The organism is Amycolatopsis sp. MJM2582, from assembly GCF_000754115.1.
In the GTDB taxonomy this organism is placed as follows: Bacteria; Actinomycetota; Actinomycetes; order Mycobacteriales; family Pseudonocardiaceae; genus Amycolatopsis; species Amycolatopsis japonica.
The window spans coordinates 419,564-475,033 of the sequence record NZ_JPLW01000002.1 but is presented as its reverse complement, the minus strand read 5'-3'; the positions used below and the strand labels follow the sequence as shown (position 1 = coordinate 475,033).

The window sequence follows — 55,470 nt, the reverse complement described above, 5'->3', positions numbered from 1 at the left end:
GAAACCGGGGGCTCAAACTCGATGACGACCACTCGTTGCCAAACATCAGACCGCCCCTGTCGAAGACACCCTGCTTCGGCGTGGCGCAGGAAGTAGCGAACCTTGGCCACCGTGCTCCATCTGGGGCATGGCTGCATCGGACGGTCGGTTCCTGTCGGTGCCTCCATGCACACTGACTGTGGTTTCAGGGCAAACACGTGATGCCGGGGAGGGCTTCGTGACGCAGGATCGGATTTGGCTGGATGTGCCGTTCCGGGAGAAGGGCGCGGCAAAGGCGGCGGGTGCGAGGTGGGATCCGGCGGCGAAGCGCTGGTACGCGCCGCGTCCCGGCATGGACGGGCTCGGGGCCTGGGCCGCACAGGCAGACGTGCCGGTATTGCTGCCGGGTGAGGACCGTGGCGTCGGTTCGGGCCTGTTCGTCGACCTGGTACCGCGTTCGTGCTGGTTCACCAACGTGAGGTATTGCGTGTCGGAACGGGACTGGGAGCGACTACGGCGGATGCTGCTGGGACGCGCAGGTCAGCAGTGCGAAGCGTGCCGTCGCGGCGAGGACCGGGAGGTCCGCCGGTGGCTGGAGGCGCATGAGCGCTGGTCGTTCGACTGGTCGACCCGGACACAGAAGCTGGTTCGGCTGATTTGTCTATGCTCGGACTGCCACCGCACAACGCATTACGGACTGGCCCAGGTCAAGGGACAAGAAACAGCGGCTTTCGAGCATCTGCGCGCGGTGACAGGGTGGAGCGAACAGGACGCCCGCTTCCACATCGAGCAGGCGTTCGAGGTATGGGCTCAGCGGTCACGCGTCGACTGGCATCTCGACTTGTCCATGCTGACCAGCGCGGGTATCACTCTGGCGAAGCCGCCGGCGGCCAGCAGCCGGGCGGGAATCGCCGAGGACGAGCTGCGGATGCAGAACCGGTAGCGACTCTCGTGGCGCTGATGGCTCCTTGAGGGACGCGTGAAAGAGAACATCCGACTTCAATGCATAGGAGGCAGAGGCATTGGCGATGGTGCACTGCGGACACTGCTGTTTTCGGGTCAAACTGACCCAGCGTGGCATCGTGCCGGTCCACTACTCGGAGGCAACCAAAGGGGCCTTTTCCTACGGTGAACAGAAGCCTTGTAGTGGTTCAGGAGGTACTCGTTTCTGGGCGACGGTCCACCGTTGCTCCCGGCCGGAGCGGCCACACGTGCCCATGCTGCGGCAAGAAGCGGCTCACGTTGAACAAGAACGGTCGTTTTCCTGCGCACAGGGCACCGGATGGTTCTGGGTGCTCGATGTCGGAAGCGAACAACCAACGACGATAAAGCGCTGCGCCCTACCGCGAAGGGCTCCCAACCTCTGGTGTCGGGAGCCCTTCGAGCGACGGTGTTCAGAATCTGCACTCTTCGGCGCTTCGGTGGTTAGGCGATTGCTCCAAATACGCCCCTGGCGCCGCACGCGCGGTGCGACTCGGGTTCTCACCGGAAACGGTCACGCTCGTCGTCGCGAACGATCCCGCCGGGGAGCGGACGAAAACGGACAGTGGCGGCGGGATGGGGCTGGTCGGGATGCGGGAGCGGGCCACCGCGCTGGGTGAGTCGGCGCAGGCGGGCCCCGCCGCGGAGGGCGGCTGGACGGTCGAGGTCCGGCTGCCCCGCGCGGAGTGAGACCACGGCCGCGGTGAACTCTCACCACCAAGGTTCGGTGCACTTGGTGGTCCGCGGTTGGTCACGCAACATGCCACAGGCCCGGAACTGCCAGGTCGGCGAAGGGTTCGTCCGCTGCGCCGCGCTGGTCTTGGTGGCCTGCGAATGCGGGATCACGAACGGCCCGCACTGGATCCAGCTATGGCCGCCGTCCCGTGTCCAGTCCATCCAGACCAGGTCGCCCGCCTGTGTGGCGCCACGCGCGTGCGCCCACCCGCGCAGCCCTTGGACATAGCCCTTGTACAGGGTCACGGTCATGAAGCCGCCCACCACCATGACGCGGACCGGTTCACCGGTGAGACCGTCGGGTATGTCCACGAAACCGTTCGCCCCGCGCTCGCAATCCGCCGCGGATTCCGCGGTGATCGGATCCGCCGAAGCCGGTGCCGCGGCGGCGAACGAGGCCGTGAGGACCATGACGAAAATGATCAGCGACGTCTTCCATCGCATGATTTCCCTCCCCAGATTTGTTTCGCCAGAACGCCATTCACCCACTCCGAGGGCGGACTTCGTCAGCGGCAAGGGGAAACGATCACCCGAAGAGCGGAAGATCGTTCTCACGGCGTGCCAGCCGCGTGGCGGACTCTGCCTGACAACAAGCCAAGCGGCAGTCGTCGAACATGTCCGGATTCGCACCTCACGAAGCAGCCGGCCACGCGACGTCGTCGATCGCGAGCCACGGTGCGGCGGCCACGGCGGCGGGCGGGCCTCCGGTGATCGCCTTGACCTCGCGGTGGAGGTGGGACTGGTCGACGTAGCCGCTGTCGGCGGCAACGTCGGCCGGCGCGTGACCGGCCGCGAGCAGATGGGCGGCGTGGTCGAAGCGCACCAGTCGGGCGGCGCGTTTCGGTGTGGTGCCGAGCTGGGCCCCAAAGCGCGACCACAGGCGCTTGCGGCTCCAGCCGACCTCGTCGGCCAAGCCGTCGACCCGTATCCGCCCTCGGCTGGTGTGCATCCGCCGCCAGGTGTAGGCGACCTCCGGATCGACCGTCCGGTGGGAGTCCAGCCGCCGGCCGAGGATTCCCGACGCGATCGTGAACCGCTCGTCCCACGTCGCGGCGGCGCGCAACCTGTCCTCGACGCGCTCGGCGTCGCGGCCCCAGACATCCTCCAGCGACACCACCGTTCCGCTGAACTCGGCCGACGCGCCGAGCACCTTGGCCGCCACCGGCGGCGACAGGCGGATCTGGAGACACTCGATCGCCGGACCCGAGCCACCGACCCGAAGCTCGCCGGGGAGGAGCCCGATCACGACAGTGCCGCGCTCGCGCCGGCCATCGGTGTCGTAGACGAGACCCGCTCCGTCGGTCAGGTCGACGAGCAGGCTGACGGAGGGGTGCGCGACCATGGCGATGTCGGTCGCGCCGGGGACGCGTTGCCGGAATCCGGCCATGCTGATCCCCGGCAACCGACCCGACCGGCGTGGAACGGCGACGTCCACCTCCGACCAGTCGAGTGGTGGCCCGGTTGACGGCATGCGACCAGATTAGGCTTCGGAGATCACGAGTGACGGCGGACCTCGGCCGTGAAGTCCAGCAGCAGCCTGCTGGTCTCCTCCGGTGCTTCGAGCACAGGCAGGTGCCCGACGCCGGGCAGCAGCTCGACCCGCGCGGCCGGCACCGCGTCGTACTGGTGCGCCGACGACGGATCCCAGCGGGGGTCGGCGGTGCCGAAGATCGCCAGCACCGGGGTGTCGAGGGCGGTAAGGCGCTCGGGCATGCTTCGTTCGGCGAGGTACGCGCTGTTCCGGCTGAGCACAGCCCTCATCGTGCGGTACTTGATGCCCTGGAGGTCGGCGATCAGATCGTCCGGGACGTCCACCGGGCGAGCGGCCGTCGCCCTGATCCCGCTGCGGATCATCGTGGTCGAACGCCTCGCCCAGAGCAGCCCGCCGAGCGGTGGGGCCAGCAGGGCCCTGAGGATGACCGGCTGCGGAAGCAGCGCGCCGGAACTCGGTCCGGTGCTGATCAGCGCGAGCGAACCCACCAGGTCGGGGCGCTGTTCGGCGAGCGCCGTGACGACGTAGCCGCCGCTGGAATGCCCGACCGCGGCGACCTGACCGAGGCCGAGGTCGTCGAGTACCGCCGCCACCCGGCCAGCCTGCGCCGGCACGTCGTACGACGGCGCGGGCGGAGACTGGCCGCAGCCAGGAAGGTCGACTCGAATGACGTGATGGTGCCTGGCGAGCATCGGGATCATCGGGCCCCAGCAGGCGCCCGAAGCTCCCGAGCCGTGGACGAGCAACAGGGGTGGCGCCTGCCGCGGACCCTCATGGACCACGTGCATCCCGTGCGACCGCTTGACGTCGTACTCACTCATGCTCGGGACGATGCCCGGGCCGCCGGCCTTCGGTCTTGGACAAATGTTCCCCTCGCCCGAAAACGCGGGCGGGCGCTACTTGTACAAGGTCTGGACGTTCGTGAAGGTGATGTCGTTCGTGGTGGTGTTGTCAGGGTTGAACCGGAAGACGATGTTGTCCGCTCCCCCGGAGCGCATCGTGAAGGTCGACGTCACCGTCGCCGATCCGCCCGCGACGAGCTGCTCCGGCAGGTCGGTGGGGCTGCCCTTTCGAGTGGCCGAGTTCGTCGCCTTGGCGTGGTTGCTGCCGTAGAGCAACTCCGCACGGACAGTGCCCTTCGTTGTCGGGAAGACGAACGTCGCGTTGCCGGTATTCGTGATCTCGGTGGCTATCGTCACCAGGACCTGTTCGGTTGGGCCGGAGTTGTACGCGTCCGAATCCGTGGTCTCGGACTTCGCGGAGATGATCCTGACCTTCAAGCCGTTGGGCAAAGTGGCGGCTTCGGCTGCCGGAGTCTCCGACTCGGAGGCGTTGTCGAGGCCGACAGCGTCCTGTCGAGTATCCGGCGCGGCAGAGCCGTCGCACGCGGCCAGTACGAGGGCACCGGCCACTATGAAGAGGCCGGCCAAGCGTCTTTTGCTGGGCACAGCGCCCCAGTTTACGTCACCTGGGACGCCTCGAGATCGTGCCCGATCCGGGAGGAATGCAAGGAATGCGCCAAGGTGGGCGCCGTCGCCTCCGCTGTCGACGACGGCCGGCTCCTCCTCCACCGCAGCGGCCCGCCCAAGACGGCGTCGCAGTGCCGTCAGCCGTCCTCCGCCCGGACCTCGGCACCGAACGAGAACTCGAGCGTCAGCACCCCGTGCCGCGCCTCAACCGCCCGCCCGGACAGCCCGGCCAGCTCCCCCGTGCCGGATTTCGGGACCACCGCGCCGAAAGTGCTCTGTTCGTCCCCGTCCGCCAGTCCGCCGTGCTGGATCACGAACGACCCCGGCCTGCCGTCGAGAGTTCCCTCGATGCGTTCGGACGCGACGTATCCGGCGCCGCCCTCTCCCTGTGCGGTGAGCACCTCGGCGACCCCCGTTCCGGCCAGTGCTCCGCGGTAGGTCTTGCGGATCACGATCCGGGTCAGCTTCGGGCCCTCCGGCGGCTCGGCGTAGGGCTTCTCGTCCCAGCCGTCGATCTCGAACTCCGCGTCGATCGTGGTGCTCATCGAACCTCTCCTTCGTTGTCGATTCGAGCAAGTGCCCCCAGTTCCAGCGCCGTCCACAGTGCCCGGTCCGGGCCGAACGCGAGGCCGTGTGGTTCGGAACCCGGCGTGGGCAGGTCGTGTGTCTCGATGACACCGTCCGGGGTGATCGAGCCGACCCGGTTGCCGCCCCATTCGGTGAACCACGACGCGTCGTCGCCGCGGGTGATGGCGTGCGGCCGCGCGGAACGGTCGGGCAGCGGGAATTCGGTCACCTCCCCGTGGACGGTGATCCGGCCGATCTGCCCGGCGGTGATCTCGGTGAACCACAGGGCCCCGTCGGGACCGGCGGCGATTCCGACGGGTCCGGCGGCCTGGGTCGGCAGCCGGTGCACGGTGATCTCTCCGCCGGTGGTGATCCGGCCGATGGCGTCGGCCTGGTTCATCGTGAACCACAGCGCGCCGTCCGGTCCCGCGACGATCGCCGACGGGAACGTCCCGGTGCCCGGCAGCGCGAACTCCGTCACCTCGCCGGACACCGTGATCCGGCCGATCCGGTCGGCGGCGATCTCGGTGAACCACAGCGCCCCGTCGGGGCCGGCAGCGAGGCCGTAGGGCCCGCATTCCGGCGTGGGCAAGGAAAACTCGCTGATCACACCGGCAGTGGTGATACGCCCGATTCGGTGCGCCTGGTACTCGGTGAACCACAACGCGCCGTCCGGGCCCACCGCGATCACGGTCGGACCGCTGTCCGGCGCGAGCGGCCAGTTCTCCGGCGATCCTCCCGGAACAAGCCGCCCGATGTGTCCACTTCGGACCAAGGTGTACCAAAGGGCGTCGTCCGGTCCGTGGGCGATCGCGTACGGACCTTCGCCGGGGACGGGGAATTCTTCGATGCCGATGCGGCTCATTCGGCACCCGCCAACCCGTGCTCGGCGGCGATACGGAGAACCTCGGACGGCTCGCCGGCCATGATCGTCCGGACGTGCTCGGTGACCAGGTCCACCGGCCAGTCCCACCACGCCGCGCGGCGCAGCGCGGAAATCCCGTCGTCGCCGAACCGCTGCCGGATCGGCCGGGCCGGATTGCCGCCGACGATCGTGTACGGCGGCACGTCCGCGGTCACCACCGCGCCCGCCGCCACGATCGCCCCGTCGCCGATGGTCACCCCCGGCATGACGGTGGCCTGGTGGCCGATCCAGACATCGTTGCCGACCACCGTGTCGCCCCGGCTCGGCATACCGGTGACGAGGTCGAGCGTCTTCTCCGTCCAGTCGCCGCCGAACATGGTGAACGGGAAGGTGGACGGCCCCAGCGTCGGGTGGTCGGCACCGGCCATCAGGAACCGGGTGCCGCTGGCGAGCGCGCAGTACTTGCCGATGACCAGCCGTTCCGGCCCGTAGCCGTAGAGGACGTTGCGCCGCTCGAACTCCGTCGCGCCGTCCGGATCGTCGAAATAGGTGTAGTCGCCGACCACGATCTTCGGCGAGCGGATCAGCGGTTTCAGGAAGATCACCCGCTCGTGCGCGGGCAGCGGGTGAAGCGTCGTCGGATCAGGGTTCACTTGTCGGCTCCAGGTGTGGGGACAGGGTCGAGGAAGCCGTAGCCGCGGCTCAGCCGGGACCGCCCGGCGACCAGCACGGTGCTGCCGACGATCACGGCCGGACCACCGGGCGGGCCGAGCTCCCAGGTCAGCCGCGCCACGTCGTGGTGGGCGTCGACGGGGCCCGCGGCCCGGTAACGCAGACCGGGGAACCGTCGTTGCGCGGTCGCCATCGCCTCGTCGACGCCCGCGTGGCCTTCCGCGACCACGATCGGGTCGACGTAGCGGGCGTCGAGCGTCCACAGTTCGGCGACGAGCGCGCGCCGCCGGACCGGGTCGGTTTCGTTCCAGCTCGCCAGATATCGCCGGGCCAGCTCATCCATGCCGGACATGGCCACCTCCTTCACCGAGGACGCTATGGCTTCGCCGGGCCTGCGGAATCTGTCACAACCCGGCAGTCTCGCGGCGGTTTCCCTCGCGCATTAAGTACTGTCGCGACGTGTTGCGCGGACGGGAGGACGAGACATCGGTCGTCGACCGGCTGGTGGCGGACTGCCGGGCCGGGCGCAGCGGCAGCCTGCTCCTCACCGGCGAACCCGGGATCGGCAAGACCGCGCTGCTGGAGTACGCCGCCGCGCAAGCCGGGGACCTGCGGATTCTCCGTGGAACCGGGATCGAGTCCGAAGCCCATCTCCCGTTCGCCGGCCTGCATCTCGTACTGCGCGCCGCGCTCGACCGGGCCGACGTGCTCCCGGCGCCGCAGGCACGGGCCCTGCGCGGGGCGTTCGGTCTCGCGGCGGCCGAACCGGGCGACCGGATGCTCGTCGGCCTCGCCGTGCTCTCGCTCCTCGCCGAGTTCGCCGAGGGCGGATCGGTGCTGTGCCTGGTCGACGACGCGCAGTGGCTGGACCGCGCCTCGGCCGAAGCGCTGTTGTTCGCCGCCCGGCGGCTGGACGCCGAAGGCATCGCGCTGATCATCGCCGCCCGTGACGGCTTTCTCGCGCCCGGTGTGGCCACGTTGCCGCTGGCCGGGCTCACCGCGCCCGCCGCCGCCGAGCTGCTGGCCGATCACGCCACGCCGCTGTCCCCCGCCGACCGGTATCGGGTCCTGGCCGAAGCACAAGGCAATCCGCTCGCCCTCCTCGAACTCCCCGCCGCCTTCGCCGCCGGCCGTCCCGCCGCCGGGGAAGCCCTGCCGCTCCCGGACACCGTCCAAGCGGCGTTCCTCGACCAGGTCCGGCTGCTGCCGGAACCGACCCGGCGGCTGCTGCTCGTCGCCGCCGCCGAGGACACCGGCGGTCGCGGCGTCGTACTGCGCGCCGCGACCGCTCTCGGCTGCGGGCCCGCGGACCTCGTGCCCGCCGAAACCGCGGGACTGCTCCAGGTCGACAACCGTGGTGTCCGCTTCCGTCATCCGCTCGTCCGGTCCGCGGTCTACCAAGCCGCACCGGTGAGCCTGCGTTTCGTCGTGCACACGGCGCTGGCGGAAGTGCTCGACCAGCCCGCCGACGCCGACCGTCGCGCCTGGCACCACGCGGTCGTCTCCGACGGCCCCGACGAGCAGGTGGCCGGGGAACTGGAGAGCACCGCCCTGCGTGCCGCCGCCCGCAGCGGTTACGCGGCCGCTTCCGCGGCGTACCAACGCGCCGCGGAACTGACGGGGCCCGGTCCGGACTCCGCGCGACGGCTGGTCCTCGCCGCCGAAGCCGCGGCCGAAGAAGGCGATCTCGAACGCATGGAGACCCTCGCCGGTGCGCTGGTCTCCGCCGATCCCGCCTTGACCGTCCGCGCCGACCGGGTCCGCGCGACCGCGGCGTTCCATCGTGGCGCCCTCACCACCGCGCGGCGCCTGCTCACCGAAGCCGCCCCGTCCGCCGAACCGGAAACCGCCGTCCACCTGCTGCTCGACGCGGTACACGCGGCCTGGTACCTCGGCGAACGCGAGATCGCGGACACCGTCGAACTGCTGGACGCGGCGGCGCCCGCCGCCCCCGAACCGATCGCCCACGTCGCCGGACTGCTGTCCGAAGTCGCCCGCGCCGCGATCGGCCTCCCGGTACGGCGTCCGCTCGCCGAGCGGATCGCCGACGCGCGCCGAACCGGCTTCGGCGGCCCGCACGACACGATCCTGGTCGGTGCCACCAGCCTGCAATCGGCGGGCCACGACGCCGAAGCGCATCAGGTCGCCGACGAACTGCTCGCCCAGTGCCGGAAGAACGGACAGCTCGGACGCACCCCGCCGGTGCTGCTGTGCACGGCGCGCGCGTCGGTCTTCTTCGGCCGTCATGCCGAGGCAGGCGACCAAGCGGCCGAAGCGCTGCAGCTGGCGCGGGAACTCGGCCATCGGCAATGGATCGCCGAGGCCAACGGTGTGCTGGCCTACCTCGCCGCGGCGGCCGGCGACGAGGACCGCTGCCACGCCTACGCCGACGAAGCCCTCGCCGTGCCGGAGCCCGGGACGCCGGCACCGGGCCTGTCGTGGGCGCACTGGGCGTTGGCGCTGCTCGATCTCGGGCTCGCCCGCTGGGAATCCGCGCTCACCCGGCTCACCGCCCTGCGCACCGGTCCGATGCGCCATCAGCTGCCCGGTCTGCGCGGTGTCCCGGACCTGGTCGAGGCCGCGGCCCGCCTCGGCAAACCGGATCTGGCCGCCGAACCGGTCGAGCGGCTCGTGGACTGGGCGGCGCGCGCCGACCAGCCGTGGATCTCCGCCCACGTGCTCCGGTGCCGCGCCCTGCTCGCCCCCGATTCCGCCGCGGCGGAGCTGTACGAGGAGGCCTTGCGCGGCCATCCCGGCGACCGGCCGTTCGAACGCGCGCGAACCGCGCTGCTGTACGGGGAATGGCTTCGCCGCATGCGTCGCAAGTCCGCGGCGCGGACTCACCTGCGTGAGGCGTTCGAAACCTTCCGGCGGCTCGACGCCGTCCCCTGGGCCGAACGCGCCCGCGCCGAACTCGACGCCACCGGTGAAGTCGTGGCGGAACCCGCGGCGGGCGTGCTCGCGGCACTCACTCCGCAGGAACGGAAGATCGTCCGGCTCGCGGCGCGCGGACTGTCCAATCGCGACATCGCGGCGCACCTGTTCCTCAGCGCCAGGACGGTGGGATACCACTTGTACAAGGCGTTTCCCAAGCTCGGCATCACCGCGCGCACCGAGCTACCGGCGCTGGAACTCGACTGAGTCAGTCAGGGCTCGCGCTTCCGTCGTTCGCTGGGCAAGGCGGCGGATCCGCCAGGAAATCGAGGGTGGGGACGAAAAAGAGTCCACCGGTCTTCGCGGTCGACACCTCGAGGATGCGATCCGGACGCCCCGGCGGGTCGCCGAGGATCATGCGGCTCAGCATCTCTTCGATCACGCCGGGATCGGCGGTGTAGCCGGCGAAGTACGTGCCGTACTCGCCGTGGGCGATCGATCCGAACGGCATGTTGTCACGGAGGATCTTCCGTTCCGTGCCGTCGCCGTCTTCGATCGTGGTCAGTACGACGTGCGAGTCGGCCGGTTTCACCGCGTCGGGCAGCTCGATGTCGTCGAGCATCCGGCGGCCGACGGCCAGTTCCCGTTCCTCGACCGGCATCGCGCTCCACCGGTCCAGGTCGTGCACGTACTTCTGCGCCACCAGGTACGAGCCGCCCTCGAACCCGGGATCGTCGCGGACGAGGACGGCGGCGTCCGCGATGTCACCGGTGGGGTTCTCCGTACCGTCGACGAACCCGAGCAGGTCCCGCCGGTCGAAGTAGCGGAATCCCGCCACCTCGTCGGCGACCGAGACGGCGTCGCCGAGACCGCCGACCACGCGGCGCGCGAGTTCGAAACAGGGGTACAGGCGTTTCGCGCGCAGGTGCAGGAACAAATCGCCCGGGGTGGCCGGTGCGCGGTGCCGCGGGCCTGTCACTTCTCGGAACGGGTGCAGCCGCTCCGGCCGCGGACCGGTGAACAGCCGGTCCCACGCTTCCGAACCGATTCCCACGACGCACGTCAGCGCCTCGCCAGGCAGCGGAAAACCGACCGACCGGATCATCCCGGCGAGCTCGGGCAACAGCTCACGAGTGGCCGCCTCCCCTCCCGGACGGATGGTGAGGGTGAGGAACAAGGCGCTTTCGGTCAACGGGGCGAGCACGTTCTGCGGCTCCGGCACCGATTCCTCCGATCTTCGTCCCCTGATTTCGGCCGCGCTCGACCGCGGTTCGTTCGTCGTCGTTCCGATGTTCGAAGTGTCTTATTCGCTACCGGACCGCTCGGGCGCCGGCGACGCCCCACGAGTCCGTCGCGCGGGATTGAGGCTCAAGGCCTGTGCCGCGGTCACCAATTCGGCGATCGCGCGCGGATCGGTCATCGACCGGCCGGTGAGTTCGCGGATCCGGCGCAGCCGGTACCGGACGGTGTTGGCGTGGCAATGCAGGCTCTGCGCGGCACGTTCGGTGGACCCGCCGTGGGACAGATAAGCCTGCAACGTTTCCAGGAGAAGATCACGTTCCTCGGCAGGCTGATCGAGGATCGCGCCGAGGACCTCCTCCGCCAGCCGCCCGCCCTCGTCCGGGTCGTAGGCGAGGAACGCGGCCAGCGGGCTGGGATTGAACGCGCGGACGTCCGGTTTGCCTGGCGGGATCCCGGCGAGCGCCGTCCGCGCCAGGTGGAGGGCACGCGGGGTGTCGACGAGCGACCGGTAGAGCGGGCTCACCCCCGCCCTGGTCACCGTGACCTCGCGCAGGGCGGCCAGCATGGGTTCGCGCTGTTCGTCGCGCAGGGACACCACCCCGGCCTGCAAGGTGGGGGTGAGCTGCCAGGCCGAGACGATCCCGAGGCGGCTGAGGCGCTTTTCGATCCCGACCAGGCTTTCCTCGGCCAGACCGCGGGTCTCCGCCGCCACCACCGCCAGCTTCCCGTCGAGGGACAGGCCGAGCAGTTTCCCCGCTTCCCACGGCCCGGCGTCGAAAACGCGCTGACCGGTGAACAAGGCCTCGGCCAGTGCGGAGCGGCGCCGCTGCTGGGCGACCAGCAGTTCCGCGCTCGCCGCCCGGTACGCCTCGGTGAGGAGCATCGCGTGTTCGTCGGTGACCTGCCAGAGCAGGCTCGCGACGTCGACGAGCGCGTCCATCGCACCCGGCTTGGCGTGGAGCCGGGCGTGGTTCACCAGGAGGTCCCAGAGCATCGAGCAGCCGATCCGGTAGACCTGCAGCACCTCCGGCAGCGGAGCGCCCTGGTGTGCGCGCCGGCTGCCCGTCTCGTGGGGGGCGGCCAGATCGTCGTGGGTCTCGGTTCCGGCGAGCGCGTTCACCATGAAGCGCATGTTGACCGCGATGGAGCGATGCAGGTCTTCGCGCGGCACCATCTTCTCGTCCCGGTACAGCGCGATGCGATCGCAGGTGGCGGCGTACACGTCGTCGATCAGGCGGGGCAGCCTGGGCTCGACCCAGGCCACGAGCTCGGCGAGGGCGGCGTCCTGCATTTCAAGGATGCTACGTGGCGCCCCGTCCACGGCGCACCCTCCCGGGCCGCGATCACGAATTGGTCGTACCGGGATCACGGCCTACCGCTTTCGCCATAACGCACTCCCCTGAATCGACGATTCGCCGATCGGTCTACGGAAGGGGCGTGCCCCGCGTCAAGGCGAACGGCTCGTGTCCCGATTCTTTCCTGGGCGTATGTGGCGTCCCACAAAGAACTTTGTCGCGGGCCACACCGAACGGTCCCGAAACCTGTCACTTCCGCCGCCGATGAGGAAAACCCACACGATTGTGTGTTTTCATCGACACCGGAGACCCCGCCCTTCCGCCGGGGCGCGGTCCATGGTCGGATGATCCGGAAAACGGTGCGGAACAGGAGTGTGGACGATGAGCGATCAGGAACAGCCGCCGGAGTTCAAGCCCTACCACCATCCGGCCGCCGGGTGGGGAGCGGCGAAGAGTGTCACCGGGTTCCTGATCCGCGAAGGCGAGCTCATGGCGGGCCCGCGCGCGATTCTGAAGATGAATCACGAGAACGGCGGTTTCGACTGCCCCGGCTGTGCGTGGCCCGACGACACCAAGGGCCTGCATCTGGACATCTGCGAAAACGGAATCAAACACGTCACCTGGGAAATGACCAGGAAAAGGGTCGGCCGGGAATTCTTCGCCGCCCATACGGTGAGCGAATTGTCGGAATGGAGCGATACCGAACTGGAGAGCCAGGGTCGGCTGACCGAGCCGATGCGGTACGACGCGGCCACCGACCGATACGTCCCGATTTCCTGGCCCGAGGCCTTCGCTCTCGTGGGCGATACGCTGCGCGGCCTCGACAGTCCCGATCAGGCGGCGTATTACACCTCGGGAAGGCTCGGGAACGAAGCGACCTTCTTGTACCAGCTCATGGCCCGCGAACTGGGGACGAACAACCTTCCGGACTGCTCCAACATGTGCCACGAGGCGAGCGGCCGCGCCCTCCAGGCCGCGTTGGGCACCGGGAAGGGCACCGTCGACCTCAAGGACTGGGAACACGCCGACGCCCTATTTATCCTCGGCGTCAACGCCGCCTCCAACGCGCCCAGGATGCTCACCGCACTCGCGGAGGCCTACCGCCGGGGCGCGCAGATCGTGCACGTCAACCCGCTGATCGAGGCCGCCGCGACGCGGACCATCATCCCCCACGATTTCGCCAGGATGGCGACGTTCCGCGCCACGCGCACGGGAACGCTGAACCTGCAACCGCGTATCGGCGGCGACATGGCGCTAATCCGCGGGATGGCGAAGGCCACGATGGAGCAGGCCACCACGGATCCGGGCGCCCTCGACCTGACCTTCATCGAACGCCACACCACCGGTTTCGAGGAGTACCGCGCCCTCTGCGAGGCGACCTCGTGGGAGGAGATCGAGCACCAGTCGGGCGTCTCCGTCGCCGACATCCGCGCCGCGGCCCGGATCTACCGCGCCGCCGACCGCAGCATCGCCAGCTGGTGCCTGGGCGTCACCCAGCACGAGCACGGCGTCGACACCGTCCGCGAGATCGTCAACCTGTTGCTGCTGCGGGGAAACCTGGGCCGCGAGGGTGCGGGGCCGTCACCGGTCCGAGGGCACAGCAACGTCCAGGGGAACCGCACCTGCGGTATCGATCACCGCCCGGACGCCGCCTTCCTCGACCGGCTCGGCGAGGTCTGCGGTATCACCCCGCCCCGGCACCACGGTCTCGACACGGTCGGCACCATCGAAGCGATGCACCGCGGCGACGTGACCGTTTTCGTCGGTATGGGCGGCAATTTCGTCCTGGCCGCGCCGGACACTCCCTACACGTCGGCCGCGCTGCGCAAATGCGCGCTGACGGTGCAGGTCAGCACGAAACTCAACCGGAGCCATCTGGTCCACGGCGAGCAGGCGCTGATCCTGCCGTGTCTGGGCCGCACCGAGAAGGACGAACAGCGCGCCGGCGTGCAGGCCACCTCGGTCGAGGACGCGATGAGCATGGTCCACCTGTCCACCGGTATGAAGCGGCCCGCTTCCGCACACCTGCTCTCGGAACCGGCGATCATCGCCGGGATGGCCCGCGCGGCACTGCCGGACAGCGCGACGCCGTGGGAAGCCTACGTCGAGGACTACGACCGGATCCGCGACACGATGTCGCAGGTCCTCGACGGCTTCGAGGACTTCAACCGGCGGGTCCGGCAGCCACTGGGCTTCCGCATCCGCCAGCCCGCCAGGGAACTGGTGTTCCACACCGCTTCCGGACGCGCGGAGTTCTCCACCGCCGCGCTGCCGGACGTCATCCCGGCAACCGGCACGCTCGCGCTGGGCACCATGCGCTCCCACGACCAGTGGAACACCACGATCTACTCGGACAACGACCGCTATCGCGGGGTCAAGAACCTGCGCACGCTCATCTTCATGAACGCCGAGGACATGCGCGAGCGCGGCCTCGCGGAGTTCGACGAGGCCGACATCACCAGCATCGCCAAGGACGGCACCACGCGGATTCTCCAGCGCTACAAGGTGATCCCGTACGACATCCCCCGCGGCTGCGCGGCGGGCTACATGCCGGAAATGAACGTCCTGTGCGCCATCGGCGACTACAGCACCCAGAGCGATCAGCCGATCATGAAGCATCTCAAGGTCACGGTCGAACGGTCGGCCTAGCGCACGGGCCGCGGACGAAGACCGCCGCCGCGATTCCGGCGACGACCCCGATCAGGGTGTCGAGCACCCGGTCGGTGAGGAGCGTCAGCGGTTCGGCCGGAGCGGCCAGCTCCGTCATCACCATGATCAGCGGCGTGAAGAACCCCAGTGCCAGTCCGTAGTGGCGGGACATGAACAGTTCGGTCGGGAACAGGAGCACGATCACCGACAAGGCCAGCAGCGTTCCGCCGAGATCGGGAAGAAGCAGCAGCGCGGTGACGCCGAGTCCGGCGAACGTGCCCAGGACCCGATGGACGCTGCGGTGGACGACACTGCGGACCCCGGGATGGAGCCGGTTGCGCACATCGACGGCGGCCAGCGGCACCGCCGCGGAGGCCATCGCCCAGTTCGCGTGCTCGACGCCCAGCAGCAGGCCGCAGAAGCCCGCCGCCGAGATCGCCAGCACGTAGCGGGCGGCGTGGACCAGAGCACACGACCTTCGGCGCCCTCGTGCGCAGTCCTCCGGACCACACGTCACTCCCGGCGGCGGAACCGCCTGCCTGCCACCAGGTCCCTTCGGGCCGGTCAGTCCGATGAGGACACAGAACACGGCCGTCCCGGCACAGATCGCCAACCCCGCCGGATCGGCGGGAACGAGGGCGATGGCACCCAGGGCGAAGATCCCGAAGAACGGTCCCCGAGGAACGAGGTCGAGCCGGTTCGCCACCAGCGCGCCCGCGAACGCGAAAGCCGACTCGGTGACCACCAGGACCCACGGCCGGGCGTGGCAGGCGGAGAGGAGTGTCCCGAACGCGACGCCGGTCAGCAGGATCGCTCCCCCTTGCGCCTGATGACGAAGGCGCGGTCCCCGGCATTCGGCCCGCCCGTACATCCCGGTGAACGAACCGAAGGCGGCGAAGATGATCAGCTCCGGCCGCCCGGCGAAGAGCAGTGCCAATCCCGGGACGAGCAGGCCCGCCGCCACCCGGCAGGCGTGGAGCCAGTCGCCCTCCGCGAAACCGAGCCCGGACGGCAGACGTGCCGATGGCCGGGCAGTGCGCAAGGACGAGCTCCTTTCGGATCCGGAATCCAGTCTGCCGGAAGACCTATCCGGAAGTCTCGCCGGAATGCTGTGGAGTGCCACGACATTCTTTGTCTCTGTCCACTGTGGTGCGCCGCGCTCGTTCGTCGTCCACCCGGGCCGCGGCGATCGGGCGACGGACGCCCGGGCCGGAGCACCTTCCGATCACCTCGCGCACCATCGGCACCTTGGGCGTCTGCGCCTGGAGATATGCCTCTCGCAGACCTACGCGGGCGCGGTGGGCCAGCGCGGCGACGCCGTTCGGCGACACGCCCAGGACCGGCGCCAACTCGGCCGGAGTGCGTCCTTCGGCGACGGTGCTCCACAGCACGGCGCGCCACCGCACGGGCAACGTGCGAAAAGCCGACCGGAGCAGCTGATCGGTCGACGCTCGCAGGGCCGGCCCGTCGGCTCCTTCGGCCGCCTCCGTCGCCGGGACCACCGCGTGGGGCTGGACCCGCAGGCGGTGACGGTTCCACCGGGCGGCGAGGTTGCGCATCGTGACGACCAGATACGGCCGCAACTCGTCGCGCGGTCCGCCGCCGTCGCGAACCGCGGCCAGCACACGCGCGAACGCTTCGGCCACGAGATCGTCCTGCTCGGCGGGCTGGCGGACCCAGCACGCGGCGATCCGCCGCAGCGGGCCGGAATGCCGCCGGAACAGCAGGTCGCCCGCACCGAGATCGCCGTCCCGGAGCCTGCCGAGCAGCAGCGCGTCCGGCGGAGAGTCGTCCACGGCATCCCACCTCGCATTCTCCAGATTCCGGTTGGCCGGCAAGGGATTTGCCGCACACGTTGCCCACGGCGCGAGTTCGCGTGCACCCTTCGCCACGGATTGGCACACAAAGTAACAGATACAACGACGTAACCCTTACCCGTGACGGTATGCTTCCCGGGATGTCCTCCTCCTCAGCGACCACACGCCCCGGCGATGGCCGCGCGACCCGCTGGGCAGGACAACGTGAGCGACGCCGTCGCGAGTTCGTCGAGGCGGCCCTTCGCGCGATCGCCGAGCACGGACCTCAAGCCTCGACCGCGCACATCGCCGTCGAAGCCGGTATCGCCCGGCCACTGTTGTACAAGCATTTCGACGGCGCGACGGACCTGCAGCGGGCCATCGCGGACGAAGCCGCGCGACGGCTCACCACCGCGCTGCGACCGCTGTGGGAACAACGGGGAAGCGCGATGCGGATGATCACGCTGGCGGTCGACGCGCATACCGGCTGGCTCGCCGAGAACGGCAATCTCTACCGCTACCTGAACTCGCGGTCCCACGGCGGACGGGACGCGGTCGCCGACGTCAGGACCGTCCTCGCGCGACAGCTGACCCACTTGTTCGAGCACTACCTGAAGACGTTCGAAATGGACCCGCGGATCGCCGAAACCGTCGCGTTCGGCGTGGTGGGCCTCGTCGACTCCTGCGCCGCGCAATGGCTCGAAAACCCCCACGGCGTAACGAGAGCCGAGCTGGCCGCGCAGCTCACCCGCTGGATATGGCGCCTGCTCGACGACACGCTCCGAACGGGCGGTGTCGAACTCGATCCCCACGTGACGCTACCGCCGCCTCCCGCACTCTGATCGCCGCCTTCACCGCCGGCCCGGCGTGGTCGGCCCTTGACCTCTTCTATTCCACAAGTTATATATGACTCATGTCATATTTTCGGCGGGACCGTGCGCTCGTGCTCGGGGCGGGGGTCGCCGGTCTCGTGGCCGCACGGGTCCTGTCCGAGCACTACGCCGAGGTGGTCGTGGTCGAGCGGGACGAACTCCCGGACCGGCCGGAGCATCGGCGCTTCGTCCCGCAGTCGCATCACGCGCACGGCCTGCTGGGCTCCGGCCGCCGGGTACTGGTGGGGCTGTTCCCCGGTCTGTCCGCGGAGCTGGCCGCCCGTGGCGCGCTCACTCCGGGGTCCGGCGACCCCGCGATGGGCGACCGTTCGCTCTTCCTCGTCCGCGGCGGGACGACCATCCGGATACCGGCGTGGTGGAGCGGAGGCTTCGGCGCGAGCCGGATCCTGATCGAGCACGCGATCCGCGACCACGTCCGGGCGTTGGCGAACGTGACGATCCTGGACCGGACACCCGCAACCGGGCTGACGACCGACCGGGCCCGCCGACGGGTCACCGGCATCCGGACGCCCGACGAGGAACTCGGCGCCGACCTGGTCGTCGACGCCTCGGGCCGCGGCTCACCGCTGCCGGAGTGGCTCGAACGGATCGGGTACCGGCCAGCACCGGAATCGATCGTCCACTCCGACGTCCGCTACGTCAGCGTCGTCACCGAACCCGATCCGTCCTTCGATCCCGAATGGCTGGCCATCCTGGGCGGCCAGGCCGAATCCGGCTCCTCAGTCGGCGGTGTGGTCCTGCGTATCGAGCACGGCCTGCTGCACATCTCGTTCGGCTCGGTCGCCCGCGACGAACCCGTACCGTCGGATCTCGCCGGGTTGCGGGACTTCGCCGATCGCTTCACCGCGCCCGTGGTGGCCGAGGCACTTCGCCGGTCGGCACCGGCAGGCCCGATCCGGGCCTTCCGCGTGCGCAGCAACACCCGGCGCCACTACGACCAGGCTCGCGAACTGCCCGGTGGCGTCATCGCGCTCGGCGACGCCGCCAGCGCGGCGAATCCCATCTACGGCCAGGGAATGAGCGTGGCGGCGCTGTCCGCGGCCGCGCTCGGCCGGGCGCTCGCCGCCGGGGACGACGCGGGGCTGGAAAGGCGGGCGGCACGGGCCATCGCCGCCACCTCCGCCGAAGCCTGGCGCCTCGCGCTCGGAGAGGACATCCGCTACGGATGCCGCACCGAAGGAGTCCGGTCACCCTGGACGGCCAGGTTCGGCGAGGGTTATCGCAACCGCCTGGAACGAGCGGCGGCGCTGGATCCCGAAGTGGCGGCGGCCTTCAACGACGTGCTCAATCTCCACCGGCCGTTGTCGTCGCTCGGCTCCCCGCGGATCGTCCGGCGGGTGCTGAGGCCGTTGCGCGACCGCGATCCCGGTCCCCTGTCCGCGACCGTCGCCGCCGTCCTCGGCGCCGGTTGAATCCGTCCGACGAGGAGCCCGCCCATGTTCCGTCCGCAGTTCGTCGACGTCGACGACGTCTTGCTCCACGTCGAGACCGACGGCCCCGAAGACGGCCCTGCCGCGCTGTTCCTCCACGGCTGGCCCGATCTGTGGTTCACCTTCGAGCCGCAGATGACCGCGCTCGCCGAGCAGGGGTACCGGGTACTCGCGCCGGACCAGCGCGGCTACGGCCTGTCGTCCAAGCCCGCCACCGTCGCCGACTACGCGATGCCCAAGCTGGCCGAGGACATCGTCCTGCTCATCGAGCGGCAAGACGCGGCACCGGTGCATCTGGTCGGGCACGACTGGGGCGGGGCCGTCGCCTGGGCGGTGGCGAGCGAACGACCGGAGCTGGTCCGATCGCTGACCATCGTCAACTGCCCGCACCCGCAGGTGTTCGCCGATTCGTTGCGACGCAAGCCTTCCCAGCTGCTGCGGAGCTGGTACATGGTGGCGTTCCAAATCCCCGGACTCGCCGAGGCGATCCTCGGCGCCCGCAACGGCGCGATGCTGGCGGCGATGCTCGAACACGGCGCCCACCTCGACGACGCCGACCTCGACCGGCACCGCGCCGTCTGGCGCCATCCCGGCACGATCCAACGCCCGCTCTTCTGGTACCGCGCGATGTTCCGGTCGATGCTGACGTCGCTTCGCGCCGCGGATCCCGTGACGGTGCGCGTGCCCACGCAGATCATCTGGGGCCGCCGTGACGGCGCGCTCGGCAAGCACCTCGCCGAACCCAGTGCGGCGCGGTGCGAGCAGGCCGAGCTGCACTGGCTCGACACCAGGCATTGGCCGCATCGCGAACAGCCCCGGCGCGTCACCGAACTCCTCTCCGCCTGGTTCGCACGGCACGCCGAGCGGGTCTGACCGATTGCTATCCTCCGGGTTTCCCGCCGAGAGGAGCCCGATGCTCAGATTCGCCCTGCTGGGCTTCCTGCTCCGGCAACCGATGACCGGCTACGACCTGGCCACCGCGATCCGCTCCAGCATCCACTTCGTCTGGCCCGCCCAGCTCAGCCAGATCTACCGCACGCTGGGCCAGCTCGAGGACAACGGCCTGGTCGTGTCCGAAGTGGAGCCACAGCAGAGCAGGCCGGACCGCCGCGTGTACACGATCACCGACGCCGGGCGGGCGGCGTTCGATTCCTGGCAGAACGAGCTGGTCACCGAACTCGACCCCGTCCGCGTGCCCTTCATGGTCCGCTTCTTCTTCGCCGGCTCCCGTTCGCCGGAAGACACCATGACCCAGCTCCGGGTCATGCGCGACCTCCACGTGAAGGACCACGAGCGGCTCGCCGTCGAAATGCCGGAACGGATCGCCGCGGCCACCGCCCTCCCCGGCGGCAACGAACTCGACCCGCTCGTCTGGGACTCGGTCCGCCGGGCCGGCGAGATGATGGCCCAGACCTGGGTCGCCTGGATCGACGAAACCATCGAGCGGCTGCAGGCGGCCGCCCGCGACTGAGCGACGAAGCGGGTCTCCGCGGCCACGGAGACCCGCTTCCTCAGGGACTCACCAGCTCACGCTGAACTCGGCCGTGGCCCCGCTGCCGGTTTTCGTCAATCGACCGATCCGGCTCCGTCGTTCCGGAGAAGGATCCTCCTGCGGCAACGGGCTGGCGTCGGTGATGTAGTTCCACGAGGCCCACCACGATCCGTCAGGCGCCTGGAAGGCGTTGAACGCGCCTGGACCTCGTTTGTTGCCCGGCAGGTTCTTCTTGCGGAACTTCTCCGGCAGTCCCGGCCGGAACCGCGGTTCGCCGTCCGGGTCGGGCTCGTAGGAGAAGTACGCGCGCCGCTCGGCCATCGGGGTGCACCGGTTGTCCGTCAGCGCGGTTCCGCAGTGGGCGACGCCGGTGGAGTACCGGTTCGCGTACCAGTTGTTCCCCGAGTAGAAGAGGTACCAGTCCCCGTCGATGCGGACGGCGTTGGGATTCTCGATCGTGAGGACGTCGTCGGACGGGCTGTTGTGGTGCGTCCACTCGAGGTTCGCGTTGTCGATGAGCTTCTTCGCGTCGGCTTCCGCTATCCGCCGCACGTGGCGGGACCGGTCGAAGTCCAGTTTGGCGGCACCGAGGGCGGTGACGCGGTCTTGCGTCCAGGCGCCGTTGCGCAGGGTCAGCCAGACCTCGCCCTGTCCCCTGCTCACGTCGGCGTCGATCGCCCAGCCGCGATCCGGGCAGAACAGCGGATCCGCGTTGGCGACGAACCCGCCCGTGGCCCGCAACGAGGTCGCGTAGCCGATACAGTGTTTGGCCTGCCCGGCGGGCTCGGAACCGGGCAGCGCCGCGCTGTAGAAGACGTAGTAGACGACGCGGCCGTCCTCCTGATGCGCGAACAATGCCGGTGTCCACAGTGGAGAGTCCGGTCTCGCCCAATAGCCCGCGGGGAACGTGACGCCGTCCCAGGCGTCGCCGTCGACGGCGCCTCGGCGCTGGAAGGTTCCGCCGGTGAACTCGACCTTCGTATACGGAAGCTTCTTGCCGGGGACGCTCGCGCCGACCGCGACGTAGGTGTTCGTCTCCGGGATCCGCATCAGATCCGCCGCCGGGAAGCGGAAGTCCAGCGACTCGTCGCGGGGCCCGGTTTCGGCGCTGGCGCTCGGCCCGGCCGTCAGGAGACTGACGCCGCACAGGACGGCGATCAGGGCGCGCCGCATCAGCGGGTCACCGTCACGCGGGCGCGCACCGGCCGGTGGTCGCTCCCGTAGCCGCCGAGGGCGTCCACAGCGGACCCGGTCGAGTCCTTCTTGGCCCACACGTGGTCGATGGCCCTGCCGTCGTGGCTCGGCGCGCTGTAGGAGTCGGCCACGCGCCGCAGCCCGGTCATCAGCTCCGAACCCGGCTCGGCGTTGAAGTCCCCCATGACGATCGGCTCGGCCGCCCGCGACGAGAACCAGTCCGCGGTGTTGCGGACCTGCAGGTTGTGCAGTTCGCGGTTGAGCTCGAACCGTTGCGCGGACGGGGTCAGGTGCACGACGCCGACGACCCACTCGAAGCCCGCGCCTCCGACCCGCACCCAGTTGACGTACTTGGGCGGCACCCAGCAGCCGCAGTCACCGGGTTCGGCGGGGCCGGTACCGGGCGTGGAGGGGTCCACTTTGGACGCGGGTGAGATCTCGCCCGCGCCGTGGCCGGTGATGGTCATGTTGCCGCGCACCAGGATGGCGTTGTGCTTGATCGCGCGTCGATCCGTCTCGTAGATGGCGACATAGCCCGTCGCCGCCGCGGCCTCCCGCACGACGTCCTCGCGGTCGGCGACCTCCTGCAGTCCCAGGACGGCGGGACGTTCGGTCTCGATGAGACGGACGAGGTCGGCCTTGAGCCCGCCCGCGTCGCCCACGTTGTAGGTGACGACCTTGATCGTGCGTTCGGTCGCCGCCTCCGCGCTCGGCACCGCGACGAGCGTGGCGAGCGGAACGAGCAGTGCCAGCGCGAAAGCCTTGCGCCTCGAATGCTTCATGGAATTCCCTCCAGTGTCGATGACGGAGGGAATCGGACCATCGGCCGCCCGCCACGGGCAACGACGAGCGCGATGCCGTCATCTTCCGGAAAGAATTGACCCGATCACTGAGGCGACGGGTTCTCCCAGACGAAGGTGACCTTGTTGCCCGCCGGATCCACGATCTCCGTCAATTTGACGAAGCCGAAGTCCTGGACCGGGCCGCATTCCACGCCGCGCTCCGCGAGGTCGCCGACGGTCTCGTCGATGTCTTCGACGCCGATGACCACGGTGCTCTTGCCCGCGGGTTCCGGGTCGTGGGCGACCTGGATGCCCGCGCTCCCGGCGATCAGCCACTCCGCGACGCCTTCCATGGGTTCGGTGTCGGGTCGCCGCCCGATCCACCGCTCGTACCAGGCGACCGCGGCGGCATGGTCCGAAACCGGCAGAACAGCGTAGACATCCTTGAACCTCGGCACAGCAGGTCGTCCTTCCACTCGGGATCGCCGACCACTGTAGGCCGTTTTGTCCGAGTTCGCCTCGGCTTTACAAGGTCGCCTTTACCCTGCTCCCGTGACCGGCAGAAGGACAGTGAGGATGACCGCGCGGCTTTTCGCCGTGCTGGCCGTGCTCACCGCCGTCGCCCTCCTGCAGGGCGCGTTGTGCAGTGACGGCGCCGCGGCGGCCGGCTCACCCTGCGCTCCCCTCTTCGCCGCGGAAGCGAACCACGTCACCGGTCCGGCCGGCGAATGCGATCCGGCGACGTCCCTGCTCAGCCCGGTGGAGCAGCCCGTTCCGGACGGCCACCTCGACGACCTGACGGGTATCGGCGTGGCGCTGCTCGCCGTGCTCTTCCTCCTCGTCCGGCAGCATCGACGCCGTGAGGCGGCAGTGCCGCCGACCTCACCCGCGAGGTCTTCTTCGCGCACTCCACCCCTTGTCCTGCTCTGCGTTTCCCGTACCTGATCCGGCGTCGCCCCCTGCCGTTTTCAGTTGCCGGAACCCAGCCAAGGACACAACAGAATGACCAAGAACACCAAGGTTTCCCTGACGGTCGTGGCCGTCGTGATCGCGGTCGTGGCCGCGTTGCTCGTCTTCACCAATCTCGGTGACGACACCCCAGCCGCGCAGGCGGACGCGCCTCCGGTGATACCCGCGTCGATCCTCGTCCGGCCCGACAGCCACCGGCTCTCCGACCCGCCGGGCAGCAAGGTGACCGTCGTGGAGTTCCTCGACCTCGAATGCGAGGCGTGCGGCGCCGCCTTCCCGGGCGTCGAGCGGCTCCGAGCCGAGTACGGCGACCGGGTCACCTTCGTCATGCGTTATTTCCCCATCCCCAGTCACCGGAACGCCGAGCTCGCCGCCCGGGCCGTGGAAGCGGCGGGCCAACAGGGCAAGCTCGAACCGATGTACCGCCTGATGTTCGAGAAGCAGCCGGAGTGGGGCGACCAGCAGGTCTCCCATCGCGAAACCTTCCTCGGCTTCGCGCGGCAGCTGGGCCTCGATCTCAAGGCCTTCGAGACCGCGTTGGACGACCAAGTCACCCTCGGCCGGGTGCTGGCCGACCGCACCGACGGCGCGAACATCGGCGTCGAGGGCACACCGACGTTCTTCGTCAACGGCGTGAAGTTCTCGGGCTCGCCGTCCTATCAGGGCCTCAAGGCGGCCATCGACCGGGAACTGGCCAAGTGAAGCCGTTCGCCGTCCGGGCGACGCCGTGGGTCCTGCTCGCCGGCGGCGCGATCGGGCTGCTGGCGTCGTTCGTCCTCACCATCGAGAAGTTCCGGCTGCTCAAGGATTTCTCCTACATCCCGACCTGCAGTATCAACCCGGTCCTCAGCTGCGGCTCGATCATGAAGACACCGCAGGCGGAACTGTTCGGCTTCCCGAACCCGCTGCTGGGGATCGCCGGATTCGGCGTGGTCGTCACGACCGGGGTCGTCCTGCTCGGCGGGGCGCGGCTCCCTCGGTGGTACTGGCTGGGCCTCCAGATCGGCTCGGCACTCGGTGTCGTGTTCGTGCACTGGCTGATGATCCAGAGCCTGTACGTCATCGGCGCACTGTGTCCCTACTGCATGGTCGTGTGGGCGATCACCATCGCCGTCTTCTGGTACACGACCCTGCACAACCTCCACAAAGGACCGGAGGTGAAGGCGGCGCTCCGGTACCACAGCGTGGTGCTCGTGGTCTGGTACGCCGCCGTCACCGTCGCGGTCCTTCAGGCCTTCTGGAGTTACTGGACGACGCTCGTCTGAAGACGGCTCCGGTCGAGACCACGCAACCCGAAGGCGCAGACGGCACCGATCACCGTCAAGGCGAGCCAGGGGAACTCCGGGAAACCCGCCCGGCGCGCGAGGTCGAAGACGGTGCCGGTGAACAGGTTGCCGAGGAGGATGCCCACGCCGACGATCGTGTTGTAGAAGCCGTAATGCGTGGCGACGAGCCGATCGCCGGAAAGCCGCACGACGGTGTCCATTTCGAACGGGAAGACGACGACCGTCCCCACCGCCAGCAGGGCCGCGGAGACGAGCAATCCGGCTCCCGCGACGACCGGGCCCGCCCTGGCGACGGTCAGCGGCGCGACGAAGGCCGCGGCCATGAACGTCATGCCCACGGCCAGGCAGGTGCCGGGCGGCCACCGGTCCTTGGCCCAGGCCGTGATCTTGAGTTGCCCGGCGATCGCGAGCCCGCCGGAGATCACGAACAGCCCGGCGATGAGCACGGTCGCCGACGTCTCCGATCCGGTGATCCGGCGGGCCTCCATCGGAAGCGCCAGATAGGTCTGGAAGGACAGCACGTACGAGCCGATCATGACCAGCGCGAAGAGCAGGAAGTAGCGATTCGCCATGACGACGCGCCAATCCGACCAGACCGACGAGCGGTCGCGTTCGTTCTCGTGCGCGGGCAGCGCCCGTATCTGCACCACGGTCAGGACGCCGAAGACGGCGGCGGCGACCAGGCAGGTCAACCGGAAGTCGACGGCGGTCAGCGCGAGCCCGACCACCGGCCCGGCCAGGATCCCGCCCTGGTAGAACACGTTGAACACCGAGAAGGCCTCGAGCCGCCGCTCCCCCGCGTCCGCGGCCAGATAGGCGCGGACCGCCGGATTGAACAGCGCCCCGGCGAATCCGGTGGCCGCGGACGCGACGATCAGCGACGGCAACGACGATGTCACGCTCAACAACGCGAACCCCGCCGTCCTCAGCACGCATCCGGCGACGATGAGCGGTTTGTAGCCGAACCGGTCGGCCAGCGTGCCCCCGACCAGGAACATGCCCTGCTGCGAGAAGTTCCGGATGCCCAGCACCAGACCGACGGCCCAGCCCGCCAGCCCCAGCGGGCCAGAAAGATAGCCCGCCAGGTACGGCATCAGCATGTAGAACCCGACGTTGATGGTGAACTGGTTGACCATCAGCACCTTGCTGGGCCGGTCGAACGACCGGAACCGCTCCGCGAACCCGGTCACCGTGCGGGATCCACGATCGTGCGGCACCGGGTCCAGCGTTCCACCACGCGTTCGCCGGGGTGGCCGATGACGTCCGGTTCCCTCGCCGGGGCCACGTCGAGCAGCCCGTGTCCCGCGCAGTACTCGTCGTTGTAGACGGTGTCGAAGTAACGCTGGGGGCCGTCCGGGAAGATCGCGGCGATCCGCACGTCCGGATCGTGTGTGCGGGCCAGCCAGGCGGCCACGAGGGCGACCGCGCCGACGCTCCAGCCGCCGGTCGCGTACTGGGCGGCGGCGAGACGGCGGCAGGTCCACACCGCCTCGGCCGGGGCGACCCAGTGGACCTCCTCGAACGCGTCGTAGTCGACGTTCCGCGGATGAATGCTCGACCCGAGCCCCCGCATCAGCCGTGAGGTGGCTGGCTGCCCGAAGATCGTCGAGCCGACGGTGTCCACGCCGATCAGGCGCAGCTGCGGGGAATACCGCCGCAGCGCGCGGAAGGTCCCGGCCGAATGCCCGCCGGTGCCGACCGAGCACACCAGCACGTCGATCCGGCCCAGCTGCGCGGCCAGTTCCTCGGCAAGGCCCGCGTACGCGTCGACGTTGTCCGGGTTGTGGTACTGGTCAGGACACCAGGAGCCGGGGTGTTCCGTCAGCACCCGCTGGACCCGGTCGCGGCGCGCCTGCTGCCAGCCGCCCACCGGATGGGGTTCGGTGACGAGGTCGACGCGGGTGCCGTGCGCGGTGAGCATCCGCCGCACGATCGGTTCCATCCCGGGATCGGTGACGAGGGTGACCGGATGCCCGTGGACGATCCCGGCCAGCGCGAGCCCGAGCCCGAGTGTCCCGCTGGTCGACTCGACGATCGTCGCGCCGTCGGCCAGCTCGCCGCGGGCCTTGGCCGCCGCCACCATGTGCAACGCGGGGCGGTCCTTCATGCCGCCGGGGTTGAAGCCCTCCAGTTTGGCCCAGAAACCCTTACCGGAGCCGGTGAGTCGTTCGTCGATCCAGAGCACGGGCGTGTTGCCGACGGCAAGCGCCGCGCGCTGGGGCAGGACAGCGTTCATCGAGGATTCGTCTTTCTGTGCGGTACGGACGGAAGCAGGACGGTGCGACGTCCATCAGGTCCGCGAAACGCACAACTCGACGAGTGTCCGGTATCCCCTCCGCCCGGCGGAAAGCAGACGTGTCTTCCCTTGCGGCACGGGCGAAACCACGCCCACCGTCGAGGACGAAAGATCCGGCGCCGAGGGAGACTCCTCGCTTCGCACGGCGAGGGTGGTGAGCGAGCGGGCGTGCGCGTGTCCCTCACGAGGCGGGCAGTCATGCGAAGCCGACGTGGCGGCTGCCTCGACGTGCCCGTCGAGGCAGCCGACAGCTCCCGAACCAGCCACGACCAGCAGCAGCAAGGCCACCACGAGTCGACGAAGAGTAGCCGGAGAGACACTCACGGTTCCCACCGTAGCAAATCTCCCACGCGTCTTAGTACTAGGTGTCTTAGTAGGACTTCACCGCACGCTCACAACCGTCCCCGTACTACTAAGCGCGATAGTTGAACCTGCGCGACAGGAGATTCGGCACCCGTGACCCCCTCTAGGCGCTCGCCGCGGCATCCCCTCGCCGCCACCGCCGCCCTCATGCTCCTCGGCTTCGGTGCGCTCCCCGCGAGCGCGCAACCGGCGCCGGACGGCCAGGATCCGATGCGGCGCTATCAGGAACTCGGCGCCCAGGCGGCCAAGGCCGACGAGGACCTGCAGGAATCCCAGGACCGGCTGAAGACCCGCGAGACCGAGCGCGACCAGGCGACGGCCGCTCTCGGCCGGGCCAACGGAGACCTCACGCAGGCCCAGTCGGCGATCGATCGGTTCCGGCCCCAGGCCGAGGCGATCGCGCGGTCCGCGATGAGCGGCGAGCGGCTCGGCAACGCCGTCCTGCTGCTCGACAGCGGCAGCAGGCAGGAGTTCCTCGACCGTTCCTCGGCGCTGTCGGTCCTGGCCGACGAGAAGGCCAAGGCATTGAACGGCCTGCGTGACGCGCTCGGGAAGGCCCAGGCGGCACGCGCCACGGCGGCGGACGCGCGGGAAACGGCCCAGCTCGCGGCGAACGACGCGACGGTGGCGCTGGAGCAGGTCCGCACCCGCAAGAAGGACCTCGACGACCAGATCGCCAAGGTGCGGCAGGCACTCGGCGAACTGCCGGCCGCGGACAAGGCGAAACTCGGCAAGGTCCAGGACAAGGGCTCCTATCTCGGCCCGCCCGGCGCCGCGAACGACGCACTGCAGGCGGCGCTGTCCAAACGGGGCTCACAATACGAATGGGGCGCCACCGGGCCGAGCGAATTCGACTGCTCCGGCCTGACGTCGTGGGCGTACAAGCAGGCCGGCATCTCGCTCCCGCGCACCAGCCGCCAGCAGTACACCGTGGGGAAGCCCGTCCCGCTGGACGCGCTCGTGCCCGGCGACCTCGTCTTCTACGACGACGGAACCGGCAATCCCGGGGCCATCCACCACGTCGGAATGTACGTCGGCAGCGGCAAGATGGTCGACGCGCCGACCGAGGGCCAGCTCGTCGACGTCCGTTCGGTCAAGGGCGACGGGCACCTGATGGGCGCACGGCGCGTCGTCGGCTGAGCGGGGGCGGCACAGTATCCTTCCCGGCGGAGGTGTCATGCAACGGCTGGGCGAGCTCGAAGCGTCGGTGATGGACGTGCTCTGGGACGCGGCGGAACCCTTGCGGGTGCGCCAAGTCCTCGATGCGATCAACCGGGATCGCGACCTCGCCTACACCACGGTGATGACCGTGCTCGACAACCTGCACCGCAAGGAATGGGTCGAACGCGAAATGGAGAATCGCGCGTATCGTTACCGCGCCGTGGCGACCCGGGAGGAGGCCACCGCACAAAGCCTCCGCGAACTCCTCGACGCTTCGGAAGACCGGGAATCCGTGCTGCTGCATTTCGCGCGCTCGGTCACCGAAGAGGAGTCGGACATCCTGCGGCGGGCCTTGCGACGGAAGCCCGGCAAGCGATGATCCTGGCGGCGGTGCTCCTGTTCGGCGTGGTGGTGACCGGCTGGTTCTCACCCCGGCTGCTGGGCAGGCTGACCGCCGGCGGGATCAGCCCCGGCACCGCGCTCGCGTGGTGGCTGCTGACCGCGGCGGGCGTCCTCGCCGGCACGCTCGGCGCTGTCCTGCTCCTCGTCCTGCCGGACCACGGCCCCGCCGGGGCCATCACCCGGATCCTCCACGAATGCTGGGCGGCCGTCGGCCACAGCGGCCTTCCGGGCCTCGATCCGGTCGCCGGGACCTTCGCCGCCATCGCGCTCGCGATCGCGGCGGCCCGGCTCGCGCTGTCCACCGCGCGGCGGCGGAAACGCAGCACGCTCCTGCACCGGCGCCATCTCGACGTGCTCCGGCTGTCCGGCGCGCGACCGGGGCCGACCCTGTGGCTGCCCGACGATCGTCCGATCGCCTACAGCCTCGGCGGCCGCGACGGCCTGATCGTCGCCAGCCAGGGTCTGGCCGGAAGGCTGTCGTCCCGTGAACTGGCCGCGGTGCTGGCCCACGAACGCGCCCATCTGCGCGGCAGGCACCACTTCCTCGCCGGCTGCGCCGAAACACTCGGCCGCACGTTGCGTTTCGTGCCGCTCATGCGAGAACTCCCCGGCGCGGTCCGGCTGCTGGTCGAACTGGCGGCCGACCGGGCGGCCGCGGCCGGGCACGGACCGGACACCGTGCGCTCGGCGCTGTTGTCCATCCAGGCCGCCGACGGCGACACCGCGCTCCGGCTGCGTTGGCTGGCGCGGCACCCGAGCGGGCCGTCGCGATTTCCGGAACGGGTGCGGGCCGTCGCGGGCGGAACACTGGCCTTGTTCGCCCCGCCCGTGCTCACCGTCGGCATGATGTTCACGGCGGGCCTTGTTTCCTGCTGGTGAAAGAAACGCGTTCGTCACCGATGCGGACGAACGGGTTCAGCGCGGACACCATCAGGTGATCCCCGTTTTCCGGCCTTGACCGCCGCTTTCCCGAATGGACGTACGCACGTCGCTGTCAGTCGTTCGCCGGTCAGGGAATCGGGGACGGCAAATCGTGCAGTTTCCACTCACACGAGTGAGGGATGACCATTCCACTGAGCCGGAAAGGCGAATTCACAGCGCTACTCAAATGGCGGCATTCGCGCGACGTCCCGTTGTCGTAACGTCGAATGAGGAGGGTTTCCCGCACTGAATTTCCTGGAGGTTTTCGTGATCCGACGCCCCCTGCGCACCTTGACCGTCCTGATCGGCGCCGCGGCGGCAGTCACCGCCTTCGCGGCCCCGGCTTCGGCGGCGACAGCGGTGCTGAACGAAGCGGCCGGACCGGCCACTTTGGCCGCCGCGCAGCAGAAACTCGGCACCTCGCTCGGCGCCGCGTTCGCCGGCACCTGGCTGGACACCACGACCGGCGAACTCGTCGTCGGCACCACCGACGCGCGCCAGTCGGCCAGGATCCGCGCCGCGGGCGCGAATCCGAAGGTACTCAGGCACAGCACCGCCGAACTGAAGCGAATCCAGTCCACATTGGACAACAGAACCGGGGATCTGCCCGATTCGGTCGCCGGCTGGTACGTCGACGTACCGGCGAACCAGGTCGTGGTGAGCGTGGTGGGCGGTGATCCCGCGGGCCGGGCGTGGGCCGCCTCCGCCGGCGTACCGGTACGGGTGGACCACGTGAAGAGCGCGCCGCGGCCGTTGTGGAGCGTGGTCGGCGGCCAGGGTCTGTACTTCAGCGGTGGCGCCTGCTCGGTCGGGTTCAACGCCTACGACGAGGACGACCATTACGTGATCACCGCGGGCCACTGCACCGAACTCGGCGGCACGGTGCGCGGCGTCGGCGGCACGATCGGCAAGGTCGCGAAATCGTCCTTCCCCGGGAACGACTACGGGACGGTCAAGGTGACGCATTCCGACGTCTCGACCCCGCCCCGCGTCGACCGCTACGAGGACGGTACCGACGTACGGATCGAGGGGGCCGACGTGGTCGGTGTCGGCGGCCGGATCTGCCGGTCCGGGATCACCACCCACTGGCACTGCGGACGCGTCGAAGCCCTGGACCAGACGGTGAACTACGGCAACGGGAACATCGTGCGAGGCCTCACCCAGACCGACGCCTGCGCCGAGCCCGGTGACTCCGGCGGCTCGTTCGTCAGCCGTCCTTCGTCGGGCTCCGGCACGAAACTGGTGCAGGCGCAGGGCATGACCTCGGGCGGCTCCGGTGACTGCAGCGAAGGCGGCACCACGTTCTTCCAGCCCGTCAAGGAGGTGCTCGACCGCTACGACCTGACGCTGGAAAAGGACTGATCTCCCGCGGCGAGGGGCGGCCGGTCCTCCGGTCGCCCCTCGATCAGCGCGGCGAGCTCCCCCGCTTCGAGGACGAGCGTCTCGATCTCGGCCCAGCGGCGGCGGAGGCGCTCGGGATCGGCGACCAGCGTGCCGGAAACCATGCCCAGGAACAGGTTCGCGTCGGTTCCGATCTCCGCGAGACGCAGGAAGGGACGGCGTTCCTCTTCGGTTCCCGCTCCGTGCGACGCGGCCCGTTCGCGGGCGCGCATCCCGGCGTCGTGGCAGGCGTCGACGAGCAGGGTCCGGATCTCCTCCGTCCGGTTCCCCGGGCTCGCGGGAGGTTTCCCCATCAACGGGAAGATGTTCCAGGCCACCGACAGCAGGCAGTCGGCCACGTCGTCCATCGACTCCACGTCCACCGGGCGAGTGTTCCGGCCCGTGCCTCCTGCCAGGCGGAATGACTCGCGGGAACGGCAGGGTCGACCCGATCGGGTGGCGAGCCTGGTGCGTGGGAAGGACGGTTCTAACCGTCCTTGCCACGCACGAGACTCGGCACCTCCTGGTCGTCGAGCGCCCGCACGTCGGCCATGCGCAGGCCGGCGATCAGTCCGGAAAGTCCTTGGTGGCCTTCGGGCCGGATCGCGAGGATGCCGCTGGCGAAGAACAGCAGGTTCGCGAGCGGCTCGAAGCCTCCATTGACCACCGAAGCCAGGGTGAGCAGCGTGAAATAGCCGCCGGACCCGGTCAGGAATCGCACGATCATCCGCCACAGGGCGGGTTTCCCGCCGTCCGGACCGGCGGGGCGCAGCAACACGACGCGCTGCCCGAAGCTGGCGCCGTTACCCACCACCGGGATGACGAACAGCAGGAGCAGCGCGGGCAGGAAGGTGCCGATCAGCGCGGTCACCACGGTGTTCGGTTCACCCACGAGCAGGGTCGTCACGATCCCGACCGTCGTGCCGAGCAGGATGACGGACACGACGTCGACGGCCATCCCGAGCAAGCGGCGGCGCGCGGTGACCGGCCGCGGTGTCCCGGGCGGCGCGGACGGTTCGTTCCCCGGCAGCAGCCGCAGCAACGGGGCGAGCCCGAACCCGACGGCGGCGCCGAGGGTGTTGGTCAGCAGGTCGTCGACGTCGGCCAGCCGGTACGGGCACTCGAACAGGAACCAGACCCCGGTCAGCTGGGTGCCTTCGATGAACAACGAGACCACGAAGCCGATGGCGACGGTGGTGAGGAAACCCCGCCGGAAGAGGTGCCGCACGAACATCCCCAGCGGCACGAACAAGGCGACGTTGAACACCGCCTGCTGGACGGCCGGATTGCGCAGGAACGCCCGCAGCCCCGCGCCGGTCTGTTCACGGCGGATGTCGGCGACGAACTGGAAGGGGCGCAGTTGCAGATGGCTGGACGCGTGTTCGGCGCACCACGCCGTCGTCGTCTCGGGGATGGGGAGCAACGTGTACGTCCACAGCGACATGGCGTAGACCAGGAACCCGAACACCAGCAGAACCCGCCAGAGCCCGAGTTCGCCGCGGCGCCGGTAGCTCGCGGCGATGTACGGGACGGCCAGGAAGCCCGCGAGCACGAAACCCGCGAACACCGCGATGACCGCGGAGATGGTCGGATCAGTCACTCGCGGAAGCTAACAACGCGCGCTCCGGCGCACCCGTCACGCCACCTGGCCGGGTGACGGCGTCGGACGGCGCCAGCGTGCGCTGATGCGCCAGCGCCGCGATGGCGAAGGTCAGGTGGACGACAACCCAGTTGCGGTCTTCGCGATGGACCCGCTGCAGCAGGTCGAGGGAAGCATCGCCCGGCGTACGGCCCTGACGGCAGGCGTCGATGAAGGCCTGGGTCAGTTCGTCGACGTTCCTCCGGAACTCCGCGAAGGTGTCGGACGGCTGGGCATTGGTGCAGAAATCCACGGTCACGTCACAGAGCGTTCCATAGCGCGACACAAAGTTACGAATTGGCGGAGTGCGAATCACTCACGTGAGGTAGTCGGGGAGCGAATCTGTGCTCTGCGTCACGCCGACGCGAGCCCGGCGGGCATGCGGCGTTCCCGTTCGGCCGCGTTCGCCCGGCGGGTGACCGGGAACCGCTGGTCGAGTTCGACCAGCAGCGGCGTCGCCGCCATCAGCACCAGAAGCGCGAACCCGGCGTAGGCACCCAAAGTCGCGATGATCGTCATTTCGGCCTCCTCGTTCCCGTGCCGCCCGTTCCGGCGGCCTGGAACCAGGATCGCCTCCCGGCAGGGGGCGGCGGATCGGTCATCCGGCGGAGACGCCTCCACCGGTCGGCCTTTTCGGCACTGTCCGATCGGCCGATCCCGGGCGACGGTGCAGCAGGTCGAACCGCGACCACATGGCCTCGGCCGCCTCGATCGACTCCCCGGTGCGGACCGGGTCGACGGCGGCGAGTTGCGCGACGATCGCCTGCACCAGGCTCATCCCCGCGGTCAGCGACGGGAAGAAGGTCACGCCCTCGGCGGGCACCATCAACACCTGCTCCACGGCGCCCGCGAGCGCGGGACTCGCCGCGTCGGTGATGGCGAAGGCGCGTGCTCCCCTGGCCTTCGCTTCGTTCGCGGCGAGCACGGTGCTTTCGTACAGGCGCCAGAAACTGATCGCGATGAGCACGTCTTCGGAGGAGAGCTTCGCCGTGGCGTTGGCGAGTTCGGCGTCGCCCGCGGTGATCGCGTGGACGTCGTACCCGGCGAGCCGGGCGTTGTGCGCGAACGCGATCCCGACCGCGGCGTAACTGCCGTCGGCGATGACGACCGTCCGGCGCGCCCCCGCGACGGCTTCGGCGACCTGGCGGATCTCGTCCTCGGCGAACCGCCGGTTGAGCAGGGCGAGGCTGTCGAGGTCCCGGCGCAACGAAGCCGAACCCGGCGAGTCGACATCCCGGTGTTCCTCGGCCACCTGCGGCGCGCTCAGCGACGACATGTACCGCGCCCGCAACTCCTGTTGCAGCGCCGGCCAGCCGGCGAACCCGAGCGCCTGCGCCGTCCGGGTGACGGTGGCGACGTTGACCCCGGCGAGCTGGGCGAGCTCCGCCGTCGAGCCGAACGACGCCCGGCGCGGTTGCGAGACCAGCACCTCGAGCACCGCGGCCGACTTCGGCCGCAGGCCTCGTTCCGGTGTCCGATCCCGAAGCCACGCCTCGAAACCGTCGTCGGTTCCCGTCTCTGTCACGCACGCCCTCCCTCGACCGCGCCACGGTAACGCATCGTGCCCGTCGAACCACTTGCAACGACCATTGCAGTTTTGCCGAAACGCAGTATACGTTGTCCGCACTCTCGTCTCTCCTAGTCGCCCGAACCACGGAAGGCGTTCCCCATGACGCTTCTGGCCCGACTGGACCGGCTCCCGCTGAGCCGTCCCCACTACAAACTCCTGCTCATCGGCGGACTCGGTTACACCTTCGACGGCATGGACTCCGCCGTCGTCGCCTTCCTCCTGCCGAGCGCGAAAGCCGCCTGGGGCCTGGACAACGGCCAGCTCGGGCTGATCGGATCGGCGACGCCGTTCGGCTTTCTGTTCGGCGCGATCGCCGCCGGCCTGCTGGGCGACCGCATCGGCCGCAAGAAGGTCATGATGTACGCGCTCGCCTTCTACGCGGTGTTCTCGGTGGTCGCGGCCTTCTCCCCCAACTACGAGGTCTTCCTGGGCGCGCGGGTGCTGGCCGGAGCGGGCGCGGGCGCCGAAAGCGCGATCATCGCGCCGTTCCTGTCGGAATTCGTCCCCGCCAAACGACGCGGCTGGTTCGTCGGCGCGCTGGCCGGGTTCTTCTCGTTCGGATTCGTCATGGCCGCGCTGATCGGGCGGTTCGTCGTCCCGACCGTGCCGGAGGGCTGGCGGGTCGCACAGCTGATCACCGCGCTGCCGATCGTCATGCTGCTGTGGTGGCGCCGCTCGCTGCCGGAATCACCGAGGTTCCTGGTCGCGAACGGACGTCACGCCGAGGCCGAAAAGATCGTCTCGAAACTCGAACGGGACGTCGAAAAGGCGACAGGGCAAGCACTTCCGGCCGTCGCCGAGGCCGATGCCCAGCCCGCGACGGAGACCCCCAAGGTCAATCTCCTCAGCGCGTTGAAGTTCCTGTGGAGCCCGGCGATGGCCCGCCGCACCGCGGTGATCTGGACCGTCTGGTTCGTGATCACGTTCTCCTACTACGGCTTCTTCTCCTGGATCCCGACGCTGCTCGTCGAGCGCGGCATCACGGTGACCAAGAGCTTCGAGTTCTCGATCATCATCTACCTGGCGCAGATCCCCGGGTACTTCTCCGCCGCGTGGCTGTCGGAACGGCTCGACCGCAAGCACACCATCGCGTTGTACCTCGCCGGGTCGGCGGTGAGCGCGTTCTGGCTGAGCCAGATGGACGCGCCGTGGTCGATCACCCTCGCCGGGGCGGTGCTGTCGTTCTTCCTCAACGGCACGTACGCCGGCGTGTACTCCTACACCCCCGAGGTGTTCCCGACCTGGATCCGCGCCAGCGGCACCGGGCTGTCCAGTGCGTTCGGCCGGGTCGGCAGCATCCTGGCCCCGACGATCATCGGCCTGTCCGCCGCCAGCCTCGGCTTCGCGGGCGTCTTCGGCCTCACCACCGCTGTCCTCGCGGCCGGGGTGGTGTGCGTGGTCGTGTTCGGCCTGTCCACCGCCGGCCGTTCCCTGGAAGAACTGACCGAACACGGCGCGCCCGTGAAAACCGCCAAGGAGATGACGAAGTGACCGTGTCACTGTCCACTGTGGAGGACAAGACCCGAGCCACGATCGGCGTACGGCTGTTCACCGTGCTGGCCTGGGTGCCCGAACGGCGGGCGCTGCGGCGAGTGCACAGCAGCCACCCCGTCGAATACCCGGTCGGCGGCGAGAAGACCGTCGAGGTCGCCGCCGGGTGGCTGGACCGGTGCATCACCGGGCAGGAGCCGTACTTCGGACCCGACAGCGCGGCGGTGCGGGAGATCTTCGCCGACCACGAACTCATCGACAGCCTCGGCTGCGGGGCGGTGATCAACGTGCCGGTGGTCGACGACGGCCGCACCCTCGGCGTCCTCAACCTCCTCGACGCGGAAGGCCACTACGACGAGGATTCCGTCGCGGTGGCGCGATCTCTGGCACCGTTGGCGGTCCCGGCCCTGTGCGAACTCCTGGAGGAGACCCGATGAACGGATCGCTGCTGCTGCGCGACGCCCGCCTGCTCGACCCGGTCACCGGCGAGTACACCGAGGGCGACCTCCGGTGCGCCGACGGCCGGATCGTCGAGATCGGCACCGGTCTCACCGCGGGCGACGCGCGGACCGAGGACCTGCGCGGCGCGTTCGTGCTGCCGGGGCTCGTCGACGCCCACGTGCACGTCACCGCGTCCACCGCGGATCTCGGGTCGCTGCCCGCGTCGTCACCGGCGTACGTGACCGCGCACAGTGCCCGCACCATGAGCCGGATGCTGGACCGGGGCTTCACGACGGTCCGTGACGCTTCCGGCGCCGACTACGGCCTCTCGGACGCACAGGCCGAGGGGTTGTTCCGCGGCCCGCGGCTGCTGTTCTGCGGCCGCGCGCTGAGCCAGACCGGCGGGCACGGCGACAGCCGGACGCGGGGCGCCAACACCAGCGAAGACCACCCGTGCTGCGCCGGTCTCGGCCGGGTCGCCGACGGGGTCGACGCGGTCCGCGCGGCGGCGCGCGACGAACTGCGCAAGGGAGCGCACCACATCAAGGTGATGGCCTCCGGCGGCGTCGCCTCCCCCACCGACCGGATCGACTCGACGCAGTACTCCGGCGAGGAGCTGCGCGCCATCGTCGAGGAGGCAGAAGCCGCCAACCGCTACGTCGCCGCGCACGCGTACACCGCCCGCGCGGTGAACCGCGCGCTGGAACTGGGTGTCCGGTCGATCGAGCACGGCAACCTGATCGACGATCTCAGTGTCGAACTGTTCCTCCGGCACGACGCGTACCTCGTCCCGACCCTGGTGACGTACTGGGCGCTGAAGGAGGAAGGGCGCGAGCACGGGCTGCCGGAATCCAGCTGGCGCAAGGTCGACGAGGTGCTCGGCGCGGGTATGGCCGCTTTGGAGCGGGCCGCGCGCGGCGGGGTGAAACTGGTGTACGGCAGTGATCTCCTCGGCGGGATGCACCGGCACCAGAACCACGAGTTCCGGTTGCGCGGCGAGGTCCAGTCCGCGCTGGAGGTGATCCGCTCCGCGACGTCGACGGCGGCGGATCTGCTGAACCTGACCGGCGAGATCGGCACGCTCGCGCCGGGCGCGCACGCGGATCTGGTGATCGTCGACCGGGATCCGCTGGAGGACGTCGGCGTGCTGGCGGAGCCGGAGAAGTTCCGGTACGTCGTGCAGGGTGGGACCGTCGTGTCCGCCTGACTCGCGCGGCCACCTGGTCCGGTCCGTGAAGGCCTCCTTCCCTACTCTGAAGGTAGGGAAGGAGGCCTTCACGGACTTCAAGCTCACGAGAAGTGTTGCGGAACACCCCAAGGGTTGTCGTCCCGCAGCGGTTCCGGCAGCAGGTGCGAAGGCCAGTCCTGATAGGACACCGGACGCAGGAAGCGGTCCACCGCCGCCGTCCCGACCGAGGTCGACGCCGGTGACGTCGTCGCCGGGAACGGTCCGCCGTGCTGCATCGCGGCGGTCACCGCGACCCCGGTCGGCCAGCCACCCCACAGGATCCGCCCGCTGCGGTCGGCCAGCACCGGCCGCAGCGCTTCGACTTCGGAGGACTCCTCGGGCAGCGCGTGCACCGTCGTCGTCAGCTGACCGGGCAACGCCGACAGCACCGGCAGGACGTCGGAAAGCCGCGAGTACCGGACGACGACGCCCAGCGGACCGAAGCACTCTTCGGCCGCCTCAGGTACGAAGTCGGCCAGGTCGATTTCGAGCAGCCGAGCTCCAGGACCGGCGACGACCTCGCGCATGCCCGGTATCCCGGTCAGCCGCTCCACACCCGCGTCGAAGCCGGACGCGATCCGGTCGTTCAGGAACGGCGCGGCCGGGATCCCGCGCAACCGTTCGGCGACGAGCTCCACGAACGGGCTCTCCGACGGCGCGAACACCAGACCCGGATTCGTGCAGAACTGCCCGTTGCCCAGTGTCAGCGAGCCTGCGTAGCCCGCCGCCAGGTCTTCAGAGCGCGCGGCGCCCGGCAGGACGATCACCGGGTTCACGCTGCCGAGCTCGCCGTGGAACGGGATCGGAACCGGCCGTTCGGCCGCGATCCGCGCCAGAGCGAGGCCTCCCGCCACCGATCCGGTGAACGCGGCGGCCGCGATCGCCGGGTGACGCAGCGCCTCCACGCCTGCGGATTCTCCTTCGACGAGGCCGAAGATGTCACCCCAGGGGCCGAGAGCCTCTTCGATGATCGCCGCCGTGCGACGGGACAACTCGGGATGTCCGGGATGCGCCTTGACCACCACCGGGCACCCGGCCACCCACGCCGACGCCGTGTCCCCGCCCGCCACGCTGAACGCGAACGGGAAGTTGCTCGCGGCGAACACCAGCACCGGCCCCACCGCGGTCCGATAGCGACGCAGCTCCGGACGCGGCCCGGGCGGCCACGACGGGTCGGCGCGGTCGATCCGGACGTCGTAGTACGCGCCGCTCCCGGCCGCGAGCAGCCGCAGCTGGAACGTCGTCCTGGCCAGTTCGCCGGTCAGCCGTGCGGTTCCCAGCCTGGTTTCCGCGTCGGCGATCTCGATCAGGGACGGCCCCGCCGCGTCCAGCGCGTCGGCGACACCGGTGATCACCTCTGCCCGCGTCGTCGGCGGCACGGCGGCCCATGCGGCGGCGATCTCCGCCGCCCGTTCGATTTCCTTCATGCTTCCTTCCTTTCCGGGTTCTCCGCCGAGTTCCGGAATCCGAACAGCGCGTACACCACCAGCCCGAGCACCATCCAGGCCGCGAACCGCAGCCAGGTCAGCGCGTCCAGGTTCGCGATCAGCCAGACCGCGAACGCCACCCCGACCAGCGGCACGAACGGGACCCACGGCGTGCGGAACGACCGCGGCAGATCCGGCCGGGTGCGCCGCAGCACCACCACCGCGATCGACACCACGATGAACGCGGCCAGGATCCCGATGTTCGTCAGATCCGCGGCCTCCTTGATCGGCAGGAAGCCCGCGATGACCGCCGAGCCGATCCCGACCGGCCAGATCACCCGCGTCGGCACCCTGCGCCGGGGGTGGGTGCGGGCGAAGTACCGCGGCAGCAGGCCGTCCCGGCTCATCGCGAACCAGATCCGCGACACCGCCAGCATGTTCGCGAACGCCGACGTGGTGATCCCGAGGATGCCGCCGACCGCGACGACCGTACCCAGCCCGGCCAGCCCGACCGCGGCCAGCGCGCTCGAAAACGGGCTGTGCACGTCGATCTGGTCGTAGCGCTGCATGCCGACCAGCACGATCGACACCAGCAGGTAGATCACCGCCGCGATGGCGAGCGACACGATGATCGCCTTGGGCAGCAACCGTTTCGCCTCGACGCTCTCCTCCGCGGCGGCCGTCATCGCGTCGTAGCCGTACACCGCGAAGAACGTCGTCGCCGCTCCCGCGACCGCGCCGCCGATGCCGTAGGGCAGGAACGGGCTGAAGTTCCCCGCCGAGATGTGGAACGCGCCGGCGACCACGACCAGCGCCACGATCGCCAGCTTGATCACCACCAGCGCCGTCTCGAACCGGGCGGATTGCTTGCTGCCACGGGAAAGGACGAACGCCAGCAGCAGGCACAGCAGCGCGGCGAACAGGTCGACGCGGTGCCCCGGCCCGGTCCCCGGTGCCCCGAGCATCCACGACGGCAGGTCAAGGCCGACCTGCTCCACGACGTAGGACAGGTAGCCGGACACCGCGATCGCCACCACCGCGACGATCGCGGTGTACTCCAGCAGCAGATCCCAGCCGATCAGCCAGCCCGCGATCTCCCCCAGCGCCGCGTACGAGTAGGTGTACGCGGATCCGGCACGCGGGATGAGCCCGGCGAACTCCGCGTAACACAGAGCGGCCGCCGAGCTGGCGATGATCGCGATCAGGAACGAGATCATCACGCCGGGTCCGGCCTGCTGGTTCGCGACCACACCCGCCAGCGAGAAGACCCCGGCGCCGACCAGGCCGCCGAGGCTGAGCGAGACCAACTGCCAGAGGCCCATCGTGCGGGGAAGCCCGCCGGGACCGGCCTCGTCGGGACCTTCGAAGGACTTGCGCCGGAAGAGCCCGGAGCGCGAGAAAAGCTTGGGCTGAGGCCGGATCGTCGTTGATTCGGGCATGACAAATCCCTTCCGGACCGCGCGAGGCGGCCCGGGTCGGCGGTGGGGAGCGGGGTTAGAGGACGAACCCCGCGGGGAACGGGTCGTCCGGGTCCAGCAGATAGGTAGCGTTGCCGGTGATCCAGGCCCGCCCGGAGAACTCCGGCACCACCGCGGGGACGCCGCCGACGGTGGTCTCGGCGACCAGCTCACCGGTGAACGTGGTGCCGATGAACGAACTGTTCTCGAACGGCGTGTGCAACGGGAGTTCGCCTCGGGCGTGGAGCTGCGCCATCCTGGCCGACGTGCCGGTGCCGCAAGGTGATCGGTCGAACCAGCCGGGATGGATCGCCATCGCGTTCCGTGACGCCTTGGCGTCGGAGCCCGGGGCGAGGAACTGGACGTGTTTGCAGCCGCCGATCAGCGGATCGGCCGGATGTTCCGGCGGCCGCTGGTCGTTGATGGCCGCCATGATGTCCAGCCCCGCGGCGAGGATCCGGTCCTTCTCCGCCCTGTCGAACGGGATGTCCACTTGGGACAGTTCGAGGATGGCGTAGAAGTTGCCGCCGTAGGCCAGGTCGTAACGCACTTCGCCCAGCCCCGGCACGTCGACGACGGCGTCCCGCTCGGCGAGGAACGACGCGACGTTGCGCAGTTTGACGCGGACCGCGCGGCCGTCCCGGACCTCGACCTCGGCGTGCACGAGCCCGGCCGGGGTGTCCAGCCGGACCACGGTCTTGGGTTCGGTCACCTCGACCATGCCGGTCTCCACCAGCACGGTCGCGACGCCGATGGTGCCGTGCCCGCACATCGGCAGGCAGCCGGACACCTCGATGTACACCACACCCCAGTCGGCGTCCGGCCTGGTCGGCGGCTGCAGGATCGCGCCGCTCATCGCCGAATGACCGCGCGGCTCGTTCATCAGGAACTGCCGCAGATGGTCCAGGTGGGCCATGAAGTACCGGCGGCGTTCGGCCATCGTGTCGCCGGGGATGACGCCGACCCCGCCGGTCACCACCCGGGTCGGCATGCCCTCGGTATGCGAGTCGACGGCGGTGATCGACCGGATCGACCGCACCTACGCCACCCCCAGCGAGGCGAGCGCGCGGCGCATGTCGGCGGTGACCTGCTCGCGGTGCTCCTCGGTCAGCGCGCCCCGCGGCGGACGGCACGGCCCGCCGTACCGGCCGACGAGGTCCATCCCGAGTTTGATCGCCTGGACGAACTCGGTACGCGAGTCCCAGCGGAACGCGGCCACCAGCGGTTCGTAGAGCGCCCTGGCCTCGTCGAGCTTGCCGGACCGTGCCAGGTCGAACAGGCGCACCGACTCGGCGGGGAACACGTTGGGGAATCCGGCGAACCAGCCCGTCGCGCCCATCAGCAGGCTCTCCAGCACCACGTCGTCGGCACCGCTGATCACGTCCAGGCCCGGTGCCTGCTCGCGGATCTCCAGCACCCGGCGGACGTCGCCGGAGAACTCCTTGACCGCGACCACGTTGTCGATCTGCGCGATCTCCGCGAGCAGCGCGGGCGTGAGGTCGACCTTCGTGTCGATGGGGTTGTTGTAGACCATCACCGGCAGGCCGACCGACGCCACCGCCTCGAAATGCGCGAGCACCTCGCCGCGGTTCGCCCGGTACATCGTGGGCGGCAGGCACAGCAGGCCGTCGGCGCCGTCCTCGGCGGCCACTTCGGCCCAGTACTTGGCCTGGTGCGATCCGGGGCCGTGCACGCCGACGACGACGATCCCGTCGTTCCCCACGGTTTCGATCGCGGTGCGGGCGACGCGGCGGCGTTCCTCGTCGGTCAGCGACGAGTACTCGCCGAGGGAGCCGTTCGGGCCGACGCCCCGGCAGCCGTTGTCGACCAGCCACCGGCAGTGCGCGGCGTAGGCGTCGTAGTCCACGGCCAGCCCGGCGGGTGCCGACGCGTCGTCCCGGTACGGGAGGGCGGTCGCGACGACGACGCCACCGAGGTCGGGGGTGCTCATTCAGGTTCTCCTTCGGTTCGGGCGGCGAGTTCGCCCAGCCGGATCGGCTGGACGATCGGGCGGTGGTGCCGTTCGGCGCCACCGCAGAGTTCGGCTACGGTCGGGCCGCAGATCCGGCCTTGGCACGGGCCGAGACCGGCACGGGTGCCGAGTTTCAGCGCATGCGGTCCGGGACAGGACGCGTCCTCGGTCGCACGCTTCAGTTCGCCGTACGTGGTTTCCTCGCAACGGCAGACGATCGTGTCTTCGTGCAGCCAGCTTCGCCAGGCCGGGCCGATCGGGTGGGCGGCGGCGAGACGTTCGGCGAAGGCGCGGGCCCGATCGCGGGCGCGGAGCAGTGCCGCGTCCGGCGTTCCTCCGGCGGCGGCGCAGCCGGCGACCGCGCCTTCCGCAGCGGCGGTGATCGCACCGCCGATGCCGGTGATCTCGCCCGCGGCGAAGACACCGTCCACTGTGGTCTGTTGGGCGGTGTCGACCCGGACGAACCCGTCGTCCAGGGCACAGCCCGCCGCGACGGCCAGTTCCGGCTGCGGGCTGAAACCGTGGCCGACGCAGACCGCGTCGACCTCGTAGACGCGTTCGGTACCGGGCACGACGGACCAGTCCGCGCGCACTTTCGCGGTCACGACCTCGCGGACGCGGTCGGCGCCGCGGGCCTCGATCACCGTCCGGCCCATCAGGTACGGGACCCGGTGCCTGGCCAGTGTCGCGGCGTAACGCGCCAGCTCACCCGCCTTCCCGGCGTGCGCGGTGAGGTGCCACGGCCGGGACGACCATCCTTTTCGGACGGTCGAGGCCGGGTTCGCCTCCAGCACCGCGACCACCTCGGCCCCGACGCCCAGCAAGGATTCCGCGACCGGCAGCAGGAACGGCCCGGCACCGGCGACGAGGACCCGTCCGCCGATCGCGACCCGCTCCCCCTTCGCCAGCGCCTGAGCCGCGCCCGCGGTGTACACGCCGGGCAGTTCCCAGCCGGGGAACGGCAAGGTGCGGTCGTGCGCGCCGGTCGCCAGGATCAGCGAGTCCGGGACGAGGGTCAGCCGCTCCCGTCCGGAGCCGTCGGACGGTCCCCGCAGGACGTGCACCCGCTTCTCCGCCCGGTCGAACGCCCAGACGGTGGAGCCGGGCCACCACCGGCATCGCGGATGCGTGAGGATCCGGCGGCGCCGGTCGAAGTCCGCCCGGCCGTGCTGGATCCGGTCCGGACGCTTCGCCGCATAGACCTCGGGAAGCATCCGGTGGTACTGGCCGCCGGGGGTCTCCGCCTGATCCAGCACCGTGACCCGGGCACCGGCCCGCAGCGCGTGCTCGGCCGCCGCGAGCCCGGCGGGCCCGGCGCCGACGATCACCACGTTCACGCCGTCTCCTCCCGTGACTGGGTGCGGATTTCGTCGCCGTCGGCGGCCGGACGGCGGCACGCGCGGACGTCGGGCACGTCGTTCACCGTGAGCAGGCAGTCGAAACACGCGCCGATCCCGCAGAACACCCCGCGCGGAGCCCCGGAACGCGTGGTCCGCCAGGAGGTCCGTCCCGCGGCGAGCAGCATCCCCGCCACGCTCTGGCCCTCGATCCCGGTCACGGGTTCGCCGTCGACGGTGATCCGGATCGGCCGGTCGGTGCGGTCCACCGGATCGCGATCGCGCGGCAGCAGCCATCCGCTCATGCCGCCACCTCCGCCAGTACCGCGGAACGGTCCACGGTGAACTCGCCGACCGGCATCGCGGGCTCGGTCCCGGTGAGCAGTTCGCGCAGCAACCGCGCGGTGCCGACGCTCAGCCCGATCCCGGCGCCTTCGTGCCCGGTGGCGTGCCAGAGGTTCCCGAGCCGCGGATCCTCGCCGAGCACCGGGAGGTGATCGTCGACGTACGGCCGGAAGCCGCCGTACGCACGCATGATCGCGGCGTCGGCGAGCGACGGGAACAGCCGCAGCGCCTTGACCGCGATGGCGCTCAGCACCTCCGGGCGGATCGCGTCGTCGAACTCCACCCGGCGGCGTGAAGAACCGATCAGCACGGTGCCGCCCCAGGTCGACTCGACGACGGCGGACGTCTGCAACTCGCCAGAGTCGGCGCCGACCGCACCGACGTAATCGGCGTCGTAGACCTTGTGCCGCACCACACCCGGCATCGGCGTGGTCACCAGTACCTCGCCACGGCGGGGGCGGACGGCGATCGGGGCGCCGAGGCGCGCCGACACCTGGCCGGCCCACGGGCCCGCGGCGTTCACGACCACGTCGGCCGCGATCACCTCGCCGGGCACACGGACGCCGGTGATCCGTCCGTTGTGGACGGTCGCGCCGACGACCTCGGTGTCGAAGCGCAACTGGGCGCCATGGCGTAGAGCCGAGCCCAGCAGGGCCAATGCCGCGCCCGCGGGCTGGACCTGCGCGTCCTCCGGGTAGTGGAACGCGGCGGTCACCTCGCGGGTCAGCGCGGGCTCAGCCTCGGCAAGTTCCTTATGGGACAACGGTTCCGCGCGGACCCCGGTTTGCGAGGCGGCGAACGCGGCGAGCGCGACGGCTCCGTCGTCCGTGGTGGCGACGACGATGCCACCCTTGGGGTCGTACTCGATCGACGTAGCGGCGCGCGCGTCCTCGTCGGCGATCTCGGCGACCACCCGGGGCCACAACGCGGTCGAAAGCTTCGCGAGTTCGAGTTCCGCGCCAGGTCCCTTGTCGGAGACCAGGATGTTGCCCTCACCGTGCGACGTGGTCCCTCCGGCGGGACGGCCGCGATCCACGACCACGACGTCGAACCCGGCCAGGGTCAGCTCACGGGCACACGCGGCGCCGACGATCCCCGCGCCGAGGACAACCACACGCGTTCGGTTCAACGACCCTCCAGCGTTCGGTAAAGCGAACGATCGGAGAGTAGGTTCCACCCAGGACGGGTGTCAATACCTCGGGCGCGGTCAGCCCTTCAGCACGGGATGCGGCCTGCCGTCGAGCCGTTCGTCGGCGCGGTACTGCAGCAACAGGACCGAGTGCACCGGCCCCGCCGAAGCGGTGTAGCAATGCGGCTCGCGGGCGTCGAAGGCGACGTAATCCCCCGGGCCGACCTCGACGCTGCGGCCCGCGACCTCGACCAGCAGCGATCCGGTCTGCACGATGGTGTGCTCGACCCCGACGTGCCCCTGCGAACGTTGCGGCGCGTCCCCGCGCACGACCTGGTCGTACACCTCGAAGACGCCGTCACCGGTCTCGATCCGCCGCAGCGGCCGGAGATCCACTCCCTCGCCGCTGAGCACCTCGACGTCGGCGCCGCGCACCACGGTGAGCGCACCGCCCGCCCGATGGTCGAGCAGGTCGGAGATCGCCACCTCCAGCACCCTGGACAGGCTGAACACGGTCTCGATGGTCGGATTGCCGCCACCGGACTCCAGCTGGGACAGCGTCGCCTTGCCGATTCCCGACCGCCGGGCGAGCTCCGACAGCGAAATCCCCCTCGCCGCCCTGGCCGCGCGCAGGTTGACCGCCAGCATGTCCCGGATCGAGGGCGTCTCGTCCTCCACCGCTTCTCCCCTGTCGTTCGTCAAACCGTACGATCTCGTTCGCTTTGCCGATCGAGTTCGCGGACATCATGACACGCCCCGCGACGGGGAGGGCATAGCCGCGGCCGATGGGGCGGCGCGATGGTGGGCGGCGCGGGCCGCGATGAAACTCCTTCACCAACCGGTGTGTCACCGTCGACACAGGGTCACGGGCGCACCGTCGTTCCTGCCAGCGAGGAGATTCCCGTGCAGCTGATCCGCAGATCCGCAGGCCGACGACTTCGGGCGTTCGGCGCGGTGCTCATCACCACCCTCGGGCTGACCGCGGCCGCCGTCGCGCCGCCGGCGACCGCCGCCGCGAACGCCTGTCTCACCGGCACGCTCGTCTTCGACCATCTCGACGCGGAGGCCGGGACCAGCAAGCCGCTGCGCACCCAGGTCGCCCGGAACGCGAACTGGGAACTGTGGGGCCGAACCGGTTCCGGCACGACGACCCGGCTCGCCGCCGGGATCACCGGCGCCTCCGACGGTCGCTTCACCGCCTGCCACACGGCGTCCCTGGCTGAGGCGTACGTGCGCTTCCGGTCGAGCAGCACGGCGATGTGGCGGGTCGTCAAGGCCGCGAACAACACCACCGACTACACGTTCGACTCGGCGCGCCGCACGAACGTCTCCGGCACCCAGGACCTCGGCACGGTGAAGGTGCCCTCGACGCTCCAGCGCGCGTGGAAGGTCGTGGACACGCTCAACGTCTTGTACTGGAAGCGCGCCAACCCGTCGTCCTCGTGCTGGACGGCCCGGCAGTCCGACGGCCGCTGCGACCAGATCACCTTCGTCTGGGATCCGAAGGTCGCCGACGGCGGCTACTGGGACTACCCGAACACGAACTACGTCTTCCTCGGCAACACCATGCCCGATTCGAAGCACCTCATCCTCCACGAGGCCGGGCACTGGCTGCAGTGGCAGCTCTACGGCCGCGACTTCCCCGTCGTCACCGGCTGCAACCCGCACTACATCGAGAAGCACAGCTCGGAATCGTGCGCGTGGACCGAAGGCTTCGCCGACGCCGTCGCCGCCTACGCCCTCGGCGACTACCGCTACGTCTACGACAACGGCAGCTCGTACAGCTTCGAGAACGACGCCTCGACCCCCGGCTGGGACGACGGCGACACCGTGCAGGGGCGCGTCGGCTCGTCGCTGCTCGACCTGTGGGCGGCGGACGGACCGGACGGCGGGAACTGGAACCGCACGATCGCGTTGATGACCCGCGACTTCAGCCAGGACTTCCGCGAGTACTTCACCGAGGACCGGCCGGCCGCGGGCCTGTCCACGACCGGTGCCGCCGAGCGGATCCTCGCCGGCCACACCATCTCGTACTGACGCGACAGGTGATGACGCCATCGGCTGGTGCGTGCGGTGGTCGATGGCGTCATCACAGCGGGTCGTGAGTGGACGACACGCGTGACTACATGGACGACACGCGTGATCAGGGGGACGACACGCGTGACTGGATGGACGACACGCGCTGGGACTCGGCCGCGAGAGTGTCGTCCGTCCAGACACCCGTGTCGTCCACTCAGTCACGCGTGTCGTCCATTCAGTCACGCGAAACCGCACGATCGTAGGTACCTAAGACACGGCGGTCCTTGCGCCCAAAGCCCCCTTCACCGCGTCGGATGCGGGGAAAGCGTCCTTCAGCCCCTGGCTGCCTGGACCCAGGCGGTGATCTCGTCGGCGGTCGAAGGGAAACCGCCGGAGAGCAGGTCGTATCCCGATCCGGTGACCACGACGTCGTCCTCGATGCGGACGCCCAGGCCGCGCAGTTCGGGCGGCACGGTGCGGTCGCCGGCGTGGAAGTACAGACCCGGCTCGACCGCCAGCGCCATCCCCTCGGCGAGCGTGCCCTCGCGGTAGGTGGAGGGATGCGCGGCGGCGCAGTCGTGGACGTCCAGCCCGAGGAAATGGCCGGTACCGCAGACGATGTACCGCCGGTGCTGCTGCCCGTCCGGCGACAGCGCTTCGTCCACCGACACCGGGAGGAGTCCCCAATCGTGCAACCCCTCCGCGAGCACGCGCAGCGCCGTCGCCTGGAAAGCGCCGTAGTCCTGACCGGGGCGGACCTCGCCCAGCGCCGCGACGTGCGCCTTGTGCACCAGGTCGTAGACGTCGCGCTGGGCCTTCGTGAACTCCCCGCCGACCGGGAAGGTCCGGGTGATGTCGGCCGTGTACAGGGAATCCACCTCGACGCCGGCGTCGAGCAGCAGCAGGCTGTCCTCGGTCACCTTCCCGTCGCAGCGCGTCCAGTGCAGGATCGGGGCGTGCGGCCCGGCGGCCACGATGGAGGTGTAGCCGGGGCCGGTGCCTTCGGTGCGCGCACGGCGGTCGAAGGTGCCCTGCAGCCAGCGTTCCCCGCCGCCGCGAACCGCCTCCGGGAGCGCGGCCAGCACGTCCGCGAAGCCGAGGGCGGTCGCGTCGACGGCGTCACGAAGCTGGCCGATCTCCCAGTCGTCCTTGATACGGCGCAATTCGGCGAGGACCGTCCGGAGCCGCTCGCTGTGGCCGAAGCGGTACGCGTCGAGCGCGGGATCGACCCCGGCACCGACCAGGAAACTCGGGTTCCGCCCGCGCAAACCGTGCGGGAGATCCTCCAGCGGGCGGCATTCGATGCCGAGCGCGTCCCCGTACGCGGCCGGTCCGGCGGCGGAGCCGACCCACAGCGGGCTGGTGTCGGCGTCGCCGACGAAGTCCGGCTCGTGCCCCTCGGCGGGCCGCGGGACGTACAACGTGGCGTGGTGGCTGTCCCCCGCCGGGGTCATCACCAGGATCGCGCCCTCACGCTGGCAACCGGTGAGCCAGACGAAATCGCTGTCGGCGCGGAAGCCGTGGAAGGTGTCGTTGGACCGCACCACGGCCCGGCCCGCCGCGAGCGCGATGCGCTGACCGGGCAGTTCCGCCGACAGCCTGCCACGATGTGCGGCGGCCGCCTCGGCGGTGCCCAGCGGCACCTCCACCACGTCGTCCGCGGGCTCCCAGCCGTCGCTGATCCAGTTCCGGAACCCTTTGGCGGCCAGCAGCGCGCGCAGATCCGGCCGGGTTCGGTCACCGGTCATCGGCACCCCTTTCAGGTAGTCATGGTCCTGGCCGCACCTTCGCACCGCGACGGACCCGGCCGTAATGACCGGCGGCGATAGACTCCGCCTATGGCCCTGGAGATCCGGCACCTGCGGGCGATCTGCGCCATCGCCGAAGCGGGCAGCCTCTCGCAGGCCGCCGCCGCGCTGGGCATGTCCCAGCCCTCGCTGACCTCGCTGCTCCAGCGACTCGAACGGCAGATCGGCGCGCCGTTGTTCGTCCGCAGCCACACCGGCGTGACGCCGACCCCGGTCGGCGAGCAGACGTTGCGCCGCGCGCTGACCCTGCTCGTGGAGTTCGACCGGTTCGAGAGCGATCTCCTCGGCGCGCTCGGCGACGGCCCGGTGCGGCTCGGATCGTCCCAAATGGACTGTCTGCCCACCTTCGTCGAGCGGCTGGACGACGCGCTGCCGGGGCTGGACGTCACCGTCCACGTGGAACCCTCCAGCGCGGTGCTGGCGCAGGCGCTCGCCCGGGCGACACTGGACATCGCCGTCATCGCCATGTCCGACGACCAGGAAGTGCCGCTGGCGAAGCATCTCGGGCACCGGGTGCTGTTCTCGTGGCTGCCCGTCTTCGTCGGCATACCGGCACGGCACCGGCTCGCCGGCGGTTTCGAGGTCGACCTGGCCGACCTCGCGGACGAGGCGTGGATCGGGCCGCCCGGTCCCGAGGACGGCTCGCTGACGTCGTTGCGCGCCGCGACACATCGCGCGGGATTCACGCCGCGGATCCGCTTCGAATGCCCGAACGGCGGCGGACGCCATCTGATCGCCGCCGGGCAGGCGGTGCAGCTCGTGGAACCCACCGCGCCCGAACTTCCCGGCATGGTCGTCCGGCCGTTGAAGGGCGACCCGATGCGGATGCGGCTCGTGCTGGCGTGGCGCAAGGAACGGCTGACGTGGGATCAGGCGGAGAACGTCTACCGCGCGGTGATGACGTCGTACACGCGGCACGCGATGGCGTCGACGCCGTTCCGGACGTGGTGGGAGCGGCGGCGGGATTCCCAGTCGTGGGACGGGCTGGTGGACTTCTTCCGGGCGGCCGGTTCTTGACGGGACCGGTGTGAAACCACCGGTTTCGAACAGCCTGTAACCCGATCCCGCCTCGCCGCGATTGACCTCCCGTACCGGGCGAACGGAGACGGGAGATGATGACGCAACGGCTGTGGCTGGGACTGGCGGTCGTCTACACGTGTACCGCCGTGGTCCAGCTCTACCTTCTCGCCAGCACCGGCGCCGTCTGGGCCGGGACACTCACCGCGGTCGGCTTCGTGGCGGCGCTCCTGTGCGTCCTCGCCGCCTGGAAGGCACCGAAACGAGAACGGGACGACACAAGGGAAATCGACTCTCACCGGCCCTAGCCACCGGGATATGGCGCGGCCCACGGCTCCTCGTCGAGGCCGACCCCGCCTGCGACGTACGCGATGGTCCGGTACCAGCCCGCCAGCACGAGGAACTCCAGGAGCTGCGAGGCCGGATAGTGCTCGGCGAGCGCGGCCCAGGCGGCGTCGGAAACCGTTGCCGTGTCGTGGAGTTCGTCGACGGCGGCGATCAGGGCGCGGTGCCGCTCCGGCCAGGCGGGATGCCCGGAGTCGCCGGACACGGTGGCTTCCAGCTGTTCCGGCGTCAAGCCGACCATCGGTGCGAAAACCGCGGCGTGGACACCCCATTCGTAGCGGCATCCGCAGCGGGCGGTTACCCGCGCGATGACGATTTCCCGGTCCAGCGCGGGTAATTCGCCGTGCGCGAGCAGACCGGCCCCCAGGACGCGCATCCGCGACGCCAGCTCCGGATGACGCTGCAGCAACCGGAACAGCGCGAGCGGCTCCTCCGTCACGCCGGGCGGCATCCATTTGCGCAGGGCTTGTTCGACGTCCGCCTCGTAGGGCGGGGCGAGTGGCGCCATCCGGGCCATGACCACCTCCGGTGCTTCGATTTCAGAACCACTATGCTGCTTCGAAAGTCGAAGCACAAGGGGGTGCCATGCCCGACCATCCGATCCCGCGGCCCGGGCGGCCGGTCCGCGGCTCCGAAACCGGCCGACCGCTCATGGCCGCGCTCGATCTGCTGGGGCGCCGCTGGACCCTGCGGGTGATCTGGGAACTGCGCGAGGGCGACGTCGGCTTCCGGGAACTCCGGCGGCGCTGCGAGCACATGTCGTCGAGCGTGCTCGCCACCAGGCTGGGCGAGCTCACCGAAGCCCGCATCGTCGAAACCGGTGGCGAGGGTTACCGCCTGACACCATTGGGGGAACGGCTTCTCGACGCGTTGCACCCGCTGGAGAAATGGGGCCTCGCCTGGGAAAAGGCGCTGCGTGAGTGACGAGGTCACCCACCGTTCACCGCACGCGGCCTTGCCAGGACAGGTGAGCGGCGTACGGTGAGCAGTACGTGAGGTTGAGTCCAGCAGCCCGCGCGAACGACCCGCATGTCCGCGGCCCAGCACCTTCACAGGGCGACGCGGCGGCGAGTTCACTTGCGCAACAGCTGTGCAGGCTTACCCGTTGTCCGTCTCGTCCCCGGCGATCCGGGAGACACCATCATGACCGAACGCATTCCTTTCACGCGGAGCAACCGCGACGGCCCCGCGCTCCACCCCGCCGTTCCGCTGCCCCGTCCGTCCGCCGAGAACCTCTTGCGGGTCCAGCGGATCCGGTGGAACGACGACCTGCTGGTCATCGCCGCGGCCGGGGAGATCGACCTCGCCACCGCGGGACGGCTGGAACAGGCCCTGCGTGGCCGCTTGCCCGCCGCCACCGTGCTCGATCTGAGCGAGGTCGGCTTCCTCGGCGTCGCCGGGTTGCGGGTCATCGAATCGGCCGCGGTCCGCGCCCGCGCCGAACGCCGCACGACCGGCGTCGTCGCCGAGGCCCGGCCGGTACTGCGCCTGCTGCACCTGTTCGGCTCCGAGACCCAGATCCCCGTCTACCGGCGCCTCGACCACGCGATCCTCGAGGTGTCGAACCAGTGAGGATCAGGCGAGCGGCAGGAGCGTGGACAGCCCCGTCTTCGAAGCCAGCCGCCGGATCGTGGGCGACGGAAGGAAACTCAGCACCACGCCTTGGGTGCTGCACCGCTCGTTGATCCCGACCAGGGTCGCCAAGCCGGTGGAATCGCAGAATTCCACACCTTCGAGGTCGACGACCAGCTTGCCCGGCACGGGCTCCAGCGCTTCCTCGAAGGTCTCCTTGAGGTCTTCGGAGGTCGTCAGATCGATCTCGCCCGCCACCGCGATGACGACCTCGGCGCCATCGGGCCTGGCGACGGACACCGAAAACGGAACCTCCCGGTGTTCGACGTCTCCGCTCGTCACCGTCATCCACCCCTCACGATCGGTACCCGACTGCCCCGAACATATCGGATGACGGCCCCCGCTCGCGCGGCTCACGTGTCCCGATCCGGGCGGTGCCTTAGCCTTGTCGATGGATCCGGCGGTCGTGGACCGCGGCGGACGACGAGGAGAAGCTTCGTGATGCCGATCGACGAGCCGGTGCGCAAGCACACCGACGAGCTGGTCCTCGAGGTCGCCGCCGTCCCTGCCCAGGCCGCCGCCTTGCGGGACGTCCTGGCGAAATGGGCCCTCGACCGGGGGCTTCCCCGGGAACTGGCCGAGGATCTCAAACTCACCGCCTACGAAGCGATGACGAACGTCGTCAAGCACGCCTACCCGGACGGCACCGAAGGCAACGTCATGACGGTGACCGCCGCCCACGACGACGGCATGCTCAAGATCAGCGTCGCCGACGAAGGCCGCTGGCGCGACGGCCGCCGCCCGGACGGCGGACGCGGGTTGCCGATCATCCGCGCCTTCGCGCCCGAGGCGTCGGTGACGAGCACGCCCACCGGGACCATCGTCCGGCTCGCCTGGCCCTGCCCCGCCCTCTGACCGGCTTCGGCCTCCTCCGGGCGTGCTCGGACGCGGGACTCGCGTGACTGGAGACGGATCACGCGTGATTGGAGGCGGAACGTGTCCAATCACGCGAGTCACGTGCCCAATCACGCGAATGACGTGATCGCGGCCGGCGCCCGGTCAGGGTTCGATCATCGGATGACGTCGTAGACCAGCTTCTGGATCCCGTTGCCGTAGGACTCGCTCTCGACGAGCTTGAGGTTCTGCTTGTCCTTGTCCGTGTCGCTGAACAGCTTCTTGCCCGCGCCGAGCAGGACCGGGAACAGCAGCAGGTGGTAGCGGTCGATCAGGCCGGCGTCGGCGAGGTTCCGGTCGAGTTCCGCGCTGCCGTGGACGATGATCGGCCCGCCCTCGGTCTCCTTGAGCTTCGCGACGTCGTCGAGCGAGCGCAGGATCGTGGTCTCGCCCCAGTTGTCGACGAGGTCCTCGTCCCGCAGCGTGGTCGACACGACGTACTTCGGCATCGCGTTGTACCCGGCGAATTCCTCGGTCATACCGGGCCACACCGGCGAAAACGCCTGGTAGCTGACCCGGCCCATCATCATCGCCGTGGCCTCGCCCTGCTCACGCCCCTTGAGCTCGTACGCCGCTTCGTCGAACTCGATGCCGTTGAAGGTCCAGCCGGAGTTGCGGTAGCCGGGCTCTCCGCCGGGGCCTTCGACGACGCCGTCGAGCGAGACGAACGCGGTGGCGATCAGGGTGCGCATCTGGTTTCTCCTTGGTGGTTCGGAAGTGCTTTCGACACTGCGTCGACCGGGGAACGACGGATTCGACATCGTGGCGAAAAGAATTTCTCACCCTTCGGCGTCGCGGACCAGCAGGGCGATCTGGACCCGGTTTTCGACGCCGAGCTTGGCAAGCATGCTGCTCGTGTGCGCCTTCACCGTCGCGACGGTGATGTCCAGCTTTCGCGCGACGTCGGTGTTGGACAGCCCCTCGGCGATGGCGTCCGCCGTCTCGCGCTCGCGATCGGTCAGCGTGGCCAGCAGCCCGCGGGCGGTTTCCCGCGACGCCCGGCGCGCGTCGGACGAATACGGTCCGGTGGCCGCGGTGATCAGCCGGGCCGTGGCGGCGGGTGAGAGCGCGGGTTCGCCGGTCGCGACCGTGCGGATGGCCGCGAGGATCCGCGGCGGCGGGGTGTCCTTGAGCAGGAATCCGAGCGCGCCGACGCGCAGCGCGCCCAGCACCATCTCGTCCGAGTCGAACGTGGTGAGCACCAGCACCCGCGGCGGCTCCGGGAGGCCGAGGATCTCCTCGGTCGCGCTCAGCCCGTCGCGGCCGGGCATCCGGACGTCCATCAGGACGACGTCGGGCCGCTGCTCCCCCACCACGCCGACCGCGGCGTCGCCGTCGGCCGCCTCACCGACCACGACGAGGTCCGGTTCGCCGTCGACGATGAGCCGCAGCGCCATCCGCACCAGATGCTCGTCGTCGACCAGTACGACCCGCACCCGCTCGTCGTCCATTCATTCGCTCCCTTCGCGGACCGGCCACGGCAACCGCGCGGCGAGCACGAATCCGCCGCCGGGTTCCGCGTGGTGGTCCAGTTCGCCGCCTGCCAGCCCGACCCGTTCGGCGAGACCCAGCAGGCCGAATCCCGACGCGGGTGGACCCGCGATCGCCCGCGCCGCACCGGAATCCCGGATCGTCGCGCGCAGCCCGTCGCCCGGCCTTCCTTCGACCGTGACGACCACGTCGGCGCCGGGCGCGTGTTTACCCGCGTTGGTCAGCCCTTCCTGCACGATCCGGTAGACGGTCCTCGCGATCGCGTCGGGCGGCTCGCCCTCGGTCGTGAGCTCCATCGTGACGGCCAGCCCCAGCGCCCGCGCGTCCGCGACGAGCGAGGGAAGGTCGGCGAGCGAGGGTTGCGGCGGTTCCAGTCCGTCCGGGTCCGCCCGCAGCACGCCGAGGACGTCCCGCAGTTCCTCCAGGGCCTGATGGGAGCCGTCGGCGATGCCGCGCGCCAGTTCCGCGACCTGCTCGGCGGGCAGATCCGGGCGGTGCCCCAGCACCCCGGCCTGCATCGCGACCAGCGAGACGCGGTGCGCGAGGACGTCGTGCATCTCGCGGGCGATCCGGTGGCGCTCCACGATCCGGGCCTCGGCCGCCCGCGCGGCCTGCTCCCGTTCCGCGCTCTCGACCCGTTCCCGCAGGGAGCGCACCTCCTCCCGGCGCGCCCCGATCGCGGCACCCACGGCCACCACGATGCCCACCAGCAAGGTCGGGAGGCTGATCAGCAGCCACAGCGGCCCCGGCGTCTCGCGCGCCGGGTACAGGTCGACGACCAGGATCGCCGTGACCACGGACAACACCGCCGCGACCGCCGTTTCGGCCGGTCGCCGCCGGGTGGCCAGCGAACAGAGCGCCAGCAGCGACGCGCCACTGGCCAGCACCGACGCCGTCGAAGCGAGGATGACCGCGATGGCGATCACCACCGGGAAACGGCGGCGCCACAGCAGCGCGATCAGGCAGACGAGCGCGATCAGCGGATCGCCGGTGATCATCCACTCGACCCTCGGCCCCGACGCGCCCACCGGCAGTTGCGCCGC

General features: G+C 70.0%; 61 protein-coding genes (1 of these 61 running past the window's edge). 24 read left to right on the top strand and 37 right to left on the bottom strand.

Annotated elements, in window-relative coordinates; genetic code table 11:
* Nucleotides 1-217 precede the first annotated feature (217 nt).
* Together ED92_RS12480 and ED92_RS12475 are read left to right on the top strand one after the other, a co-directional pair.
* Nucleotides 218-922 carry a DUF5710 domain-containing protein gene (locus ED92_RS12480; RefSeq protein WP_037337161.1) on the top strand — a complete coding sequence of 235 codons (705 nt, stop codon included), beginning with the start codon at nt 218-220 and terminating at the stop codon, nt 920-922.
* A gap of 524 nt (nt 923-1,446) precedes the next feature.
* Nucleotides 1,447-1,650 carry an ATP-binding protein gene (locus ED92_RS12475; RefSeq protein ID WP_037337159.1) on the top strand — a complete coding sequence of 68 codons (204 nt, stop codon included), beginning with the start codon at nt 1,447-1,449 and terminating at the stop codon, nt 1,648-1,650.
* 21 nt (nt 1,651-1,671) lie between these two features.
* On the opposite strand, the gene ED92_RS12470 is transcribed toward ED92_RS12475, so the two are convergent.
* From ED92_RS12470 to ED92_RS12435, 8 genes are all read right to left on the bottom strand, one after another.
* Nucleotides 1,672-2,139, bottom strand: coding sequence for a hypothetical protein (locus ED92_RS12470; protein ID WP_052120510.1), 468 nt, complete (start codon nt 2,137-2,139; stop codon nt 1,672-1,674).
* 187 nt (nt 2,140-2,326) lie between these two features.
* A complete protein-coding gene (locus ED92_RS12465; RefSeq protein WP_037337157.1) occupies nt 2,327-3,166 on the bottom strand; it encodes an AraC family transcriptional regulator in 840 nt (279 codons plus the stop codon).
* Nucleotides 3,167-3,189: 23 nt separating this feature from the next.
* Entirely contained in the window at nt 3,190-4,008 is an 819-nt protein-coding gene (locus ED92_RS12460; RefSeq protein ID WP_037337155.1) for an alpha/beta fold hydrolase, read from the bottom strand.
* A 75-nt stretch (nt 4,009-4,083) separates the two neighbouring features.
* Nucleotides 4,084-4,758 (bottom strand): hypothetical protein, encoded by a 675-nt coding sequence (locus tag ED92_RS12455; RefSeq protein ID WP_161791104.1) that lies wholly within the window; start codon nt 4,756-4,758, stop codon nt 4,084-4,086.
* Between the two features lie 35 nt (nt 4,759-4,793).
* On the bottom strand, nt 4,794-5,201 hold the full coding sequence (locus ED92_RS12450) for a DUF3224 domain-containing protein (RefSeq protein WP_037337150.1): 408 nt from the start codon (nt 5,199-5,201) through the stop codon (nt 4,794-4,796).
* Nucleotides 5,198-6,088 carry a virginiamycin B lyase gene (locus tag ED92_RS12445; protein ID WP_037337148.1) on the bottom strand — a complete coding sequence of 297 codons (891 nt, stop codon included), beginning with the start codon at nt 6,086-6,088 and terminating at the stop codon, nt 5,198-5,200. Before ED92_RS12445 ends, ED92_RS12450 begins: the two co-directional genes overlap by 4 nt.
* The gene (locus tag ED92_RS12440; protein WP_037337146.1) at nt 6,085-6,741 is read right to left on the bottom strand and encodes a CatB-related O-acetyltransferase; all 657 of its coding nucleotides are present in this window, start codon (nt 6,739-6,741) and stop codon (nt 6,085-6,087) included. Before ED92_RS12440 ends, ED92_RS12445 begins: the two co-directional genes overlap by 4 nt.
* Complete coding sequence (locus ED92_RS12435) at nt 6,738-7,112, bottom strand: nuclear transport factor 2 family protein (protein WP_037337144.1); 375 nt, start codon at nt 7,110-7,112, stop codon at nt 6,738-6,740. The genes ED92_RS12440 and ED92_RS12435 overlap by 4 nt, the downstream gene beginning before the upstream one ends.
* Before the next feature lie 107 nt (nt 7,113-7,219).
* Between ED92_RS12435 and ED92_RS12430 the strand changes: the two genes are divergently transcribed.
* Complete coding sequence (locus tag ED92_RS12430; protein WP_037337142.1) at nt 7,220-9,901, top strand: AAA family ATPase; 2,682 nt, start codon at nt 7,220-7,222, stop codon at nt 9,899-9,901.
* Between the two features lies 1 nt (nt 9,902).
* Here ED92_RS12430 and ED92_RS12425 read toward each other — a convergent pair whose 3' ends face one another.
* Both ED92_RS12425 and ED92_RS12420 read right to left on the bottom strand, forming a co-directional pair.
* Complete coding sequence (locus tag ED92_RS12425) at nt 9,903-10,856, bottom strand: Dyp-type peroxidase (RefSeq protein ID WP_037337141.1); 954 nt, start codon at nt 10,854-10,856, stop codon at nt 9,903-9,905.
* Nucleotides 10,857-10,937: 81 nt separating this feature from the next.
* A complete protein-coding gene (locus ED92_RS12420; protein ID WP_052120509.1) occupies nt 10,938-12,167 on the bottom strand; it encodes a CdaR family transcriptional regulator in 1,230 nt (409 codons plus the stop codon).
* Between the two features lie 385 nt (nt 12,168-12,552).
* On the opposite strand from ED92_RS12420, the gene ED92_RS12415 reads away from it, so the two are divergent.
* A complete protein-coding gene (locus ED92_RS12415) occupies nt 12,553-14,820 on the top strand; it encodes an FdhF/YdeP family oxidoreductase (protein WP_037337140.1) in 2,268 nt (755 codons plus the stop codon).
* Here ED92_RS12415 and ED92_RS12410 read toward each other — a convergent pair.
* Both ED92_RS12410 and ED92_RS12405 read right to left on the bottom strand, forming a co-directional pair.
* Complete coding sequence (locus ED92_RS12410) at nt 14,798-15,862, bottom strand: FUSC family protein (RefSeq protein ID WP_052120506.1); 1,065 nt, start codon at nt 15,860-15,862, stop codon at nt 14,798-14,800. The genes ED92_RS12415 and ED92_RS12410 overlap by 23 nt on opposite strands.
* A gap of 43 nt (nt 15,863-15,905) precedes the next feature.
* Nucleotides 15,906-16,616 carry an RNA polymerase sigma factor gene (locus tag ED92_RS12405; protein ID WP_052120504.1) on the bottom strand — a complete coding sequence of 237 codons (711 nt, stop codon included), beginning with the start codon at nt 16,614-16,616 and terminating at the stop codon, nt 15,906-15,908.
* Between the two features lie 161 nt (nt 16,617-16,777).
* Between ED92_RS12405 and ED92_RS12400 the strand changes: the two genes are divergently transcribed.
* From ED92_RS12400 to ED92_RS41355, 4 genes are all read left to right on the top strand, one after another.
* Complete coding sequence (locus tag ED92_RS12400) at nt 16,778-17,458, top strand: TetR/AcrR family transcriptional regulator (protein ID WP_037337139.1); 681 nt, start codon at nt 16,778-16,780, stop codon at nt 17,456-17,458.
* A 71-nt stretch (nt 17,459-17,529) separates the two neighbouring features.
* Nucleotides 17,530-18,921, top strand: a complete 1,392-nt coding sequence (locus ED92_RS12395) for an FAD-dependent monooxygenase (protein WP_063777580.1) — start codon at nt 17,530-17,532, stop codon at nt 18,919-18,921.
* Nucleotides 18,922-18,945: 24 nt separating this feature from the next.
* Nucleotides 18,946-19,812, top strand: coding sequence for an alpha/beta fold hydrolase (locus ED92_RS12390; RefSeq protein ID WP_037337138.1), 867 nt, complete (start codon nt 18,946-18,948; stop codon nt 19,810-19,812).
* Nucleotides 19,813-19,852: 40 nt separating this feature from the next.
* Nucleotides 19,853-20,410 carry a PadR family transcriptional regulator gene (locus ED92_RS41355; protein ID WP_052120501.1) on the top strand — a complete coding sequence of 186 codons (558 nt, stop codon included), beginning with the start codon at nt 19,853-19,855 and terminating at the stop codon, nt 20,408-20,410.
* Nucleotides 20,411-20,458: 48 nt separating this feature from the next.
* Here ED92_RS41355 and ED92_RS12380 read toward each other — a convergent pair whose 3' ends face one another.
* From ED92_RS12380 to ED92_RS12370, 3 genes are all read right to left on the bottom strand, one after another.
* A complete protein-coding gene (locus ED92_RS12380) occupies nt 20,459-21,604 on the bottom strand; it encodes a family 43 glycosylhydrolase (protein WP_037337137.1) in 1,146 nt (381 codons plus the stop codon).
* The gene (locus tag ED92_RS12375) at nt 21,604-22,407 is read right to left on the bottom strand and encodes an endonuclease/exonuclease/phosphatase family protein (RefSeq protein WP_037337135.1); all 804 of its coding nucleotides are present in this window, start codon (nt 22,405-22,407) and stop codon (nt 21,604-21,606) included. Before ED92_RS12375 ends, ED92_RS12380 begins: the two co-directional genes overlap by 1 nt.
* A gap of 104 nt (nt 22,408-22,511) precedes the next feature.
* Nucleotides 22,512-22,865 (bottom strand): VOC family protein, encoded by a 354-nt coding sequence (locus tag ED92_RS12370; protein WP_037337133.1) that lies wholly within the window; start codon nt 22,863-22,865, stop codon nt 22,512-22,514.
* Between the two features lie 118 nt (nt 22,866-22,983).
* Between ED92_RS12370 and ED92_RS12365 the strand changes: the two genes are divergently transcribed.
* The 3 genes from ED92_RS12365 to ED92_RS12355 are packed head-to-tail and all read left to right on the top strand — an operon-like array spanning nt 22,984 to nt 24,641.
* The gene (locus ED92_RS12365; protein ID WP_037337131.1) at nt 22,984-23,352 is read left to right on the top strand and encodes a hypothetical protein; all 369 of its coding nucleotides are present in this window, start codon (nt 22,984-22,986) and stop codon (nt 23,350-23,352) included.
* A gap of 57 nt (nt 23,353-23,409) precedes the next feature.
* Nucleotides 23,410-24,078 carry a thioredoxin domain-containing protein gene (locus ED92_RS12360; protein WP_037337129.1) on the top strand — a complete coding sequence of 223 codons (669 nt, stop codon included), beginning with the start codon at nt 23,410-23,412 and terminating at the stop codon, nt 24,076-24,078.
* Nucleotides 24,075-24,641, top strand: a complete 567-nt coding sequence (locus ED92_RS12355) for a vitamin K epoxide reductase family protein (RefSeq protein WP_037337126.1) — start codon at nt 24,075-24,077, stop codon at nt 24,639-24,641. Before ED92_RS12360 ends, ED92_RS12355 begins: the two co-directional genes overlap by 4 nt.
* Here the strand turns inward: ED92_RS12355 and ED92_RS12350 are convergent.
* The 3 genes from ED92_RS12350 to ED92_RS41870 are packed head-to-tail and all read right to left on the bottom strand — an operon-like array spanning nt 24,620 to nt 27,249.
* Nucleotides 24,620-25,852: an MFS transporter gene (locus ED92_RS12350; RefSeq protein ID WP_037339854.1), complete on the bottom strand. Its 1,233-nt coding sequence runs from the start codon at nt 25,850-25,852 to the stop codon at nt 24,620-24,622. The genes ED92_RS12355 and ED92_RS12350 overlap by 22 nt on opposite strands.
* Nucleotides 25,849-26,898 (bottom strand): PLP-dependent cysteine synthase family protein, encoded by a 1,050-nt coding sequence (locus ED92_RS12345; RefSeq protein WP_052120498.1) that lies wholly within the window; start codon nt 26,896-26,898, stop codon nt 25,849-25,851. Before ED92_RS12345 ends, ED92_RS12350 begins: the two co-directional genes overlap by 4 nt.
* Before the next feature lie 54 nt (nt 26,899-26,952).
* Complete coding sequence (locus ED92_RS41870; RefSeq protein WP_200882697.1) at nt 26,953-27,249, bottom strand: hypothetical protein; 297 nt, start codon at nt 27,247-27,249, stop codon at nt 26,953-26,955.
* A 165-nt stretch (nt 27,250-27,414) separates the two neighbouring features.
* On the opposite strand from ED92_RS41870, the gene ED92_RS12340 reads away from it, so the two are divergent.
* The 4 genes from ED92_RS12340 to ED92_RS12325 all read left to right on the top strand — a co-directional run bounded on the left by ED92_RS12340 (nt 27,415) and on the right by ED92_RS12325 (nt 31,167).
* On the top strand, nt 27,415-28,461 hold the full coding sequence (locus tag ED92_RS12340) for a C40 family peptidase (protein ID WP_037337123.1): 1,047 nt from the start codon (nt 27,415-27,417) through the stop codon (nt 28,459-28,461).
* A gap of 37 nt (nt 28,462-28,498) precedes the next feature.
* Nucleotides 28,499-28,861 (top strand): BlaI/MecI/CopY family transcriptional regulator, encoded by a 363-nt coding sequence (locus ED92_RS12335; RefSeq protein ID WP_037337120.1) that lies wholly within the window; start codon nt 28,499-28,501, stop codon nt 28,859-28,861.
* Nucleotides 28,858-29,763 (top strand): M56 family metallopeptidase, encoded by a 906-nt coding sequence (locus ED92_RS12330; RefSeq protein WP_037337117.1) that lies wholly within the window; start codon nt 28,858-28,860, stop codon nt 29,761-29,763. The genes ED92_RS12335 and ED92_RS12330 overlap by 4 nt, the downstream gene beginning before the upstream one ends.
* Before the next feature lie 309 nt (nt 29,764-30,072).
* Entirely contained in the window at nt 30,073-31,167 is a 1,095-nt protein-coding gene (locus ED92_RS12325) for a S1 family peptidase (RefSeq protein WP_037337114.1), read from the top strand.
* Here ED92_RS12325 and ED92_RS12320 read toward each other — a convergent pair.
* From ED92_RS12320 to ED92_RS12305, 5 genes are all read right to left on the bottom strand, one after another.
* On the bottom strand, nt 31,140-31,568 hold the full coding sequence (locus ED92_RS12320; RefSeq protein ID WP_052120496.1) for a hypothetical protein: 429 nt from the start codon (nt 31,566-31,568) through the stop codon (nt 31,140-31,142). The two genes, ED92_RS12325 and ED92_RS12320, sit on opposite strands and share 28 nt — an antisense overlap.
* Nucleotides 31,569-31,672: 104 nt before the next feature.
* Nucleotides 31,673-32,785: a VanZ family protein gene (locus ED92_RS12315; protein ID WP_037337111.1), complete on the bottom strand. Its 1,113-nt coding sequence runs from the start codon at nt 32,783-32,785 to the stop codon at nt 31,673-31,675.
* On the bottom strand, nt 32,778-33,083 hold the full coding sequence (locus tag ED92_RS12310; RefSeq protein WP_037337108.1) for a hypothetical protein: 306 nt from the start codon (nt 33,081-33,083) through the stop codon (nt 32,778-32,780). Before ED92_RS12310 ends, ED92_RS12315 begins: the two co-directional genes overlap by 8 nt.
* 95 nt (nt 33,084-33,178) lie before the next feature.
* Nucleotides 33,179-33,343, bottom strand: coding sequence for a hypothetical protein (locus tag ED92_RS42895; protein WP_162483736.1), 165 nt, complete (start codon nt 33,341-33,343; stop codon nt 33,179-33,181).
* Nucleotides 33,344-33,422: 79 nt separating this feature from the next.
* Nucleotides 33,423-34,349, bottom strand: coding sequence for a MurR/RpiR family transcriptional regulator (locus ED92_RS12305; RefSeq protein WP_037337104.1), 927 nt, complete (start codon nt 34,347-34,349; stop codon nt 33,423-33,425).
* Between the two features lie 144 nt (nt 34,350-34,493).
* Here ED92_RS12305 and ED92_RS12300 point away from each other — a divergent pair, with 144 nt between their 5' ends.
* Genes ED92_RS12300 through ED92_RS12290 form a run of 3 tightly spaced genes read left to right on the top strand, consistent with a single transcriptional unit; the run spans nt 34,494 to nt 37,533 of the window.
* Nucleotides 34,494-35,885 (top strand): MFS transporter, encoded by a 1,392-nt coding sequence (locus ED92_RS12300; RefSeq protein ID WP_037337101.1) that lies wholly within the window; start codon nt 34,494-34,496, stop codon nt 35,883-35,885.
* On the top strand, nt 35,882-36,322 hold the full coding sequence (locus tag ED92_RS12295) for a GAF domain-containing protein (protein WP_037337098.1): 441 nt from the start codon (nt 35,882-35,884) through the stop codon (nt 36,320-36,322). The genes ED92_RS12300 and ED92_RS12295 overlap by 4 nt, the downstream gene beginning before the upstream one ends.
* Nucleotides 36,319-37,533: an amidohydrolase family protein gene (locus tag ED92_RS12290; RefSeq protein WP_037337095.1), complete on the top strand. Its 1,215-nt coding sequence runs from the start codon at nt 36,319-36,321 to the stop codon at nt 37,531-37,533. The genes ED92_RS12295 and ED92_RS12290 overlap by 4 nt, the downstream gene beginning before the upstream one ends.
* Nucleotides 37,534-37,616: 83 nt before the next feature.
* Here ED92_RS12290 and ED92_RS12285 read toward each other — a convergent pair whose 3' ends face one another.
* The 8 genes from ED92_RS12285 to ED92_RS12250 form a co-directional block, all read right to left on the bottom strand.
* Entirely contained in the window at nt 37,617-38,981 is a 1,365-nt protein-coding gene (locus ED92_RS12285; RefSeq protein WP_037337092.1) for an aldehyde dehydrogenase (NADP(+)), read from the bottom strand.
* On the bottom strand, nt 38,978-40,420 hold the full coding sequence (locus tag ED92_RS12280; RefSeq protein WP_037337087.1) for an amino acid permease: 1,443 nt from the start codon (nt 40,418-40,420) through the stop codon (nt 38,978-38,980). The genes ED92_RS12285 and ED92_RS12280 overlap by 4 nt, the downstream gene beginning before the upstream one ends.
* 55 nt (nt 40,421-40,475) lie before the next feature.
* Nucleotides 40,476-41,477 carry a proline racemase family protein gene (locus ED92_RS12275; RefSeq protein ID WP_037337085.1) on the bottom strand — a complete coding sequence of 334 codons (1,002 nt, stop codon included), beginning with the start codon at nt 41,475-41,477 and terminating at the stop codon, nt 40,476-40,478.
* Nucleotides 41,478-42,389 carry a dihydrodipicolinate synthase family protein gene (locus tag ED92_RS12270; RefSeq protein ID WP_037337081.1) on the bottom strand — a complete coding sequence of 304 codons (912 nt, stop codon included), beginning with the start codon at nt 42,387-42,389 and terminating at the stop codon, nt 41,478-41,480.
* On the bottom strand, nt 42,386-43,747 hold the full coding sequence (locus tag ED92_RS12265; protein WP_037337078.1) for an NAD(P)/FAD-dependent oxidoreductase: 1,362 nt from the start codon (nt 43,745-43,747) through the stop codon (nt 42,386-42,388). The genes ED92_RS12270 and ED92_RS12265 overlap by 4 nt, the downstream gene beginning before the upstream one ends.
* Nucleotides 43,744-44,052, bottom strand: coding sequence for a (2Fe-2S)-binding protein (locus ED92_RS12260; protein ID WP_052120494.1), 309 nt, complete (start codon nt 44,050-44,052; stop codon nt 43,744-43,746). The genes ED92_RS12265 and ED92_RS12260 overlap by 4 nt, the downstream gene beginning before the upstream one ends.
* The gene (locus tag ED92_RS12255) at nt 44,049-45,221 is read right to left on the bottom strand and encodes an FAD-binding oxidoreductase (RefSeq protein ID WP_037337076.1); all 1,173 of its coding nucleotides are present in this window, start codon (nt 45,219-45,221) and stop codon (nt 44,049-44,051) included. Before ED92_RS12255 ends, ED92_RS12260 begins: the two co-directional genes overlap by 4 nt.
* 78 nt (nt 45,222-45,299) lie before the next feature.
* Nucleotides 45,300-45,899 (bottom strand): helix-turn-helix transcriptional regulator, encoded by a 600-nt coding sequence (locus ED92_RS12250; protein ID WP_037337072.1) that lies wholly within the window; start codon nt 45,897-45,899, stop codon nt 45,300-45,302.
* Nucleotides 45,900-46,124: 225 nt separating this feature from the next.
* Here ED92_RS12250 and ED92_RS12245 point away from each other — a divergent pair, with 225 nt between their 5' ends.
* Nucleotides 46,125-47,258 (top strand): hypothetical protein, encoded by a 1,134-nt coding sequence (locus ED92_RS12245; RefSeq protein WP_037337070.1) that lies wholly within the window; start codon nt 46,125-46,127, stop codon nt 47,256-47,258.
* Nucleotides 47,259-47,572: 314 nt separating this feature from the next.
* On the opposite strand, the gene ED92_RS12240 is transcribed toward ED92_RS12245, so the two are convergent.
* Nucleotides 47,573-48,988 (bottom strand): aminopeptidase P family protein, encoded by a 1,416-nt coding sequence (locus ED92_RS12240; protein ID WP_037337067.1) that lies wholly within the window; start codon nt 48,986-48,988, stop codon nt 47,573-47,575.
* 90 nt (nt 48,989-49,078) lie between these two features.
* On the opposite strand from ED92_RS12240, the gene ED92_RS12235 reads away from it, so the two are divergent.
* Nucleotides 49,079-50,065, top strand: coding sequence for a LysR family transcriptional regulator (locus tag ED92_RS12235; protein ID WP_037337065.1), 987 nt, complete (start codon nt 49,079-49,081; stop codon nt 50,063-50,065).
* Nucleotides 50,066-50,160: 95 nt separating this feature from the next.
* Nucleotides 50,161-50,373 (top strand): hypothetical protein, encoded by a 213-nt coding sequence (locus ED92_RS12230; protein ID WP_037337062.1) that lies wholly within the window; start codon nt 50,161-50,163, stop codon nt 50,371-50,373.
* Here the strand turns inward: ED92_RS12230 and ED92_RS12225 are convergent.
* Nucleotides 50,370-50,918 (bottom strand): carboxymuconolactone decarboxylase family protein, encoded by a 549-nt coding sequence (locus ED92_RS12225; protein WP_235213257.1) that lies wholly within the window; start codon nt 50,916-50,918, stop codon nt 50,370-50,372. The genes ED92_RS12230 and ED92_RS12225 overlap by 4 nt on opposite strands.
* Before the next feature lie 77 nt (nt 50,919-50,995).
* On the opposite strand from ED92_RS12225, the gene ED92_RS12220 reads away from it, so the two are divergent.
* On the top strand, nt 50,996-51,334 hold the full coding sequence (locus ED92_RS12220; protein ID WP_037337059.1) for a helix-turn-helix domain-containing protein: 339 nt from the start codon (nt 50,996-50,998) through the stop codon (nt 51,332-51,334).
* A 219-nt stretch (nt 51,335-51,553) separates the two neighbouring features.
* Entirely contained in the window at nt 51,554-51,982 is a 429-nt protein-coding gene (locus tag ED92_RS12215) for an STAS domain-containing protein (protein ID WP_037337057.1), read from the top strand.
* A gap of 3 nt (nt 51,983-51,985) precedes the next feature.
* Here ED92_RS12215 and ED92_RS12210 read toward each other — a convergent pair whose 3' ends face one another.
* Nucleotides 51,986-52,330, bottom strand: coding sequence for an STAS domain-containing protein (locus tag ED92_RS12210; protein WP_037337054.1), 345 nt, complete (start codon nt 52,328-52,330; stop codon nt 51,986-51,988).
* A gap of 153 nt (nt 52,331-52,483) precedes the next feature.
* Here ED92_RS12210 and ED92_RS12205 point away from each other — a divergent pair, with 153 nt between their 5' ends.
* Nucleotides 52,484-52,897, top strand: a complete 414-nt coding sequence (locus ED92_RS12205; RefSeq protein WP_037337051.1) for an ATP-binding protein — start codon at nt 52,484-52,486, stop codon at nt 52,895-52,897.
* Nucleotides 52,898-53,052: 155 nt separating this feature from the next.
* Here ED92_RS12205 and ED92_RS12200 read toward each other — a convergent pair whose 3' ends face one another.
* From ED92_RS12200 to ED92_RS12190, 3 genes are all read right to left on the bottom strand, one after another.
* Nucleotides 53,053-53,628, bottom strand: coding sequence for a dihydrofolate reductase family protein (locus tag ED92_RS12200; protein WP_037337048.1), 576 nt, complete (start codon nt 53,626-53,628; stop codon nt 53,053-53,055).
* Between the two features lie 87 nt (nt 53,629-53,715).
* Nucleotides 53,716-54,387 (bottom strand): response regulator transcription factor, encoded by a 672-nt coding sequence (locus tag ED92_RS12195; protein ID WP_037337045.1) that lies wholly within the window; start codon nt 54,385-54,387, stop codon nt 53,716-53,718.
* Nucleotides 54,388-55,470, bottom strand: partial view of a sensor histidine kinase gene (locus ED92_RS12190; protein ID WP_037337042.1) — the 3' portion only. It continues 102 nt past the right edge of the window; 1,083 of the gene's 1,185 nt are visible here — the last part of the coding sequence; its start codon lies beyond the right edge, outside the window; its stop codon occupies nt 54,388-54,390.

Excerpts from the sequence above, each read along its gene's own strand:
- ED92_RS12335 (WP_037337120.1), top strand. The coding sequence starts at position 28,499 with ATGCAACGGCTGGGCGAGCTCGAAGCGTCGGTGATGGACGTGCTCTGG.
- ED92_RS12240 (WP_037337067.1), bottom strand. The coding sequence starts at position 48,988 with ATGACCGGTGACCGAACCCGGCCGGATCTGCGCGCGCTGCTGGCCGCC.
- ED92_RS12225 (WP_235213257.1), bottom strand. The coding sequence starts at position 50,918 with ATGGCGCCACTCGCCCCGCCCTACGAGGCGGACGTCGAACAAGCCCTG.
- ED92_RS12435 (WP_037337144.1), bottom strand. The coding sequence starts at position 7,112 with ATGTCCGGCATGGATGAGCTGGCCCGGCGATATCTGGCGAGCTGGAAC.
- ED92_RS12285 (WP_037337092.1), bottom strand. The coding sequence starts at position 38,981 with ATGAAGGAAATCGAACGGGCGGCGGAGATCGCCGCCGCATGGGCCGCC.
- ED92_RS12215 (WP_037337057.1), top strand. The coding sequence starts at position 51,554 with ATGACCGAACGCATTCCTTTCACGCGGAGCAACCGCGACGGCCCCGCG.
- ED92_RS12200 (WP_037337048.1), bottom strand. The coding sequence starts at position 53,628 with ATGCGCACCCTGATCGCCACCGCGTTCGTCTCGCTCGACGGCGTCGTC.
- ED92_RS12390 (WP_037337138.1), top strand. The coding sequence starts at position 18,946 with ATGTTCCGTCCGCAGTTCGTCGACGTCGACGACGTCTTGCTCCACGTC.
- ED92_RS12375 (WP_037337135.1), bottom strand. The coding sequence starts at position 22,407 with ATGAAGCATTCGAGGCGCAAGGCTTTCGCGCTGGCACTGCTCGTTCCG.
- ED92_RS12260 (WP_052120494.1), bottom strand. The coding sequence starts at position 44,052 with ATGAGCGGATGGCTGCTGCCGCGCGATCGCGATCCGGTGGACCGCACC.
- ED92_RS12270 (WP_037337081.1), bottom strand. The coding sequence starts at position 42,389 with ATGAGCACCCCCGACCTCGGTGGCGTCGTCGTCGCGACCGCCCTCCCG.
- ED92_RS12400 (WP_037337139.1), top strand. The coding sequence starts at position 16,778 with ATGTCCTCCTCCTCAGCGACCACACGCCCCGGCGATGGCCGCGCGACC.
- ED92_RS12365 (WP_037337131.1), top strand. The coding sequence starts at position 22,984 with ATGACCGCGCGGCTTTTCGCCGTGCTGGCCGTGCTCACCGCCGTCGCC.
- ED92_RS12460 (WP_037337155.1), bottom strand. The coding sequence starts at position 4,008 with ATGAGTGAGTACGACGTCAAGCGGTCGCACGGGATGCACGTGGTCCAT.
- ED92_RS12300 (WP_037337101.1), top strand. The coding sequence starts at position 34,494 with ATGACGCTTCTGGCCCGACTGGACCGGCTCCCGCTGAGCCGTCCCCAC.
- ED92_RS12205 (WP_037337051.1), top strand. The coding sequence starts at position 52,484 with ATGCCGATCGACGAGCCGGTGCGCAAGCACACCGACGAGCTGGTCCTC.
- ED92_RS12230 (WP_037337062.1), top strand. The coding sequence starts at position 50,161 with ATGATGACGCAACGGCTGTGGCTGGGACTGGCGGTCGTCTACACGTGT.
- ED92_RS12290 (WP_037337095.1), top strand. The coding sequence starts at position 36,319 with ATGAACGGATCGCTGCTGCTGCGCGACGCCCGCCTGCTCGACCCGGTC.
- ED92_RS12330 (WP_037337117.1), top strand. The coding sequence starts at position 28,858 with ATGATCCTGGCGGCGGTGCTCCTGTTCGGCGTGGTGGTGACCGGCTGG.
- ED92_RS12470 (WP_052120510.1), bottom strand. The coding sequence starts at position 2,139 with ATGCGATGGAAGACGTCGCTGATCATTTTCGTCATGGTCCTCACGGCC.
- ED92_RS12445 (WP_037337148.1), bottom strand. The coding sequence starts at position 6,088 with ATGAGCCGCATCGGCATCGAAGAATTCCCCGTCCCCGGCGAAGGTCCG.
- ED92_RS12395 (WP_063777580.1), top strand. The coding sequence starts at position 17,530 with ATGTCATATTTTCGGCGGGACCGTGCGCTCGTGCTCGGGGCGGGGGTC.
- ED92_RS12380 (WP_037337137.1), bottom strand. The coding sequence starts at position 21,604 with ATGCGGCGCGCCCTGATCGCCGTCCTGTGCGGCGTCAGTCTCCTGACG.
- ED92_RS12210 (WP_037337054.1), bottom strand. The coding sequence starts at position 52,330 with ATGACGGTGACGAGCGGAGACGTCGAACACCGGGAGGTTCCGTTTTCG.
- ED92_RS41355 (WP_052120501.1), top strand. The coding sequence starts at position 19,853 with ATGCTCAGATTCGCCCTGCTGGGCTTCCTGCTCCGGCAACCGATGACC.
- ED92_RS12415 (WP_037337140.1), top strand. The coding sequence starts at position 12,553 with ATGAGCGATCAGGAACAGCCGCCGGAGTTCAAGCCCTACCACCATCCG.
- ED92_RS42895 (WP_162483736.1), bottom strand. The coding sequence starts at position 33,343 with ATGACGATCATCGCGACTTTGGGTGCCTACGCCGGGTTCGCGCTTCTG.
- ED92_RS12195 (WP_037337045.1), bottom strand. The coding sequence starts at position 54,387 with ATGGACGACGAGCGGGTGCGGGTCGTACTGGTCGACGACGAGCATCTG.
- ED92_RS12280 (WP_037337087.1), bottom strand. The coding sequence starts at position 40,420 with ATGCCCGAATCAACGACGATCCGGCCTCAGCCCAAGCTTTTCTCGCGC.
- ED92_RS12450 (WP_037337150.1), bottom strand. The coding sequence starts at position 5,201 with ATGAGCACCACGATCGACGCGGAGTTCGAGATCGACGGCTGGGACGAG.
- ED92_RS12220 (WP_037337059.1), top strand. The coding sequence starts at position 50,996 with ATGCCCGACCATCCGATCCCGCGGCCCGGGCGGCCGGTCCGCGGCTCC.
- ED92_RS12465 (WP_037337157.1), bottom strand. The coding sequence starts at position 3,166 with ATGCCGTCAACCGGGCCACCACTCGACTGGTCGGAGGTGGACGTCGCC.
- ED92_RS12345 (WP_052120498.1), bottom strand. The coding sequence starts at position 26,898 with ATGAACGCTGTCCTGCCCCAGCGCGCGGCGCTTGCCGTCGGCAACACG.
- ED92_RS12360 (WP_037337129.1), top strand. The coding sequence starts at position 23,410 with ATGACCAAGAACACCAAGGTTTCCCTGACGGTCGTGGCCGTCGTGATC.
- ED92_RS12420 (WP_052120509.1), bottom strand. The coding sequence starts at position 12,167 with ATGCAGGACGCCGCCCTCGCCGAGCTCGTGGCCTGGGTCGAGCCCAGG.
- ED92_RS12235 (WP_037337065.1), top strand. The coding sequence starts at position 49,079 with ATGGCCCTGGAGATCCGGCACCTGCGGGCGATCTGCGCCATCGCCGAA.